This is a genomic window from Microbacterium sp. 70-16 (assembly GCF_001898315.1).
Classification (GTDB): Bacteria; Actinomycetota; Actinomycetes; order Actinomycetales; family Microbacteriaceae; genus Microbacterium.
Map to the genome: position 1 here is coordinate 1 of NZ_MKTQ01000023.1, position 41529 is coordinate 41529.

Consider the following 41529-nt stretch of genomic DNA (forward strand, 5'->3'; position numbering starts at 1 on the left):
CATCAGCGACCGGTTCCTGCCCGACAAGGCGATCGACCTGATAGACGAGGCCGGCGCCCGCCTGCGCCTGTCGATCCTGTCGAGCCCGCCCGAGCTGCGCGAGTTCGACGAGAAGATCGCCAAGGTCCGCGAGGACAAGGAGCTCGCCAGCGAAGAGCAGGACTTCGAGAAGGCCGCGGCCCTGCGCGACGAGGAGAAGTCCCTGCTCGCCGAGCGCCTGCGCCTCGAGAAGCAGTGGCGTTCGGGTGACGTCGCGACCCACGCGGTCGTCGACGAGGGCCTGATCGCCGAAGTGCTCGCGCAGGCCACGGGCATCCCCGTATTCAAGCTCACCGAAGAGGAGACCAGCCGCCTGGTCTTCATGGAGAAGGCGCTGCACCAGCGCGTCATCGGGCAGGAAGAGGCCATCGCGGCACTCTCCCGCACGATCCGCCGTCAGCGAGCGGGCCTCAAGGACCCGAAGCGTCCCAGCGGTTCGTTCATCTTCGCCGGCCCCACGGGCGTCGGAAAGACCGAGCTCGCCAAGGCGCTCGCCGAGTTCCTCTTCGATGACGAGGGCGCGCTGATCTCGCTCGACATGAGCGAGTTCGGCGAGAAGCACACCGTCTCGCGGCTGTTCGGTGCCCCTCCCGGGTTCGTCGGTTTCGAAGAGGGCGGCCAGCTCACCGAGAAGGTGCGCCGCAAGCCGTTCTCGGTCGTGCTGTTCGACGAGATCGAGAAGGCCCACCCCGACATCTTCAACTCGCTGCTGCAGATCCTCGAAGAGGGGCGCCTGACCGACGGTCAGGGGCGCGTCGTCGACTTCAAGAACACCGTCATCATCATGACGACCAACCTCGGTTCGCAGGCCATCGCCGGCGGCCCGGTGGGGTTCCAGGTCGAGGGCAACGCGCAGACGACGTACGAGCGGATGAAGGGCAAGGTCGATGAGGAGCTCAAGCGGCACTTCAAGCCCGAGTTCCTCAACCGTGTCGACGACGTCATCGTCTTCCCGCAGCTGAACAAGGAAGAGCTCCGCCAGATCGTGGGCCTGTTCACGAAGCGCCTCAGCGAGCGTCTGCTCGACCGTGACATGACGGTCGAACTGACCGATGCCGCGAAGGACCGCCTCATCGAGATCGGGTTCGACCCGACGCTGGGTGCCCGGCCGCTGCGCCGCGCCATGCAGCGCGAGGTCGAGGACCAGCTCTCGGAGCGCATCCTGCACGGCGAGCTCAACGCGGGCGACCACGTGAAGGTCGACGCCGAGAACGGGAAGTTCGTGTTCGAGCACGGTCCGCGCGGCGAGAAGGTCGCGGTCGGCGTCGGCGCCGCCGGCGCGATCGAGGCCACGCCCGACATCGTCGCGGGGGCGTAACCCTCGACAGGCCCTTCGACAAGCTCAGGGGCCAGCTGACACAGAACGGGTCGGATGCCAGGTGGCATCCGACCCGTTCTCGTCGTGTCTGGGCAGTCACCGCGGCGGCGTTCTCGGCGCTCTCGCCGCTCGCACCGCAATAACTCAGGAACCGCCGACGACGGCGATCGTGCTCGCCGCGTCGTTCCGCGGCGGAATCGGTGGGCGCCGCGCGCGGGGTCGCGCCGCTCCTGAGTTATTGCGGTGGGGTGGTGGGTGATCGCAGGGCGCGGCGGGGAGCGCGGGCGCCGATCAGGGGATGTGGTAGATCCGCACCGTCGAGTCGGAGTGCTCGACGTAGAGGGCGTTGGTCAGCTCACGGAAGTCGCCGTCGTAGTTGTGGCTCACGAAGTACACCGTCGGCGGGCCATCGGGGTTGTACTCGACCTTCGACACGGTCATCGTGTGGTCCACGCCGCTGCCGGTCTCACCCCAGTTGAAGATGCCGATGTCGCCGACGCGCACGCGGTCGAGGTCGGTCTCGGTCGAGTAGCTGAAGCCCAGCGAGTCGAAGTACGCGGCCATCGGCGCGGTCGCGATCCACGGCTTCGAGGCCGTCCACATCGCGCCCTGGGAGTACCAGGCGCCGTCGATATGCCAGCCGCGCGCGATCAGCCCCTGGCTCGCGAAGTTCGTGCAGTCGCCGCCGTAGGCGTTGTAGTCGCCCCACTGGTCGCTGTTGTAGTCCGTGACGTACTGGTGCAGGTAGGCGAGCTGGGCTGCGACATCGCCGCCCGTGGGCTGGTCGCCGGTGGCGGCCGCGGAGATCTCGGCGCGGAAGGCCTCGGCATCCGCCATGACGGCGGCGGATGCTGCGTCGACCTGCGCCTGGGCCGCGTCGGCCTCATCGGCGGTGGTCGCGGCGCGCAGGGTCTCTGTCGCGGCGTACAGCGCGTCTTCGGTCGCGCGCGAGGCGTCGGAGTAGTCGCCCAGCACAGCCAGGGCTGCATCGGCGGCCGCGGCGGTGTCGACGTCGGGGGCCGCCGCGGTGGCTGTCGGGCTCGGCTCGGCGCTGGCGTCCGCGGCATCCAGCGCTGCGGAGACGTCGGCCGCGCCCGCTGTCGACGCGGGCCGCTCTGAGAGCGACCGCACGAACCCGAAAACGCCGACCGTCAGGGCCGCGACGATGACGACCGCGATGACTCCGGCGGCGGCACGGCGGCGCCGCGCGACGCGCCGACGACGCGCAGCGCGGGTGGTGGGGGCAGAAGGCACGGCCCCGACACTAGCAAGATCGGCTGTGAGCGAAGCCGAGCCTCAGCCGGCCGGGCGCAACCCCGCGACGAAGTCGAGCTTGGCGAGCACGGGTTCGGCCAGCACGAACGGGTACAGGTCGGCCGCGCCCATCGAGCGGTTGACGAGGTTGAGCGCCGTCGACAGCGGGATCCAGACGTCGGTGACGAGGGCCGAGAAGCTCGGGTAGCCGATGATGTCGGTCGCGGGCAGCAGCCCCGTCGCGACAGCCGTCTCGACCGTGTCCGAGATGTGCAGGTAGTGTGCCCACGTCTCGGCGAAGTCCTCGTAGGGGTGCATCGTGGCGTAGGCGGAGATGTACCGCGACGGCCAGTCGACTGGCGGGCCGCTCTCGTAGTGCTGGGCGACGGATGCCTGGTAGTCGGCGCTCTCGTCGCCGAACAGAGCGCGTGCCTGCGCGAGCGTCGCGCCGCCGACGGTCTCGACGAGGCGCCACTCGAAGTAGTGGCCGACCTCGTGCCGCAGGTGGCCGAGCATCGTGCGGTACGGCTCGTCGAGCATCTCGCGCACGCGCTCGCGGTGCGAGTCGACGCCCTCGGCGAGGTCGATCGTGACGACGCCGTCGGCGTGCGCGATCATCACCTGCTCGCTCGTGGACGACAGCATGTCGAAGGCCAGGCCTCCGACGGGGTCCTCGGCCTTGCCGATGACGGGGAACCCGAGGGCATCCAGTTCGGCGACGAGGTGGCGCTTGGCGCGCTCGGCGACGGGGAACGCGGCGAGGCCCGCGGCATCCGCATCGGCGGGGCGCACCCGCGTCAGGTCGCACGCGGCGCACTGGCCGCCCTCGAGCCGGGCGAGCCACGTGCACCCCGACAGGCCGAGATTGCGGCACACGTGCCACACGAGCCCTGCCGCGTCGACATATCGCCCGGCATCGACCGGGACGATGTCGCGCTCTTCGCGCGAGTACCCGAGCGCGGCGCCGCACGACACGCACACCGAGTTCTCGAAGTACAGGGCGTTGCCGCACACGCGGCACGTGTAGGCCTTCATGAATCCAGCGTCGCATACTCTGCGCGCGAGCAGAACGTGCCCGCACATGACACGAACTCCGCAGAACCGCACGAACTCCGCAGAAAAGGATGCCTCCGGCTGCGGAGTACGCGACACACTGCGGAGTCGGTGCCCCAGCGGATCGTGCCGGGCGTCGGAATCAGCCCTCGACGGGCGCGACGTCGACCTGCACCCGCAGGGTCGACTTCTTCGCCTTCGTGTAGATGATGCCCTTCACCGGCGAGACGTCGCCGTAGTCGCGCCCCCACGCGACCGTGACGTAGCGGTCGTTCGCCCACTGGTTGTTCGTCGGGTCGATTGCGAGCCACTGGTCGGTGCCCGGCAGCCAGACGGCGAGCCACGCGTGCGAGGCATCCGCGCCGAACACGCGCTCTTTGCCGGGCGGCGGCTGCGTCGCGAGGTAGCCCGAGACGTAGCGCGCGGCGATGCCGTGGCCGCGCAGGCACGCGAGCGCGACGTGCGCGAAGTCCTGACACACGCCCGCACGGCGCTGCATCGCGTCGGCGACGGTGCTCGTGACCGTCGTCGCCGTCTTGTCGTAGTCGAAGTCGCGGAAGATCCGCTGCATCAGATCGGTCGCCGCCTCGCCGATCGGCCGGCCCGGAGTGAAGGATGCCGCGGCATACGCCGTCGCCTCGGCGACGTGCGGCACGCGCGCCGACGGCAGGGCGTATTCGGCGGCGCTCCAGGCGCCTTGCTGGTCGGGGTGCACGAGCGGGCGGGCGAGCTCCCACGGCTGTGCGAGCGCGGCGGCGTCGTAGTCGGGCGTCTCGATCGTCACCTCGCTGCTCGCCTCGATCGTGAGCTCGGCGTGCGCGTCGGTCAGGTGGAAGTACGTCGCCGAGTTGCCGAAGTAGTCGACGTCGGCCGAGATGTCTTTCGGCGCGGGATCGATCGCGACCCCGGCATCCGCCACCGACTGCCACGGCAGCGCGCGCGGCACGAGGTGGAACAGTCCCACGCTGTCTTGCACCGGCTTCGCGTACGTGTACGCCGTGCGGTGCCACACCCGGTAGCGCTTCATACCCGCGCCTCCAGCAGTTCGACCAGCGACAGCTCAGACAGCGGGACGGGCGGCGGGCCGCTCTCGAAGTGCAGGTGCCCGATGGCGTCGGAGAGCTGTTCGAGGCTCGCGGCGATGTCGTCGAGCGCCTGGACGAGCCGGTCGCGGCGGCCACCGCGCACGCGTGCGAGCTCGGCGGCGTCGACGGCGAGCAGGTCGGACTCGAACTGGTCGAGCAATCTCTCGGCGCGCGTCGATCCGGTGGATGCCGGCATCGCGGCGACGTGGCTGCGGAGGGCATCGAGCGCGAAGGCGAGCGAGCGCGGGTTGCCACGGTCGAGCAGCAGCAGGTCGAGCGCGTCGGCGACGCGGGGCGACCCGCGGTAGCGGCGGCGGTAGGTCACGATGCTCTCCGCCGACAGCAGCATCGCCTCGAGCACGGAGCGGTCGTCGCGCGGACTGCGCTGCTCGGCGAGCCCGCGCAGCAGATGCGTCAGCTGCAGCCCGCGCTCGAGCGAGCGACCCGCCTCGATCATGTGCCAGCCGGTGTCGCGCACCATGTTCGCCGTGATGCCGTAGAGCGACAGCATGGCCGACAGCATGCGGCCCGCCGATTCGGCGGTGCGGTGGGGATGCGGCGCGTTGCGAAGCGCGCGCGCCGCACGGTCGATGTGCGAGAAGACGCGCCACGTGTCGCCGGAGAGCTGGTCGCGCACACCCTCCATCGCGTCGCGCAGCCGCGCGATCGAGTGCGCGGCCGTTCCGGCGCGTCGGCTGTCGAGCAGCAGGTCGCGGAACTCAGCCTCGGGGTCGTCTGAGCGGCGCCCGGCGAGGCGTGCGATGACGCTCATCAGCACGCGCACGTTCTCGTCGAGGCGGTCGGCCGTGCGCGCGCCTGGTTGGTCGAGCTCGGCCTGCGCCGCCAGCGCCAGACGCAGCACGTCTTCGGCGCGCTCGGCGTAGCGGCCGGTCCAGAACATGTCGGCCAGCGCACGGGGTGCCAGGGGCGGCACGCTGCGCGAGGTCGAGGGGGGAGTGATCTCGGCGAGGTTCTGGTCGGCGTCGGTGAGTGCGTCCTTGAGCACCCAGACATCCTTCGTGCGCGGCGAGGCATCCACGTGCTCGCGCACGGTCGCGAGCCCGCCGAGCATCGGCCGGTACGCCGAGCCGTACCGCAGGGTGAACGTGCGCAGGGTCAACGGCAGAGCGGATGCCTCACGAGAAGGCCGCCACACGGGTGCCTGCGACAGCGACAGCGTGCGCTGCCCGACGAAGCGGTGCGGCTCGGCCTCGATGCGCGCGGCGAGCTCGGGGGCAGGCAACCCCGCGAAGTCCTTGCGGGGTTCGTCGATCGTGCGCACGAACACGTCGGGGTCGCCGGCTTCGACGGCGGCGAGCACGTGCGCGCGCGATTCAGGGTCGCCGCACCACCACGTCGGCGTCGAGGGCAGCCGCAGCTGCTCGCCGAGCAGGTGCTCGCACGCGGCGGGCAGGAACGGCAGCAGACCCGGGTTCTCGAGCACGCCCGCACCGAGCCCGTTGACGAGGCGCACACGGCCGCGGCGCACGGCCTCGCTCAGCCCCGCGACGCCGAGGCGCGAGTCGCCGCGCAGCTCGAGCGGGTCGCACCACTGGGCATCCACACGTCGAATGATGACGTCGATGCGGTCGGTGGGTTTCGTCGACGGCCAGCGCGCCGGCTTCATCCAGACGTACCCGTCGCGCACGACGAGGTCGCTGCCCTGCACGAGCGGGAAGCCGAGCGCGTTCGCGAGGAAGGCCTGGTCGAAGGCCGTTTCGCTGAACGTTCCGGGCGACATGATCACGACGTGCGGGTCGTCGATGCCCTCGGGTGCCGACGACAGCAGCGCCGCGCGGAACGCCGAGAAGTAGGGATCGATGCGGTGCAGGCTGCTCTCTTGGGAGAGATCGGGCAGCACCTGCGAGATCACGCGCCGGTTCTCGGCGGCGAAGCCGAGGCCCGACGGCGCCTGCACGCGATCGGCGAGCACGTGCCATTCGCCGTCGGCGTCGCGCCCGAGGTCGGTCGCGGCGAGCAGCAGCGGATGCGGATCGAACGCGCTCGGCCGGGCGATCGGGCGGACGAATCCGCTGTGTCCGAACACGATCGACGACGGCACGATGCCCTCGCGCAGCAGCGTCTGCGGGCCGTAGAGGTCGGTCAGCAGCGCGTTCAGCAGCTCGGCGCGCTGCGCGAGTCCGACCTCGAGGCGCCCCCACGCCGCGGCCTCGATGACGAGCGGGATCGGGTCGAGCTGCCACGGCTGCGCACCCGTGCCGTGCCGCAGATACGAGACGCCGTCGTCGGCGAGGAAGCGGACGATCTCGCCGTCGACGCGGTCGAGCTCGTCGGGCGTGAGCGCGAGGGCGAGCGATGCCAGCGACTGCCAGGCGGGGCGCAGGGAGCCGTCGGCCGCGATGACCTCGTCATAGCGGCCGATCTCGGGCACTGCCGACAGCGGCAGCGTCGGCTGGGCCACTGCCGTGGCGTAGTCGCGGAGCACACTCACGCCGGGGGAACCCTCCGAAGGTCCAGGGTGCGAGGGTAGTCGGATGTCGCGGCGCGCGCCCCCGCTTCACGCGCTGCGGCCACATCGAACCTACCGGGTGTGTGACCTCGTGGCTCGAACCTGCCCGAGCGACGTGCCTCGGCTTCGTTGGCGTTGACGGGCGGATGCTCGTACGCACGGCCCCCGGGATGCACGACGTGGTACGTCGCGCCGCCGAGCGAGACCGCGGCATCCGCATCGATCACCTCGACCGTCAACGGGGCATGCACGGCGATCGACGGATGCAGCGCCGACCACGGCTGCCATGCCCGATACCGGATGCCGGCGTAGTACTCGCCCTGCTTTCCGGTGGGGGTGAGCGGCACGGCGGCGCCGCCGACGACCACCAGGTGGCGCGCGGGGTCGATGCCGGCGACGGTCACCTGGATGCGCTCGACCGAGGAGTCCACGTAGCGGGCGGTGCCGCCGGCCGTCGCCTCTTCGCCGAGGACGTGCCACGGCTCGATCGCCTGGCGCAGCTCGAGGGTGATGCCCGGGTCGATCCGCGTGACGCCGATGCGGGGGAAGCGGAACTCGACGAACGGCTCGAGCCAGCTCTCCTCGAAGGCGATGCCGTGTGCGCGCAGGTCGGCGACGACCTCGCCGATGTCGCGGCGCGCGCCCTGCGGCAGCAGGAAGTCCTCGTGCAGGGCTGTTCCCCAGCGCACGAGGGGAGCGGTGAGCGGCTGCTCCCAGAACATCGCGACGAGCCCGCGCACGAGCAGAGCCTGCACGAGCGCGAGCTGCGGGTGCGGCGGCATCTCGAAGCCGCGCAGCTCGAGCAGCCCGAGCCGGCCGCGGCTTGAGTCGGGGCTGTAGAGCTTGTCGATGCAGAACTCGGCGCGGTGCGTGTTGCCGGTGAGGTCGGTCAGCAGGTGCCGCAGCGCGCGGTCGACGAGCCACGGCCGCGGCTCTTCGGTCTCGGCCGCGAGCCGCCGCAGCTCCTGCAGCGCGATCTCCATCTCGTAGACCGCCTCGGGGCGGCCCTCGTCGAAGCGTGGCGCCTGGCTCGTCGGGCCGATGAAGCGGCCCGAGAAGAGGTACGAGAGAGACGGATGCCGTTGCCAGTAGGTGATCAGCGACGCGAGCAGATCCGGGCGACGCAGCAGCGGCGAGTCGATCGGCTGGCGCCCGCCGAGCGTGATGTGGTTGCCGCCGCCGGTGCCCGTGTGGGTGCCGTCGAGATCGAACTTCTCGGTCGACAGACGCGCCTGGCGGGCCTGCTCGTACAGGTCGAACGTGAGCGCACGCTGCTCGGCCCACGACGAGGTCGGCTGCACATTGACCTCGATGACGCCGGGGTCGGGCGTGACGATGAGCTGCGTCAGGCGTGCGTCCGGCGGCGGGCCGTAGCCCTCGAGCACGAGCGGTGTGCCGACCTCGACGGCGGCGGTCTCGATGACGCGCAGCAGCGCGGCGTAGTCGTCGAGCCGTGTCGTCGGCGGCAGGAACACGTGCACGTGGCCGTCGCGGGATTCGAACGCGAGGGCCGTCGTCGCGGCACCCTCCGGGCTCACGACGGTGACGGGCGGTAGCGCCGGGTCGAGGGGTGGGCCGGCCTCGACGTACGACGGCTCGCCCTCCCGCTCCGGGTCGGTCCACGCGACGGCATCCAGTGGCAGACGCAGGCCCACAGCGCTCGACCCGGGCGTGAGGACGAGGCGGCCGCGGCGGAAGCGCCACGCGGGGCTCGACCACTCCTCGCCCATCGCGAGCGGCAGCACGAACCCCGTCGGCGCGGTGACGGAGGCGTCGAGCTCGGCGACGTCAGCGGCATCGAGGTCGTCGGTCTTCGGGTGGTCAGCGCTCGGCCGCGGGCCGTCGGGCTGGCGCAGGTCGGCGGCGAGGCTCGCGAGCGGGTCTTCGTACGCCCCCAGCAGCTGCTCGGGCGGCAGGCCCAGCAGCGCGGTCACACGGCGGGCGAGAGCCTCGGCGCGGGCGGCGGCGGGGGCATCCTTCGCCCCGGTCGTGCCGTCGGTCGCGGGGTCGGCCGCGCCCTCGGCCGCGCCATCCGTCGCGGCGCCCGCCGCAACCGCGTCGGACCACGGGTCGGCGAACAGGTCGGCGTGCTCCCACAGCGGGATGCCGTCGGTGCGCCACTGCAGGGCGATGTTCCAGCGGGGCAGGGGCTCACCGGGGTACCACTTGCCCTGGCCGCGATGGACTATGCCGCCGAGGGCATATGTCTGACGCAGGCGCTCGGCGAGCAGGTTCGCGAGCTCGCGCTTGTGCGGGCCGTCGGCGTCCGTGTTCCACTCGGCAGCGGTCGCGTCGTCGAGCGCGACGAAGGTCGGCTCGCCGCCGAGGGTCAGGCGCACGTCGCCCGCCCGCAGGCGCTCGTCGACGAGCTCGCCCGCCGCGTCAATGCGGGCCCACTGCTCGTCGGTGTAGGGCTTCGTCGTGCGTGGGTCTTCGTGGATGCGCCGCACCTCGTTGTGGAACGAGAACGTCACCCCGACCGGGTCCGTCGCGCCGGTGATGGGCGCCGCGCTCGACGGATGCGGCGTCGCCGACAGCGGGATGTGTCCCTCGCCCGCGAACAGCGCGCTCGTCGCGTCGAGCCCGATCCATCCCGCGCCGGGGATGAACACCTCAGCCCACGCGTGCAGGTCGGTGAAGTCGTGCTCGGGTCCGCTCGGCCCGTCGAGCGACTTCTGGTCTGAGGCCAGCTGTACGAGGTAGCCCGACACGAATCGCGCCGCGAGGCCGTACTGGCGCAGCAGACTCACGAGCAGCCACGCGCTGTCACGGCACGAGCCGATGCCCGACGCGAGCGTGTGGTCGGGGGTCTGCACGCCCGGCTCCATGCGCACCGAGTAGTCGACGGCGCCGGCGACGGCGCGGTTGAGCTGCGACAGGAACAGCACGGTCGGCAGGCCGTCATCCGGCAACGGTGGCAGGCCCGAGCGCCAGGCATCCGCCTGCACGGCGTCGTCGACGGGGCGCAGATACGGTGCGAGATCGGCCGCCAGCGCGGGGTCGTACGCGAACGGGAAGCGCTCGGCGTACTCCTCGATGAAGAAGTCGAGCGGGTTGATCACCATCATGTCGGCGACGACGCCGACCGTGATCTCGAGCTTGCTGACCTTCTCGGGGAAGACGATGCGGGCCAGCCAGTTGCCGAACGGATCCTGCTGCCAGTTGAGGAAGTGGTTCGCCGGCTGGATGTCGAGCGAGTACGCCTCGATCGGCGTACGCGCGTGCGGTGCCGGGCGCAACCGGATCACGTGCGGAGCGACGTTGACGGGATGCGCGAACTCGTAGCCGGTGTAGTGCTCGAGCGCGACCTTGATCGACATGAACACAGCTTCGTGCATTCCTGTTGCGGATGGGTTACGGACGATCGGCAATACAGTGGTGCCGTGCCCGACTACACCGTCCGCCCCGCCCGCACGTCGGACGTGCGCGGCATCCTGGAACTGCTCGAACCGTGGGTGGCGCGGCGCATCCTGCTCGGTAAAGAGGTCGTCACCGTCTACGAATCGGTGCAGGAGTTCGTGGTCGCCGAGAGCGACGGCGTGCTGGTCGGCTGCGGCGCGCTGCACGTCATGTGGGAGGACCTCGGCGAAGTGCGCACGCTCATCGTCGCCGACGAGTGGCTGCACCACGGCGTCGGCGGTGCGCTCGTCGAGCGGCTCGAGCAGAACGCGCTCGCCCTCGGGCTGTCGCGTCTGTTCTGCCTCACGTTCGAGGTCGACTTCTTCACGCGGCGCGGATTCGCCCCGATCGGCGAGCAGATCGTCGACGCGAACGTCTACTCGCAACTGCTGCGCAGCCCTGACGAGGGTGTCGCCGAGTTCCTCGATCTCGCCCACGTCAAGCCCAATACCCTCGGCAACACCCGCATGCTCAAGCAGCTCTGACGGGGTTGGCGCTCGCCCGCGCGCCCGGCACGCCCCGCGGATGCCCCGGCTTAGCCTGGATGCGTGAGCACTCCGCGCCGTCGACACTCGCCCGCCGTATACCGGCGCCGGCGACTCGTCGTGCTGCTGGCGGTGCTCGTCGTCATCGCCGGCATCGTGGCGCTCGTGCTCTGGCAACCGTGGCAGGGGTGGGCCGTGCCCGCGCCGACCGGGTCGAAGAGCGTGTCGGTCACCGCCCAGCCCGACACGACGTCGACGCCGACGTCGACGGATGCCGAGGAGGCTGACACCGCGGCATCCGATGCTGCTTCCGACGACTCGTCCGAGGCATCCGATCCGTCGGCGTCTTCGACCGAGCCTGCGATCGCGGCGTGCACGACGTCGGACATCTCGGTGCAGGCCGTCACCGACAAGGACTCGTACGGCGCGGGCGAGCTGCCGCAGCTGTCGATCATGCTGTCGAACAACTCCGACCAGCCGTGCTTGATCAACGTCGGCACCGCGAAGCAGTCGTTCGTCATCACGAGCGGCACCGACACGTGGTGGCGTTCGACGGACTGCCAGTCCGATCCGAGCGATCAGGTCGTGCAGCTCGACGCCGGGCGGACGGTCTCGTCGGTGACGCCGCTCGCGTGGGATCGCACGCGCTCATCTGTCGACACGTGCGACTCCTCGCGTTCGCAGGCGCCCGCCGGATACTTCCACCTGCAGGTGTCGATCGGTGGCATCCAGGGCGCCGACACGAAGATGTTCCAGCTGCGGTGACCCGATCCGGGCGGGAAAAGTCGGCTGGCGGTGTCGTCTGATGACGGGCTGTCTGTGCCCTGTCAATTGTCTGTGAGACGATTCACTGTCTGAGAGGATTCTCATCCGCTGGAATGCTCTGAGGGGTCGCGCGGACGATCGACGCGCGTAATCTGGGTACCAGCTCCTGAGGCGAGTCCCCGCTGTCCCCAGCAGTGGACCTCGACACCAACCCCAGTGGTCTCGACATTCGGACGTTTCGCCCAGTGAGCTCTGGCCCTCTCGATTCTCCCAGTCCCCAATGTGGGGATCGAGAGGGCCCCCCTCAGACGGACGTCCCCGCGAGTCTCCTCGTGTGATTCTTCTAGGCTGGAGCGATGGCTGGGAAGAAGCGCGCGAAGGCATCCCTCGAGTTCCGCAATCCGCAGCTGGCTGATGCGCTGCAGACGCAGGACATGGCGGCGCTCGCCTTTGCGCTGCGCCACGGACCGACCGTCGTGCCGCTGCTGCGAGCCGGCCAGCGCGACGACCCGCGTGATGTCGGCGAGGTGTGGACGTACCGCGACCCGAGCACGGGCGACGTCGCGCTGCTGCTGTTCAGCGATGCGGCGCACAAGCCGGCGGCCCTTCCGCCCGCGGTGGCGCTGCAGTCGCCCGCCTGGCTGCGGGCGTTCTTGAGCGTCCACGAGAAGGAGATCACGACGGTGTTCTTCGACGTCGCCGGCCCGCACCCGATGCAGGCGAGCCCCGCCGACGTCATCGCCGCGCTCGACGCGTGACCGCCCTGCCCATGTCCCACTAACCGCAGACCATGTCCCAAAAACGGCTGGTTCAGGGGGCTTGAGACAGCATTTATTGGGACATGGTGCGTAGGAGGGACACGGCCACCGCGACGACGCGTGGGTGGGGCAGGAGCGACCTGAATTGGGGCGCCCGCGCCGCCTCAGAAGCCGGGTTCGTCGCCGGGGGCGATGGGGTGCAGGCGCGCGAGGTCGCGCAGGGCGCCCTTCAGGCTGGCCGACGAGGTGTCGACGACCGACCGATAGCCGAGCCGGGTCGCCTCGCTGCGGCGCTGCTGGTGCTGCGTCACGGCGCGGACTTCGCCGGCGAGGCTGAGCTCGCCGATCGCGACGAGCTTGGCGGGATTCGCGCGGTTCGACACGGCGCTTGCGACGGCGAGGGCGATCGCGAGGTCTGCGGCCGGCTCGACGAGCCGCACGCCGCCGACGGTCGAGACGTAGACGTCCTGGTCTGACACACGGATGCCTGCCCGCTTCTCGAGCACCGCGAGGATCATCGCGACCCGCGCGCCGTCGACACCGCTCACGATCCGGCGCGGGTTGGGGCCGGAGCCCTGCATCGTCAGCGCCTGCACCTCGACGGGCAGTGCGCGACGACCTTCGAGTGCGATCGTGACGCACGTGCCGGGCTCGCGCGAGCCGTGGCCGAGGAAGAGCGCGCTCGGGTCGGGCACTTCGGCGATGCCGTGCTGCGTCTGTTCGAAGCATCCGACCTCATCCGTCGCGCCGAAGCGGTTCTTCAGCGCCCGGACGAACCGCAGCGACGTCTGCCGGTCGCCCTCGAAGTGACACACGACGTCGACGAGGTGCTCGAGGATCCGGGGGCCAGCGACCTGGCCGTCTTTCGTGACATGACCGACGAGGATGACCGGCAGCCCGCGCTCTTTCGCGACGCGGATCAGCGTCGACGCGACTTCGCGCACCTGACTGGGATGCCCCGCGGCGCCGTCGATCAGCGACGACGACACCGTCTGCACCGAGTCGACGATCAGCAGATCGGGGGCCGTCTCATCCACGTGCCCCAGGATCGTGGCGAGATCGGTCTCGCTCGCGAGGTACAGCTCGTCGTGCAGCGCGCCGGTGCGCTCGGCGCGCAGACGCACCTGGCCGAGTGACTCCTCGGCACTCGCGTACAGCACGCGTCGCCCCGCGCGGGCGCTCTGCGCCGCGACCTCGAGCAGCAGTGTCGATTTGCCGACGCCCGGCTCGCCCGACAGCAGGATTGCCGCCCCCGGCACGATGCCGCCGCCGAGCACCCGGTCGAACTCGCCGACGCCGGTGCTGCGGCGCGGCGTCTCGCGCGTGTCGATCTCGGTGATCGGCCGCGCCGACCGCGTGGGAGCCAGCGGCGTCACCGCAGCCGCGCCGATGCCGGTCGGCGTCGCCGCCTCGACGACCGTGCCCCACTGCTGGCACTCACCGCAGCGGCCCACCCACTTGACGCTCGTCCAGCCGCACTCCGTGCACCGGTACGCCATGGTGGTCGCCGCGCGCTTGGATGCCATGCACCCAGGCTATCCGCGGCATCCGACACCGCGGCGCGCCGCGGCGCGAGCCCGGCTCAGCCCGCGGCGCGAGCCCGGCCGGGGCTCAGCGCGAGCCCGCCTCAGCGCAGCGAGTCGGCGACCTCGCGCAGCGCCGTGGCGGAGTGGCGGAAGAGGTCCTGCTCGGCGGCGTCGAACGACGTCTCGCGGATGGGCTCGGCGCCCGCCGCGGACACGACCGACGGCACCGAGAGGGCGACGCCGCTCACGCCCTGGAAGTCGTCCAGCACGGTCGAGACCGGCATGACGCTGTGCTCATCGTTGAGGATGGCCTCGACGATGCGGGCGCTCGACAGGCCGATCGCATAGTTGGTAGCACCCTTGCCCTGGATGACCTTGTACGCGGCATCCCGCACGTCGACCGCGATCTGGTCGAGCTCTGCCTGCGTGAACTTCGGCTGACCGTCGAGGGGCTGCCAGTCGAGGATCGGCACGGTGCCGATGGTCGCATGCGACCACAGCGGGAACTCGGTGTCGCCGTGCTCGCCGACGATGTAGGCGTGCACGCTCGAGATCGAGACGCCCGCGCGCTGCGCGATCTTCCAGCGCAGGCGCGACGTGTCGAGCACCGTGCCCGACGCGAAGATGCGCTCGTACGGCAGGGCGGTGGTCTCCTGTGCGAGCACGGTGAGCACGTCGCACGGGTTGGTGACGATGACGAAGGTGGCGTCGGGCGAGACCTCGAGCAGCTGCGGCATCATCGACTTCAGGATGTTGGCGTTGACGCCCGCGAGCTCGATGCGGGTCTGGCCCGGCTTCTGCTTCGCGCCGGCCGTGATCACGACGACGTGCGACCCGGCGGTGACCGAGATGTCGGCCCCGCCGATGATGTCGCTCGACCCGGTGAATTGGGCGCCGTGGGCGAGGTCGAGCACCTCGGCCTCGGTCTTCTCGGCGGCGATGTCGTACAGGGCGACGTGGCGGGCGGACCCGCGGATGAGGGCGGCATAGGCGACGGACGATCCGACCGCCCCCGCACCGACGACGGTCAGCTTCGAGTTCTCGATCACGCTCATGCGCCCAGTCTGTCAGGGCCTGGTCGCAGAGGCCACCGCCGACCTGCGGTAGCCCCGACGGCCCGGTCCAGAGTCACGGCCGAACGGCGATCCGCGCCGCGGCGGACGGTGCCGAGATCGCGGCGGGAAGCTCGGGCATCGTGATCGCTTTCTCGACGAGCGAGCCGAACAGCGCGTGGTCGGCGGTGCGCAGGAACGCGACGGCGCGCAGCAGGTGCTCGGGGCGATAGTTGTGCACGCCCGTGATCGTGAGCAGTCGGCGCACGACGTCCTCTGCCGAGACGGGCACGGGGGCCGCCGGAAAGACACTGCCGACGAGCACGATCGCCGCGCCGACGCCCGCCGTCGCCAGCAGGTCGACGATCGCGCTGCCGGCGCCCGACAATTCGAGGGCGACGGTGAATCCGTCGGCATCCGTCGACGACGAGGCACGTGAGACGGCGGATGCCAGTGCCTCGCGCCCCGGCGCGACCGCCTCCGCGGCGCCGAACAGCATGGCCTGGCGCCGGCGCTCGGGGTCGGGGTCGACGCCGATGACGGTGGCGCCGGCGGCGCGGGCGAGCGCGACGGCCGTCAGGCCCAGCATCCCGCATCCCGACACCACGACGATGCCGCCGTCCACGGGCCGCAGCGCCGCCGCGGCGTCGAGTGCGGCGACCACGGTCGCGGTCGCGCACGACGCGGGCGCGGCGACGGCGGCCGGTAGATCTTCGGGGACCTTCACGACGGCCGATCCCGCGACGACGTGCACGTGCGTCGCGAAACCGCCCGTGAGCTCCCATCCGCGACTCGTGCGGGTGTGTCCGTACTTGCGTAGGTGGAGGCACTTGTTCTCGAGCCCGCTGCGGCACCGGGCGCACGTTCCGCACGAGACGGCGACGGCCCACACGATGCGGTCGCCGATCGCGAGCGGCCGGTCGTCGACGGTGCGCGGCGCCGTGCCCGGACCGACGGCGACGACTCTGCCGACCTGCTCGTGGCCGAGTACGAGCGGCGTGCTCTCGTGGCGCATCCCCGAGACGGTGTGCCGGTCTGAGCCGCACACGGTCGCCATCTCGACGCGCACGAGCAGGTCGCCCTCGTGCAGGTACACGTCGGGTACGGCGATGCGCTCGAAGCCCTCGCCGACGCCGCGGAACACAAGCGCCTCGGGCGCCGGTGCGAGTCGCAGTCGTGTGACCGGCGCGTGTGGCTGAGCGGCAGATGCCGAGCCGTGGCCCAGGTGCACCGCTGTCTCCGAACCCGTCCGCACCGTCGCCGCTCCCGCAGGAGCCGCGACGCGGCCGGTCATCGGCCGAGCCGGCTGAGCAGCTCCGGCAGCTCGGCGACGGAATCGAGAACGTGCGCGGCGCCCGCGTCGCGCAGCGCGTCTTCGGCCGCGTGCCCGCCGGTGCGGACGGCGACGACGAGGCCCGCGCCGGCGCGCACACCGCTGCGGGCATCCGACTCGGTGTCGCCGACGACGGCGAGAGCGTCGACCGACGAGACGCCGGTGCGGATCGCCGCGAGCAGGTTCAGGTCAGGCGCGGGGCGTCCGCGGCCCGCATCGGCGGGGGTGAGGACGACGGCGACGAGCTCTTCCCAGCCCAGGCGCGCGAGCAGCGCGTCGACCGTCGTGCGCGAGAAGCCGGTCGTCAGCACGACGGTGCGTCCGTCATCCTGCAGGGCGCGGATCGTGTCTTCGGCGCCGGGCAGGGCGGCAGCGCTCTCGGCGACGAGCTCGTCGAGAGCGGCTTCGAACAGGCCGTTGAGCTCGTGCGCGGCATCCTCATCGACGAGCCCCCGGAAGACCTCGATCTTGGACTGCCCCATCGTCGCGACGACGTGCGCGATCGCGGCATCACGGTCGGCCGATGCCGCGGCGGGCAGGCGGTCCCACGCGCGCGTGAACGCGCCGACGACGAGGCCGTCGTCGGCGACGGTCGTTCCGGCCATGTCGAGCACGACGGTTTCGATGCGGGTCATTCGTTTCTCCTTCGAGGGGGGATGTGGCCTCAGCGCCAGAGGTCGTCGATGACGGATTCGGCCAGGCCGAGTCCGCAGGTCATGCCGATGCCGGTCGTCACCGATACGACGCGGATGCCGTCGGCGGGCGCCGCCTTCAAGAACTCGTGCGGGGCGCGCGCGTAGACGCCCTGCCACCGCTCGCGCACCCGCAGCGGCGCGTCGAACAGGTCGGCGCCGAGGCTCAGCAGCAGCTCGAACGCGCGCTCGTCCTGGAACGGCGACGGTGTCACCCGCACATCGTGCGTGTCGCCGACGATCAGGGTGCCGTCGGGGCGCTCGGTGTACATCTGGTTGACGTCGTACGTGAGCACCTCGGGGGCATCCCGCTCGTATCTCGCCCGCACGTCGGCCGCGGCTGGCGTCGTCGCGAACGCGGAGTAGCGCAGCATCGACGAGCCGGTCAGCAGCGGCACGGGCAGCCCCACGCCGTCGGCGAGCAGCATGTCGAGGCTGCACCGCTGCACGTCGTGCGCGGCCGCGATCTCGGGGAAGAGCTGGTCGACGTCGGCGTTCACGGCGAAGACGATCGCCTGTGCGTGCAGCGGTCCGCGTGTCGTGTGCAGCGTGCCGGTCTCAGCCCCGAGCGCTGCCGTGCGCCAGTGGAAGTCGACGCCGCGCGCGCCCAGGTGCGCCGCAATCGCCGGGGCCGCCGCACGCGGATCGACCTGAAGGTCGTCAGCGAAGCGGATACCCCCGACCGCGCCGCGCACCGGAACGAGCTCACTCACCTCGTCGGCCGACAGCAGGGGGCCGGCGTTGCTCTCGCGCAGCACGGCGAGCTCGTCTTCGTGGCGGGCGACCGCGATCGCGCCGTCCTGACGGATCCACAACCCCGCGCGCTCCGCGAGCCGCAACCACAGCTCGCGGCTGCGGCGTGCGTACTCGCCCGCCTGACCGGCGTGCGCGCCGACGCCGATGTGGCCGAAGTTGCGGATGCTCGCGCCCGCGATGGCATCGGCCCGCTCGACGATCGCGACCTTCAACCCGCGCTCGACGGCAGCGGCGGCGTGCCCGAGGCCGACGATGCCGGCCCCGACCACGATGAGGTCGTACGTGTCGCGTGCCATGCCGACCTACTTCAGCGCGCGGCGGATGAGGATCGCCGCCGTCTCGACGACGACGACCATCGCGATGATGACGAGCACATACGCGAAGACCTGATCGAAGTGGCGACCCTGCAGGGCGTTCAGCAGGAGGAAGCCGATGCCGCCCGCGCCGACGATGCCGAGCAGCGTCGCCGAGCGCACATTCTGCTCGAGCAGATACATCAGGTGGCTGACCGTCGAGGGCACCGACATGGGCAGTGTCGACGCGAAGAACACCTGGGTGCGGCTGCCTCCGGCAGCGCCGACGGCGCGCTCGGGGCCGTTCGGCACTTCCTCCATCGAATCGCCGACGAGCTTGGCGAGCAGGCCGACACCGCCGATGCCGAGGGCGAGGGCGGCAGCCTGCGGGCCGAACCCTGTCGCGATGATGAAGATGATCGCCACGACGAGGTCGGGGATCGCGCGCAGCACGAGGGCGATGCCGCGGAAGAGGTTGCGCACGCCGCCGTTCGGCGCGACGTTGCGCGCCGAGAGCGGGCCGACGAACGCCGAGATGAGTGCGCCCATGAGGGTCGCCGCGAACGCGACCTGCAGCGTCGTGCCGACCGCCGCGAGCACTGTGCCGACGTCGCGCGTGCCGAAGTTCGGCGGCCAGATCGCGCGGTCGAGCTCGGCGTTGACGACCTGGTCGAACCGCCAGCCGCTCACCAGGCGCGCGAGGTCGGGGCCCGCGTAGACGAAGGCCCAGACGACAATGAGGATGCCGAGCCAGATCCACGCGGTTGTCAGAACCCGCCCGCGGTCCCACGGGCGGTGCATCACGGCTTCGATGCGCGCGGCGCGCGCGACCTCGTCACTTGAGGCACCGTTGCGGTCGATCGACGCGGCGAGGCGCGACGATCGCTTCGCGAGGGCGCGCACGACCGTGTCACCCGTGCCGCGTCCGGTCGGGCGCACACCCAGCAGGCGCGCACGGATGAGCGACGAGATGATCTCGAACACGATGCACAGCGCGATGATGATGAGGACGATCGGGATGACCCGGCGCATGCCGGCGGGGCCGGCGTGCAGGGCCTCATCGAGGTCGTAGCCGAGTCCGGCGACGCCGACGACACCGAGGATCACGGTGCCGCGCAGGTTGATGTCGGCGCGGTGGAGGGTGACGGCGATCCAGGCGGGCAGTGCCTGCGGCACGACGCCCGACCAGAACTCCTGCGACTTCGAGCCGCCCGCCGCGCGGATGGCCAGGCGCGGTCCCTCGTCGATCTGCTCGACGGCATCCGCGAACATCTTCGAGATCATGCCGACCGAGTGCAGCCCGATCGCGACGATCGCCGGCAGCGTGCCCGAGTTGAACCACAGGAAGGCGAGGAAGACGACGAAGACCACGTCGGGGATCGCGCGCATGACGACGCCGATGAAGCGCGAGATCGCGAGCGCGACGCGGCCCGGCGCGGTGTTGCGGGCGGCGCCGTAGGCGACCGGGATCGACAGGACGGCCGCGAGGGCGGTGCCGGCGATCACGAGCGCGAGAGTGATCGCGATACTGCCGAACGTGTCGAGGATCGGCTCGATGCCGACCCATTCGGTCACGAAGGTCGTCGTGCCGTCGGGCTGACGGGTGCCGACGACGTTCCACCCCGGCCACTGCATCGGGGTGGCCATGCCGATGAAGCGGCTGAGGTTGGCGAATGTCGTCTCGAGGCTCTTGAAGCTGTAGTCGAGCGCGGCGAACGACCAGATGCCGAGGATCGCGATCCCCGCGATGACCGAGTACGAGACGACCGTCGCGGTGAGCGGGCGGGGCCGCTTGATCGCCTGCAGGCGTGCAGCGGACGGTTGCGGCGGCGCGCTCAGCACGGCGGTCATCAGGCGGGTTCCTCGTTGGCGAAGTCCTCCGCCAGGCGCTCGCCGGCTTGTGCACGCAGGGCCTCGGCGCGGGCATCCTCTGAAGCGATGCCACCCTCGGTCGCACCCTCGCTGAGGAGCTGTTCTCGGATGTCGGCGAGCTCGGTCTCGATCGCGGTGATCTCACCGGTCGTGACGGCGACGCGGCCGTAGATCTCCATGACCTGCTCGCGCGTCAGGTCGTCGGTGGGGGTGTCGAGCACGACCTCGCCGGCGCGCAGGCCGACGATGCGCTCGCCCCAGCTGAGGGCGAGGTCGACCTGGTGCAGACTGCACACGACGGTCAGGCCCCGCTCGGCGGCGAGTTCGCGGATGAGCCCCATGACCTGGCTGCTCGACTCGGGGTCGAGCGAGGCGACGGGCTCGTCGGCGAGAAGGATGTCGGGCTCTTGCATGAGTGCGCGGGCGATCGCGACGCGCTGCTGCTGGCCGCCCGAGAGGGTGTCGGCGCGCTGGTACGCACGCTCGAGCAGTCCGACGCGGTCGAGGTGACCGAGCGCACGCAGACGCAGCTGCTTGGGGTAGGTGCGGACGCCGATGCGGGGGCCGCGCAGCGTCGAGAGCGATCCGGTCAGCACGTTCTCGAGCACCGTGAGGGCGCCGACGAGTTCGAACTGCTGGAAGATGAAGCCGATGCGGCCGCGCAACTCGCGCAGCGGCCGGCCGGTGAGGGCCGACACGTCCTCGCCGAGCGAGACGACGGTGCCGGTGGTGGGCGTCTCGAGCCCGTTGATGTGGCGCAGGAGCGTCGACTTGCCCGAGCCGGAGAGGCCGAGCAGGACGACGATCTCGCCGGGAGAGACCGACAGCGACACCCCGGTCAGGGCAGGGCTAGCCGCGCCCGGGTAGGTCTTACCCAGGTCGGTGATCTGGACGGCCGGGGTGTCGCTGTGGGTCATGTCATGCTCCGTTTCGATGCCGGGCTTACGCCTGGCAGGCCTCGACCTGGTCGGCGATCAGGGTGCAGACCGAGCGGATCGTGTCGTAGTACGAGTCGTCGACGGCGCCGAAGCCGAACCAGTTCTCGGTGAGGAACTCGTTGAGCTCGATACCGGCATCCGTCAGCGATGCCTGCGTGCTGTCGGCGATCGCGGCGGTGAGCTGGTCCTTGACGTCCTGCGGCAGGGCGGCCTGCATCACGATCGGCGCGGCGGGAACCTGGAAGCGGTCGATCTCCTCGAGCGCGCCCGACGCGATGAGCGGGTCGGCGTCGACGTCCTGAGCGAAGCCGACCTGGCAGTCGACGCCCTCAGCGATCTTGGCGGCGTTGAGGTCGTGCGACTCGCCGTAGACCGTGTTCTCGTCGGAGACGGTGACACCGGCCTCGAGCAGCTGGCTGACCGGGATCGCGCGGCCCGAGGTCGACGTCGGATTGACGAAGCAGACGGGCTGATCGGCGAAGTCGGCGAGCGTCGTCGCCGAGGATGCCGGGTTCTTCAGCGCGACCGAGAAGTAGCCGGGCTCGGCGCCTTCTGCGGTGATCTGCGCGCCGATGGGCTCGATCTCGGCACCGGCCGCCTGCGACTGGTAGTAGGTGAAGGCGGAGATCTGGGCGACGTCGATCTGGCCCGCGGCCAGGCCCTGCACGACCGCGGTGTAGTCGGTGGCCTCGAAGAACTTGACCTCCTTGCCGGTGATCTCGGCGATCCAGTCGGCGATGGGCTGGGCATCCTGCTCAGCGCCCTCGTGGTCGGGGAGCGTCGCGAAGACGATCGTGTTCGAGTCGCCCGAGGCGAAGGTGCCCTCGATCGTGGTGGCGTTGTCGGTGCTGGTGTCGCTGTCAGCGGAAGCGGTCGTGCCGGCACAACCGGTGAGCGCTGCCAGGAGGGCGATGCCGGCGCCGAGGGCGGCGAAGCTGCGGGTGTTCAGACGCATGGGAATGCGGCCTTTCTTCGGACGTGCCCGGGCACGGTCGTGCCGGGCAGATGTGGGAAGGGACGCAAGCGAACGTTGGCAGTCGACTCGGTGGCTTCCTGGCCTGCGGGAAGACGGCGGGTGAGGGAAAGGTGAACGGTTGTCTTCGCCTGCGCCTTCGCCGCCGCCGGTTCGGCGGAGTGCGGAATGTCGCGGTAGCGTGGATCGCGATAGCGCCTAGGGTTCCGGGGTTCGGCTTCGAGCCGGCCCGCCTGGTCCGAGCGGCGCCACGCCCGCACCCTGCGGTGGCGGGCGTCATCTGACAGGACAAAAGCCCGGAGGACCCCCTCGTCGCGCCCGCGGCGAGGCGAAGGGTCCGCGTGTCTGTTCTTGCTCTCGTTCTCGTCCTTGCCGCCGCCGTCGCGCACGCGGCGTGGAACATCATCGCCCACGGCACGAGCCGCAGCGGAGTGCCGTTCCTGTGGTGGGGAGCGCTGCTCAGCACCGTGATGTGGGCAGTAGCGATCCCGTTCACGGGTGGGTGGGGGCCGGCGAGTCTTTCCGGGTTCTGCGCCGGGGTGGGCACCTCGGCCGTGCTGCACGTCGCATACATGCTGGTGTTGCAGCGCGGCTATGCCGTGGGCGACCTGTCGACCGCGTACGCGACAGCGCGCGGCACAGGACCCCTGCTGACCGTCGTGGTCGCCGTGGTGGTGCTCGGCGAGCGGTTGTCGGCGGTGGCTGTGGTGGGGGTGCTGGCCGTCATCGTGGGCGTCGTCGCCGTCGGGTTCGTCGACCGTGAGCGCGAGCGCGGGTCGGGGACGCGGCGCCGGCCCGGCCTTGACCCGGCCGTCGTGTTCGGGCTGCTGACCGGGGTGGCGATCGCGGCGTACACGGTGTGGGATGCCTTCGCCCTGCGCACCTGGGAGGTGCCGCCGGTCGCTTACATGGTCGGCTGCACGGCGCTCGAGCTGCCGCTGCTGACGCTCCTGATGGTGGCGCGGCGCGCGCGCCGAGACGCGTTCGGGTCGCTCGGCGCGGTCTGGCGGATGCACTGGCGCCGGCTGGTGGCCTTCGGATTCCTCTCGCCGCTGTCGTACATTCTCGTGCTGACCGCCATCACGATCGCACCTGTGGCGCTCGTCGCGCCGATCCGCGAGGTGAGCGTCGTGCTGGTGAGTCTGTTCGGTGCGTGGGTGCTGCGCGAGGCGCATCCCGGTCGGCGCGTCGCGGCATCCGTCCTCGTCGCGGCGGGTGTCTTGCTCATCGCGATGTGAGCGGTGATGCCGCTGCAGTCTGTGGCGCCCCGGCCGCCGGTTGGGGTGGCTGGCGTAACGTCGAGGGCATGAGCACTGCAGAGGATGCCTCGTCCGCGTCGTTCGTGATGCAACGGACGGATACCGGTGCCGAGCGCACGCACCGGCCGCGCCTCGTCGCGATCGACGTCGACCACACGCTGCTGCGGTCTGACCGGACGCTCGCTCAGGAGACGGTCGCCGCTGCCCAGGTGGCGCGCGCTGCCGGCATCCAGCTCACTCTCGCGTCGTCGCGTCCGCCCGGCGGGATGTGGCAGTACCTGCAGGCGCTGGGCATCGTGGCGCCGAGCGCGTTCGTGGGGTTTCAGGGAGCGCTCGTCGCGTCGTTCGACGCGGACGGCAGACCGAGCGTCATCGCGACGACGCCGATCGAGCTGGCTGTGGCCGGGCAGGTTGCGGAGGCGGCCCGGTCGCTCGGCGTCGCGACCAGCTGGTACACCCCGACCGGGTGGTTCGTGGACGAGGTCACCGATGAGATCGCCCACGAAGGGTCGATCGTGGGGATGGCCCCGCAACTCGTGGCGGACTTCGACGGGCTGGAGGCGCCGGTGAAGATCCTGTTCATCGCGCGGCATCCGGAGGAGATCGAGGCGCTGCGCAGAGTGATGCCGGCGTCGGTGACGGCGGAGACATCGAACGCGGCGTACCTCGAGATCACGGCGCGTGGGGTCGACAAGGCGACGGGCGTCGAGGTCATCGCCGGGGGACTGGATGTGCCGTTCAGTGAGGTCGTCGCGATCGGCGACGGGCGCAACGACCTCGGCCTGTTCCGACGCGTGGGCACGTCGGTCGCTCCCGCGAACGCCGACCCCTCCGTGCTCGCCGAGGCCGACTACATCGCCCCGTCGAACGACGCCGACGGCGTCGCCGCGACGCTGCGCTGGCTCGCGGGGCTGCCGGTGGTGTGAGCCGCGGGGCGTTGCCACGGTGCGATGGAAATGGAAAAACCCCTGCTTGGCAGGGGCTTTTCTGGCGGTGACGGTGGGATTTGAACCCATGTATCGCGAGCGCAGTCGCCATCGCTTCAATGCCGTGACCGCATAATCCCGCGGTTCGACCTCGTTCCCGGCTCCACTCGCCTCCCTTCATCTGCGTTCGTCTTTACCCACGCGTGTACCCGCTTGAGATATCTCTACGAGACCCCGCGCTAAGTCTCATGTTGACCCATCGCCTCCGATGGCACCTTCCCGCGGATACTGATAGCTCGTACACGATCCCTTTGCGTGCGCACCGAGCGCGGTTCGAAGCATGATGCTGACGTTGGTGGGTGGTGCGGAAGGTGCTGGTGAGTCAGGTCTGATTTGACCTTGCGCCCTTCATCCCGCCTCGGTCGCGCGAGGAGGGCGACGGCTCGGTGTCGATGATCGATGGTGGCAAGTGGACGGATACTCGCCAGAGCCCTTGCCCGTCGGGGCCGATCGTGGCTGAGCCGCCGAGTTCCTCGGCGCGGGCGTGGATCGATGCCGCGCCGATCCCCGGTCGGGCCGGCGCCGATCGGCCGTCATCTGGCGCGCTGGCCTTGTCGCCGCCGTGGGTGTCCTCGGTGATCGGGTTCTGGACGACGATGTGGAGGGCGCCGTCGGGGGTGAGGGTGGCGCAGGCCTGGACGGGCGAGCCGGGTCCGTGGTGGTCGGCGTTGGTCAGGGCCTCGCTCACAATGCGATAGACCGCGACTTGTCCGGCAGCGGTGAGAACAGGGGGCGGGTCGGGCACGTCGAGGTCGGCTCCGATGCGGTCGGCGCGGCGTGCCAATGCGCCCCAGAGGCCGCGCTCCTGAAGTTCGATCGGCCGCAGCCCGTCGACCACCCGCCGAACTTCCTCGAGCGCGGTCCGCAGGTCAGCCTGCACGACCTCGAGTTGGGCATCGACCTCGTCGGGGTGCGAGCGCAGCAGGTTACGCGCGGCATCCGCACGGAATGCCGCTCCGGTCAGCAGAGGCCCGAGTCCGTCGTGGAGATCGCGGTGGAGGGCCACGCGCTCCCGCTCGCGTGATTCGACAGTGGCGGCGCGGGCGTCACGGAGCTGCTTCGAAAGGTCTGCCTGACGCGACAGCAACGCGAGCGGTAGCGCGACGAGCTCGAGCGCGGCACGATCGTCGGCGTGCAGCGCCTTCTCGCCGGGGCGGAGGGCCACGCGCAGGGCGAGCGAACCGTCGGGGGTGACGGGCACCTCAACCTCCCGGCCGCCGGCATGTCCGCGCCGCACGGTGGCGACCGACTTGTTGTCGACGATCAGCGTCAGCCCGGGGAGGCGCAGCAGTGCAGCGGTCTCGGCGACGGCTGCGGCAACGCCTGCTTCGGATCCGTCGTGCCGTTGCCGGACGCGGCGTGCGGTGCCGGCCGGATCGTCACGCCCTCCGTACAGGGTGCGACCGACGGTGCGGCGAAGCAGTCCGACGACCGGTTGAAAGAGCAGTGCGATCCCGATCGCCGCGACAGTCTGCACGGTCCGTTCCACGCTCTGCGGCACCAGCAGGGAGACGACGGCAACGGCCCCCGCGTAGATGGCGACGACGATGATGATCGCTGCCGAGTAGACGAGAACGGTCGACTGATCGACGAGGATGAGCGCGAATGCCGTCACGTTCAGCAGCGACCCGAGAGCAGCGAAGACGACGGCGCCGGCGGGGACGACCTCGGCGGGGGCGAAGAACGCGGGGATGGCGGTCAGGATGCCGACCAGCTGGAGCACGGCGATCGTCAGGCACGCGCGTGAACGTCCGCGCCAAGCCGGGATGAGGAGAACGAGCGTCGTTACGGCGATCCCGGTCGACAGAATCGCCGCCGCGATCGGTAGAACGATCGAGCCTGAGGAGTCCGGTGCGATGTCGAGGGCAGGTGCGGTGCCCAGCACGCTCAGGATCGTGGCGAGCACAAGGCCCACGCGGCGGGCGATCATCGGCCGAGCCCACCCTCGCGGGCCATCACGATCGCTTCAGCCCGTGTCGCGATGCCGAGCTTGAGGAAGATCGCAGAAATGTGATTGCCGACGGTCTTAGCCGCGATCCCGAGCCGCTCGCCGATCGCATGATTGGGTGCACCACGTGCGATGAGGTCGAGCACCTCCCGTTCCCGTGCCGTGAGCTGAGGGAACGGATCGGCCGCGGACCGGCGGAGCGACCCGCCCAGCACGCGCGCGGCGACCTCGGGTGAAAGCACGGCGCCGCCGGCAGCCACGGTGCGCACGGCACGATCGATCTCGTCGGGTTGAGCGCCTTTCAGCAAATACCCCCGCGCTCCGGCCGCGAGAGCATCCGCGATCTCCTCGTCCTCGTCGAACATCGTGAGGATGATCACGGCAACGCCAGGGAGATCAGCCGTCAGGCGTCGCGTGGTCTCCACCCCATCCAGCACCGGCATCCGCAGGTCCACGATCGCGACATCCGGGCGCGTCACCAGCGCCTCCCGGCACGCGGCAGCGCCATCGCCAGCCTCCGCCACCACCTCGACACCCTCGAGCGTGCTCAGCAGCGCAGCCAGCCCACCACGGACGACGGGATGGTCGTCCGCGACCAGGACACGAATCGCGGCGTCTGACATGGACACATTCTGCCGCTGACCGCGCCCCGCATCTGGGGTTCAGCCCCCAGACGTGCCGGGCACGATTTCCCGGACCGTGCCCACGTCCCGGGGGACGGACCCCGCGCCCAGGGCGACGCGGGGACGAGATCGTGAGTCATAGCCGGACATGCCGGCACCCCATCGAGAGGAGTTCGTCATGACCGCAATCACCGCATCCCCTCCGCTGCGCCGAGCCGTGCCGCTTCGCATCGGCCTCGTGCTCGCCACACTGCTCGCCGTAGCCGGAGCCGTTCCCGCACTGATGATCGGACTCGTCGGAAGCGCCTGGGACCCGATCGTCATCATCATCGCCGTGCTCTCAGGTGGCGTCGCCCTCGGAACCCTCGCGCTCGTCGCGTTCGCCTGGAACGGCCGGCGCGGACCCTGTATTGCGATCATCGCCCTGCAAATCGTGTCCATTCTGCCCGCGCTTCCCGCGTTCCTGCTCCCCGCCGAGGAGACCGGCCCTGGCGCGGTCATCGGTGCGGTGATCGGCATCGCCCTCGCCCTCGCTGCGTGCGCACTCATCATCGTGGGGATGCGCCGCGCCGAATAGCCGACCGGTGGCCGGGTCGCGCGCATAGTTGACCCGGCCACCGCGCGCTCGCGGCGACGACGCACCAGTCCAGACACTCGGCCCGTCACAACTGATCCTCCTGCGGGCACTGTCAGTACGCGCCTCCGCCGGCGGCGACCCAAGGCCATCGCCGGTAGGGGCTGCGGCCTGGGCTCAGAAGATGTGCGCGTCGCTCGCGGCACGGAACGCTGCCCGGCGACGCTGTAGTTCGCGGTAGACGGTGGCTCGAGAGACACTGAACAGCTCGGCGATCTCGGTTTGGGTGTACTCGCCGCGGTCCTGGACGTCGAACATCAGCTTTCGCTGCGTTGTCGACATCTTCGGCTGCTTACCCTTTAGGTGACCTTTCGCGCGGGCGACCGCCATCCCCTCCTTCGTGCGCATGCTGATTAGGTCGCGTTCGAACTCGGCAACCATCGCGAGCACATTGAACAGCAACCGCCCCACTGGGTCGGTGGGGTCGTACCTGCTGCCGCCAAGACTGAGCGCGACGCCTTTCGTCGTCAGCTCGTCGGCGATGTCGCGCGCATCCTTCACTGACCTGGCGAGCCGGTCGAGCTTTGTGACTACGAGGGTGTCGCCTTCTCGGACTGCGGCGAGCGCTTCGCGGAGCCCTGGCCTGGCGCGGTTGGTGCCGGTCAGCCCGTGATCGACATAGATGTTCGAATCGAGAACCCCGAGCCGCAATAGCCCGTCCCGCTGCGAAGTGAGGTCCTGATCAGCGGTCGAGACTCTGGCATAGCCAATCTGTATTCCATTCATGCCATCGAGCTTGATCCCGGAGGTCGGCGGCGGACCCCGGTCGGATCCGTATCCGGGCGATGCGCAGTCAGGGGGTGTTGCGGGCGTGGCGTGATCGTGCGGGCGAGGCGAGGCGAGGCGCCGTTCATTCGCGCAGCGACGACGATCGGCGTGACGTCTCCCGCGCCGCCACCACGTAGCGGGCGGCCCGGGAGGCGGGGTCGCTTCCTCGGGCCCTCTACGTGAGAGGCAGATCGGTGAGGCAGGTGGGGTCTTCCGCGCCAGTGGAGATGGGGGTGGTGATCGAGCCGTTCTCGTGCGTGATGGTGAGTGTGGCGTCGATGTCGCGGGGAAGCCACAGTCCGACGAAGCCGTTGCTGTTCGTCGTGCGTTCTTCGTCGAGCAGCACCTCGCCATCGTCGCCGACGACCGTGAGGTGGAGGGGCTCGTCGCCGAGCTCTCCGACGCAGGTGGTCAGACTGTGGAAGTAGCAGTCGTGCGTGGTGTTCCGGTACGGCGCGACGGAGAGGTAGAACTCGTCCTCGAGTGGGACGGAGGTCTCGGGCCCACCGTCGATGGTGAACAGCACGGCGTTCGGGCGCACGGATGCGATCAGGTCGTCGCGTCGGTCGTCGACCGGTGTCGCTTCGAGCTCGTCGATGACCTGGTGGATGGTCTGGTCGGGGAAACCGGCGGCGGCGAGTGGATCGGTGGTCGTACTGTCGGGGGTGGCGGCTGCGCAGCCGGTGACGAGGAGCAGGGTGGTCGCGAGGATCACGCCGAGGTTGGTTTTCGATGCGCGAGGCATGGCAGGGTTCACTTTCGTCGAAGGTTGTGTGGGCGCCCGGACACGGGCGATGCGGTTGCCGGCGAACAGTCCCGGCGGGCCGCACTCACGTTCGACTGACTGAAAGCTCCCAGAGCGTGAGGGAGCGCGGCGCAGCTGCTCCTTCGGCGGGCGACGGCTGTCGTGCGCCGGGAGACAGCGCGCGGAACCAGGCTCGCGTCGGCACCACGCCCGCATGCACGGTGGGTGGCTGCAACGTCATCCCGCAGTGCACGCCCATCGCGGCGTGCGGGCTGCCGTTTCCATCCGGGCACACCGCGCACCCCGCGCAGTCCGAGCGATCCGGGGAATGGGTGCTCTCGCTCTGCGTCGACATCGCGGGCGCGGCATCCGCGGCCGTCGCGGGAGAGACATGCAGGGCGAGGAGAGCAACGAGGACCAGCCCGATGACCGCGCACATGCCGCGCCACCGCGCGTAGCGGCGAGAGCTGGTGATCGCGGACGAGGTCATGACTCCCTCAGGATGTCACGACGATCGCGTGCCCCCACCCAGCCTTCTGACAGGAAAAACCAGCTGGCGGCGAGGTGGGGGTGAATACCCCGGTGGGGTAGTCTGCGAACCAAGGAGATCTGTGGCCCTGGACACGACGCGAACTCGTCTGCATCCGCCGATGCTGTGGCGGTGGATGCTGTCGGTGTTGCTCGCGGCGCTGGTGATGGTGGGGCTGCTGGGCATGCACACGCTCATGACCGGGCACCCCGAAGCGCCGATGACGGCCGTTTCGAGCATCGGCGCCGAACACGGCCACGGCCCCTCGTCGGACACCGGTGTCGTCGCCGAGACCGCCTGTGCGGACTGCGCGCCCGGTGCGGCGCATGACGCGTTGATGGGGGCGTGCGTGCTCGGTCTGCTGGCGGTGGTGCTGTGGGCGGCGCGCTCCGGCCCCGGGGTCATCCGCGGCCGAAGCCGCGGGCCGAGCCCGCCGGCGCGTGTGGTCGGGGTGCTGTTGTCGGTACTGCCCCGTCCGCCGTCGCTGCTGGACCTGTCCATCAGTCGAACGTGAACCGACCGTCCCGGCCCTCGTGGCCGGGGCTGAGTCATGCCCGCACGCGGGCGAAGTTCACCGATCGATGGAGAAGGACCAATGGTTGTGAAGAAGTTCCGATGGACGGTATTGACCGTCGTGCCGCTCGCGGTGGCGGTGTCGCTGGCAGGGTGCGCCTATGTCGGCGGCGGATCGATGCCGGGGATGGGCCAGGGCGGGATGATGTCGCCCACGTCGCCGTCTGCCCAGGTCAACGCGGCGGACGAGATGTTCGTGATCATGATGATCCCCCACCACGAGCAGGCGGTGGAGATGAGCGACACGATCCTCGGCAAGGACGGCATCGACGATCAGGTGCAGGCCCTGGCGCAGCAGATCAAGGACGCGCAGGCCCCCGAGATCGAGCTCATGCAGTCCTGGCTCACCAATGGGGGAATGAGCTCCAGCGGCGACATGAGCGGGATGGGGCACGGTGACGGAATGATGTCCGATGGCGACATGGCGGCACTGGAAGCCGCCGACGGCGCGGAGGCGGCGCGGTTGTTCCTGGAGCAGATGATCGTGCACCACGAGGGCGCGATCGAGATGGCGCAGACCGAACTCGACCAGGGAGCAAACGAGGAGGTGATCGCGCTCGCGCAAGCGATCCTGGACACGCAGACTACCGAGATCGCCACGATGGAGAACCTGCTCACCCAGAACTGAGGAATCATTCCGAGGGTCTCGCCCTGTCGAACGCGAGACCCCTCGGAATACCCGAGGGGGGTATCCCGGTTGATGAATGACATGTCGGCAATCCGAGGAAGGGCACCCCGCCTGACGCCGGAATCATCCGACCACAGACCAGCGAGGAGGCTCGTCATGACCGATCCGCACGCACACCACCACGACCCATCACGGGGAACACGCGAGGCGCCGGTCGGCTCTCACGCCGCTGAGCACGGTGGCCACCACGTGAACGGCATGGACCACCCGGCCGGGCACGACCCTCACGGCGAGCATGATCACCCCGGTGGGCATGCCGGGCACGGGGCCGATCATGTGGCACGGTTCCGGCAGTTGTTCTGGATCAACCTGATCCTCGCGGTGCCGGTGGTCGCGTTCTCGAGCATGTTCGCCATGCTCTTCGGGTACTCGCTGCCCGACGCCCCCGGCATCAACCTGATCGCTCCGCTGGTCGGTACGGTCATGTACTTCTGGGGCGGCTGGCCGTTCCTGTCCGGCGCGGTCAGCGAACTGCGCGCACGCACACCCGGGATGATGCTGCTCGTCGGCGCGGCGATCACCGTCGCGTTTCTCGCATCCTGGGGCGCCAGTCTGGGCCTGCTGCACCATGAACTCGAGTTCTGGTGGGAGCTCGCGCTGCTGATCGTGATCATGCTCCTCGGCCACTGGATCGAGATGCGCTCCCTCGCCCAGACCACATCAGCCCTGGATTCACTCGCCGCGCTTCTGCCTGACGAGGCCGAGCGCGTCGACGGCGACCAGATCGTGACGGTTTCCCCCGCAGACCTCCGTGTCGGCGATGTGGTCGTGGTCCGTCCCGGCGGCAGCGTCCCCGCCGACGGCCGGATCGTCGACGGGCGGGCGGACATGGACGAGTCCATGGTCACCGGCGAATCACGCCCCGTCTCCCGCAGCACCGGCGACACCGTCACCGCGGGGACCGTCGCGACCGACTCCGGCCTGCGCGTCCAGGTCACCGCGACCGGAGACCAGACCACCCTCGCCGGCATCCAACGACTCGTCACCGACGCGCAGAACTCCACCTCCCGCGCCCAGCGCATCGCCGACCGCGCCGCCGGCTGGCTGTTCTGGTTCGCCCTCGGCGCCGCCGCGGTCACCGCCGTCGTCTGGACCCTCGTGGGCAGCCCGGACGACGCCGTCATCCGCACCATCACCGTCCTCGTCATCGCCTGCCCGCACGCGCTCGGACTGGCGATCCCGCTCGTGGTGTCCATCGCGACCGAACGCGCCGCCCGCGGCGGGGTGCTGATCAAAGACCGTCTCGCGCTCGAACAGATGCGCACCATCGACGCCGTCCTGTTCGACAAGACCGGAACCCTCACCAAGGGTGAACCCGTCGTCACCGCCATCGCCCCCACCGGCGGTCACGACGCCGACACGGTGCTCGCGATCGCCGCCGCGGCCGAAGCCGACAGCGAGCACCCACTCGCCAAAGCCATCGTCCGTGCCGCGCAACACCGTGGCCTCCAGATCGAGAACGTCACCGGATTCACGTCCTCCCCGGCGGTCGGCGTGACCGCCACCCTGGACGGTCACGAGATCCGTGTCGGCGGTCCCCGCCTGCTCGAAGAGCTCGGCGCATCGGAAGTCGATGAAGCGGCATCCTGGCGCGCAGACGGCGCAATCATCCTGCACGTCGTCCAAGACGGCGCCGTGATCGGCGGACTCGAACTCGCCGACGAAATCCGTCCGGAATCCCGCGAGGCCGTCGACGCGCTCCACAAGCTCGGCGTCGAGGTCGTAATGATCACGGGCGACGCCGAGGCCGTTGCCCACGCGGTCAGCACCGAACTGGGCATCGACCGCGTCTTCGCCGGGGTGCGCCCGGAAGACAAGGCCGCCAAGATCGGTGCGCTCCAGGCCGAGGGGAAGAAAGTCGCCATGATCGGCGACGGCGTCAACGACGCCCCCGCCCTCGCAACCGCCGACGTCGGCATCGCGATCGGTGCCGGCACGGACGTCGCGATCGCCTTAGCCGGCGTGATTCTCGCCAGCTCCGACCCGCGCTCCGTGCTGTCCGTGATCGAACTGTCCCGCGCCAGCTACCGCAAGATGAAGCAGAACCTCGGGTGGGCCGCAGGCTACAACCTGATCTCTGTACCGCTCGCCGCCGGCATCCTCGCCCCCATCGGATTCGTGCTGCCGATGGCAGTCGGCGCGATCCTTATGTCCCTGTCCACCCTCGTCGTCGCCCTCAACGCCCAACTCCTGCGGCGGCTGGACCTTGACCCCGAGGTAAGCGCGCGCGCGATCCTAACGAAATAGCTCAGAAGCGCGCCCAGTACCCGGGATCCCTATATGGGACGCAATCCGGGCTATTCACTTCGACTCGCCGAGGCCGGAAATTCCGCACTTCTGTGGCTTCGAACTCGACCGACGCGGCGCCGAACTCCTGTTCCAGGTCCTCACAGAGCGGGAAGAGAAGAACTCCGTCGCGATCGCATCCAACGAGTCGTTCAGCGGGTGGACGAAGACCTTCACTGACCCGCGCCTGTGTGCGGCAATCGTCGACCGGCTCACGTTCAACGGCACCATCATCGAAACCGGCACCACCTCGTACCGCCTCAACCACACCCGCCAGCGGCAGTAGCGATCCGAAAGTCATCAGAGGTAGCGGCAGATGGACTCCGGCGTGCAGGCTTCGGACGCCGTTGCCGTCGCGTGCGCCCGAAGCTCGACGATGCTCCCTCGTAGGGCGCGCAGCTGCTCGAGCTGCTCATCAATCTCCACGAGCCGGCGGTCAAGGAGATCCAGCACGTGAGCGCACGGCGAACCACCCGTGTCGCGAACATCGAGGATCTCCGCGGTCTGCGCAAGGGTGAGCCCCGCCGCGCGAGCCCGATCGATGAACTCGAGCCGCTGCACCGTCTCGTCACCATAGCTGCGGTACCCGGCCGGGGTGCGCTCCGGCGGTTGCAGCAGCCCGCGCTCCTCGTAGTACCGCAGCGTCGACGGTCTCGTCCTCGCCTTCTCCGCGAGTTCTCCGATCCGCATCGTGACACCTCCACCGTCAGTTTGACCTTCAAGCATGCTTGAAGGTCCATTCTGTCGCATAGGGCCGCACGTGTGGCCCGGTCCACCCGAGGAGGCATCATGACTCAGCACAACGAGTTCGATCTTGCGGTGGTCGGGACGGGCGGCGCGGCGATGTCCGCGGCGATCCACGCCCGACTCGAGGGGGCGAGCGTGGTCGCCATCGAATCGGGCACGCTCGGTGGCACCTGCGTGAACGTGGGTTGCGTGCCCTCCAAGACACTCCTCGCGGCCGCGCACACCCGCCACGCCGCGCTCACGAACCCGTTCCCCGGCGCCGCCACCTCCGCTGGGGCCGTCGACCTCGGCGCGCTCGTGCAGCAGAAGGATGAGCTGGTCGGCATGCTCCGCCAGACCAAGTACGCCGACATCGTCGCCGCCTACGGGTTCGACATCCTCCCCGGCACCGCAACATTCACCGATCCCTCAACACTGCTCGTCGATGGACGACCGGTTCGCGCCAAGTCGTATCTCATCGCCACCGGCGCCGAACCGACCATCCCAACGATCCCCGGCCTCGAGCAGATCGATTACCTCACGTCGACCACGGCGATGGAACTCACCGAGCTGCCCGCTTCGCTCGTGGTGATCGGCGGCGGATTCGTCGGCCTCGAACAGGCCCAGCTGTTCGCCCGGCTCGGGGTCGAGGTCACCATCATCGGCCGGCTCGCCCCGCACGCCGAACCAGAACTCTCCTCCGAGCTCCGCAAAGCCTTCCTGACCGACGGAATCACCGTCATAGGCGACCGCGCCGCAACGATCACCCCACACGACGACCTGGTCCGAGTCCTCACCCGCACCGGGAAAGTAGCTACCGGTGAACGCGTCCTCGTCGCCACCGGCCGCACCCCCCGCACCGACGGGCTCGGCCTCGCCACTGCGGGCATCGCGACCGACACCCGCGGCTTCATCATTGTCGACGAACAACAGCGGACCACGAACCCGGCGGTGTTCGCCGCCGGCGACGTCACCGACGTGCCCCAGTACGTGTACGTCGCCGCGAGGACCGGGAAGATCGCCGCACACAACGCCCTCGGTCACTCTGAGCAGGTCGACTACACCGGGTTGCCCTCCGTCCTGTTCACCTCACCCCAACTCGCCTCGGCCGGGATCACCGAAGCCGAAGCCATCGCCGCCGGATACAGATGCGCCTGCCGATACCTGCGACTGGCCGACGTGCCCAGAGCCATCGCCAACCACAACACCCGCGGCGGCATCAAGATCGTCGCCGACGCCGACACCGGCAAAGTCCTCGGAGTCCACGCCCTCGCCGACACCGCCGGCGAGATGATGCTCGCCGCGACCTACGCCATCAAAGCCGGATTCACCGTCACCCAACTCGCCGACACCTGGGCCCCGTACCTCACCATGGCCGAAGGCATCCGCCTCACTGCGAACCTCTTCCGCAACGAACTCCCCACTTCCTGCTGCGCCTGACAACAGACAGCCACCCACATCGACCCGCCGCCACGACGGGGCCACTTCAAACCGTCACCCCGGGGCCAAATCAGGTTGACAAAGTCACTTGTTGCCGCGATCACGCAGGACTGGCTGCAGGTAGGTGTCGCGGTCTGAACCGAGAGGGGTGCGCCCGGTCGGGGCCGTTTGGATCGCTGCCGCTACGTCAGAGTCCGAAGGCTCCGCCGCTGACGAGGATCACGATGCCGAGGCCGATGAGAACGATGGGGAAGAGGATGTGCTCCCAGCGTTCGAGCACTTCGGCGATCGGGGGGCGGGTGGCGACGAACTTTGCCAGGGCCACCAGGACCGCGACGAGCGCGAGGAAGACGATGCAGTAGGCGACTACTGCGAGAGGTTCCACGCTGAGGAAGACAGGGGTGTAGACGCCGATGTTGTCGCCGCCGTTGGCAAGGGTGACGCCTGCGACTGTCCACACGCCGACCTTCTTGCCGGCAACCTTGGCCTCGTCGTCATCGTCATCATCGTCTCCGCGCCAGGCCTGCCATGCGGCCCAGAGGCCGAGGCCCAGAGGGATGAGACCGAAGTACGGGATGGCTGCCGAGGGCAGGAATGCTCCGGCACCGATGGTCACCAGGACCGCGGCACCGAGGATGCCGGCGAATCCGAGGTACTGGCCGGCCAGAATGCGGGCGGTAGTGCCGCGCTGGCCTGCCCCTCGCGCGAAGAAGAGGGAGAGCACGATGATGTCGTCGATGTTGGTCGCTGCGAACAGGCCCATCGCCTGCAAGACCGAGGTGAGGATCATGCGCCCTCCCCAGCTGCGTCGCATCCGGGAAGCGAGCAGGCGGGATCGATGCACGGGGCGTCTTCGTCCACTGCCAGGGTGGCATCGACCAGTGCCGTCAGCGCCTGCGCCAGGTGCGAATCGGCGATGTCATATCGTGTCCGACGACCCTCGGGCTCGGAGACGACGATCCCGCAATCGCGCAGGCATGCCAGGTGGTTGGACACGTTCGGGCGTGTCAGGTCCAGATCTCGGGCCAGTTCCGCCGGGTAAGCGGGATGGTCGAGCAGGGTCAAGATGATCCGGGATCGAGTGGGGTCGGCCAGTGCACGACCCAGGCGGTTCATCACGTCGAGACGCGAAGCAATAGTCAGCATGGACTGAACTATACAGCGCGCACTGAACACTCGGTCACAGGCGTCAGCCCAGATCGCATGCCCGTAAGGGGATCCCTTTGCGGGCATCAGGCTAGACGTCGAGTTGAGCCCGTTATGTGCTCCGACCATGCGGCTACTCAGCGTCGGGACCGAGGTCCTGACGCGTGACCTGAGCGGTCAGGTCGGCCGATAAGCTCTTGCCGTGAATCCGACGCCCTCGCCGACGACAACTACGGCGGTGTCGGCTGGGCCCTGGGGTGACTTCGTGGCATGGGCAGCTGGTGATCCAGGCGCTGTTGCCACATTGATCGCTGCCGTCCTTGCACTGCTGAGCGCAGTCGTCGCCAGCCTGATTGCAGCACAGGGGAATGCGATCACGCGCGCTCAGGGTGCCCGCTCACACGGATTCGAGCGATATGGGAAGGCCGCTGAGTGGATCAGATCCGGCGATCCGGGTCTAGTCGTCGAGGGCGCGAGAATCTTGAACGGGTTGCTGACCTCAAACTGGCCGACTCATGCGGATCGCCTGATGGCCGAATCGTTGATGAAGGATTACACCGACGGCACCATATCGGTGGGGGAGGTGACGAACGATGGCAAGTCAGACCGACGCGCTAAACGCAGTTCTCGAAGTGCGCGCAAGAAACCTTGAAATGCTCGGTCGAGTCGATGAGGCGGCCGCGGTACGGGCGCGTATCAACAAACTTGACCCGTCTGGGATTCAGGAGAGCGTCGGCGACCTCGCAGAAGCGAAGACTGCGGTGGCCCGTGAGCCAATTGCTGCCACGGGCCGGGCCGCGGCGGAGTCGACCACCGCTGCTGTCGTTCGATCGAGCCGGGCACTCGGCCGGGGGAGGATTATCGCTTTCGATGAGGAGGCCCGTCGAGGTCTCGAGCGCGGCCTGAACACACTGGCCGACGCCGTCAAGGTGACCCTCGGCCCGCGCGGTCGCAACGTCGTGCTCGAGAAGAAGTGGGGCGCCCCCACGATCACGAACGACGGTGTCTCCATCGCCAAGGAGATCGAGCTCGACGACCCGTACGAGAAGATCGGCGCGGAGCTCGTTAAGGAGGTCGCCAAGAAGACGGACGACGTCGCCGGTGACGGCGCGACGACCGCCACGGTGCTCGCTCAGGCGCTCGTGCGCGAGGGACTGCGCAACGTGGCCGCCGGCGCCGACCCCATCTCGCTAAACAAGGGCATCGAGAAGGCCGTCCAGGCCATCACGACCCAACTGCTCGAGGACGCCAAGGAAGTCGAGACCAAAGAGGCGATCGCCGCCACCGCGTCCATCTCCGCCGGCGACCCCGAAATCGGCGAGCTCATCGCCGAGGCGATTGACAAAGTCGGCATGGCAGGCGCCATTGTCGTAGAGGCAGGGTCGTTGCCCGAAGCTGCGTCGTTGTCTCAAATGTCCGGGATGCGCTTCGACAAGGGCTACATCAACCCCTACTTCGTTACGGACCCGGAGCGCCAGGAAGCGGTCTTCGAGAACCCTTACATATTGATCGCGGATCGGAAGATCTCGAGCATCAAGGACCTTCTGCCGATCGTGGATAAGGTGATTGAGGACGGCAAGGAGCTCGTCATCATCGCCGAGGACGTCGAGGGCGAGGCTCTCGCGACGCTCGTGCTCAACAAGATCCGCGGCATCTTCCGGTCGGCGGCCGTCAAGGCTCCCGGCTTCGGCGACAGTCGCAGGGCGCAGCTGCAGGACATCGCGATCGTCACCGGAGGACAGGTGGTCAGCCGGGACGTCGGTCTCAATCTCGCGAACGCCACCCTGGAACATCTCGGCCGTGCCCGCGAGATCATCATCACGAAGGACGAGACCACGATCGTCGAGGGAGCCGGCGACCACGCGCAGCTCGAGAGGCGCGTGACCCAGATCCGTCGAGAGACCGAGAGCGCCGGCAGCGACTACGACCGTGAGACGCTCCAGAAGCGCCTGGCCAAGCTCGCCAGCGGCGTGGTCGTCATCAAGGTGGGTGCGGCGACCGAGGTCGAGCTCGAGGAGCGCAAGCACCGCATCAGTGACGCCGTCCGCTATGCGAAGGCGGCCGTCGAGGAGGGCATCGTCGCCGGTGGTGGCGTTGCGCTGATCCAGGCCGGCAAGGTCGCCTTCGGAAGCCTCGAGCTCTCGGGTGACGAGGCGACCGGTGCGAACATCGTTCGCGTCGCGCTCGACGCGCCACTTAAGCAGATTGCGCTGAACGCGGGTCTCGATCCTGACGTCGTCGCGAAAAAGGTTGCCGAGCTGCCCACGGGCTGGGGCCTCAACGCCGCGACCGGCGAGTTCGGTGACCTGTTCACACTGGGCATCATCGACCCGGCCAAGGTGACGCGCTCGGCGCTGCAGAACGCCGCGTCGATCGCCGGTCTGTTCCTGACGACCGAGGCCGTCGTCGCCGAGGAGCGTGAGGATGTCCGGGTCAACATCGGCGACCCGAGGGGTGGAATGGACTTCTGACATCTACTGCCGCGGTTTGCCACTCCGCATCGTCCTCATGACGCAGCTTGAAATGAGCTGTATAGGCGGCCTTGGACGTGCAAGTCCTGGAGCGCAGAAAATCTACGGTGCGACGATCGGTGGAAGGAACCTGTGGTCTAGGGCTCGCCGCGAGCCAGTTCACAGGGGTCGGCCGCGACTGCAACTTGGTCGGCGACGACTCCCGCCGGAGCACCGCGATCCCTTTGCGAGCATTGCCCCTGAGTGAGTATTTGGAGTCTTGAGGGCCACTGATTATTGCGGTTCGGGGCCAGCCGATATTTGCTCTCGGGGCCAGGGGGATTGCCGGTGAGCGCCACCCCCGCGGGCGCGACGCTCACCGGCGCCGACTCAGCTGGACGCGGCGGTCTGTTCGCGCATGTTGACGTCGCCGGTCTCGATCCAGAGGGTGTTGTGGACGATGCGGTCCATGATCGCGTCGGCGTGGACCCCGGAGCCAAGGCGCTGGTGCCAGTCCTTCTTCGCGTACTGGGTGCAGAACACCGTCGAGGTCGCGTCGTATCGGCGTTCGAGGAGCTCGAGCAGCATGGATCGAACGTCGTCGGTGGGTGGGTCGAGCAGCCATTCATCGATCACGAGGAGCGTGAACGTGCTGTATTTCCGCAGCCACTTCTCCCTGCCGGCGGGCTTGTCTTTCGCGGCGGCCCAGGTCTCTTCGAGGTCGGGCATGCGGATGTAGTGCGCTCGGTAGCGGTGCTGACAGGCCTGTTTCGCCAGCGCCGATCCGAGGTAGCTCTTCCCGGATCCGGTGAACCCTTGGAACACCACGTTTTGCTGCCTGCTGATGAACTGGCAGGTCCCGAGCTGCGCGATCACACCCCGGTCGAGGCCGCGTTGTTCGAGCAGGTCGACCCTGCGCAGGTCCGCGTTCGGGTATCGGAGCCCCGCCCGCCGGATGAGGCCCTCGACTTTCGCGTGGGTGAACGCGGCGTGGGCGTCGTCGACGGCGAGCTTGATGCGCTCTTCGAACACCATCCCCATCGTGAGGGCATCGTCTTGGATGTCGATCGCGTCGACCAGGGCGGAGATGCCCATCTCCCGCAGCTTCCGTTTCGTCTCGGAGTCGAGCCGGCTCATCGGGTGCCTCCGGCGTAGTAGTCGGCGCCGCGGACGTAGCCTGCCGGCTCCTCCCAGACGGATGGTTCGAACCTCGTTTGCCGTCTGCCGTTCTGGTCCTGATTGGAGTCCAGGATCGGCCGCAGATGCGCATACCTGGGCGACCTCACCCGCGACTGCAGCGCGATCCCAGCAGCAGCTTCGACCCGCGCGGCCGAGTAGCGGCGAGTCATCCGCAACACGGCCAGCGCAGCGTCCAAGCCCTGCTCGTCGACCGGGACGGACTCGAAGATGCGGTTCACGATCGTCGTGGTGTTCTCCCCGATCCGAGCTGCCCACTCCCGAACCCGCTCCGCGTCCCATTGCCGATACTGGGGTCCGTCGGGCAGATCCGAGTCGTGCGTGCGGTACTCGTTGATCACCCCGGCTGGGGCGAGGAGATGGCTGGTGAGCCGCTGATCGGCGGCGAACACCTCGAGGGTGGTGTCGGTGACGCGCAGGTCGACGTTGCCTCCGATGTTGGCGTAGGGGACGGAGTAGAAGTTCCGCTCGAACACCACGTGCCCGTTGCGCTGAACCTTGCGTCCGTAGTGCCATCGGGAGATCTCGAACCCGACGGCCGGCAGCGGCCGTAGCAGCGGCTTCTCCTCTGCCTCGAACACGGAGAGTCTGGACCCGGCGCGCTTCTGGAACGGCTCGGCGTTGTAAGCGGTGACCCGCTCACGGATCACCGCGCGAAGCTCCGGCAGCGTCGCGAAGGTGCGGTCACGGAGCGTGGCGATCACCGCTGTTGCGACGTTGCCGACAGTGTTCTCGACGCTCGCCTTGTCTTTCGGTTTCGCGGGCCGGCCCGGCAGCACCGCCGCGGAGTAGTGCGCAGCGAGTTCCCGATACGCGTCGTTGAGCACGACCTCACCCTCGGCAGGGTGCTTGATCACCCCGGTCTTCAGGTTGTCCGGCACGATCCTGGGGACGCTGCCGCCGAACCAGTCGAACATCGCCGCGTTCGCCCGCAACCAAGTGTCCTGCCGCATATCCAGGGCCGGTTCAACGAACGCATAGCGGGAGAACGGCAGCGTCGCGACGAACAAGTAGACCCTCATCGCCTGGCCGGTGACCGGATCAGTGAGCCGCATCGTCTTCCCGGACCAGTCGACTTCGACCGTCTGCCCGGCCTTGTGACCGACCCGCGACGCCGCCCCGATCACCAGCACGTGACGCTGATACGACTTGCAGAACCTGTCGTACCCCATCGCCGTCTCACCCCTACTGCGGCAGGCGTCGACATACTCGCCGTGCAGCAGCTTCAACGTGACCCCGACCTTCGCGAGCTCCTTATGGACCTTCTCCCAGTCCGGCTGCGCGTGAACACTGTCATGCTCACCCCGCCCGGGGAACAGCCGCGCATACACGTCCGCCTCATCGAGCGCGGCGACGTCGTCCCAGCCGATGCCCTCCCGGTCAGCGGCATCGAGCACCATCGCCACGCTGGTGCGGGACATACCCTGCGCGGCGATCTGCCGACCCGTGAGCCCCTCCGAGCGCAACCGA

The 41529-nt window shown here is 69.3% G+C and carries 37 protein-coding genes and 1 pseudogene; 15 read left to right on the forward strand and 23 right to left on the reverse strand.

The window, feature by feature from the left end:
* Positions 1 to 1357 (forward strand): ATP-dependent Clp protease ATP-binding subunit (locus BGO46_RS10325; RefSeq protein WP_299985979.1); only part of this gene is annotated, 1357 nt, incomplete at its 5' end.
* A gap of 291 nt (positions 1358 to 1648) precedes the next feature.
* On the opposite strand, the gene BGO46_RS10330 is transcribed toward BGO46_RS10325, so the two are convergent.
* The 5 genes from BGO46_RS10330 to BGO46_RS10350 all read right to left on the reverse strand — a co-directional run bounded on the left by BGO46_RS10330 (position 1649) and on the right by BGO46_RS10350 (position 10539).
* Positions 1649 to 2611: an amidase domain-containing protein gene (locus BGO46_RS10330; protein ID WP_292674187.1), complete on the reverse strand. Its 963-nt coding sequence runs from the start codon at positions 2609 to 2611 to the stop codon at positions 1649 to 1651.
* A gap of 42 nt (positions 2612 to 2653) precedes the next feature.
* Positions 2654 to 3646, reverse strand: a complete 993-nt coding sequence (locus BGO46_RS10335) for a putative zinc-binding metallopeptidase (protein WP_292674189.1) — start codon at positions 3644 to 3646, stop codon at positions 2654 to 2656.
* A 160-nt stretch (positions 3647 to 3806) separates the two neighbouring features.
* On the reverse strand, positions 3807 to 4691 hold the full coding sequence (locus tag BGO46_RS10340) for a transglutaminase family protein (protein WP_292674192.1): 885 nt from the start codon (positions 4689 to 4691) through the stop codon (positions 3807 to 3809).
* Entirely contained in the window at positions 4688 to 7201 is a 2514-nt protein-coding gene (locus tag BGO46_RS10345) for a circularly permuted type 2 ATP-grasp protein (protein ID WP_292674194.1), read from the reverse strand. Before BGO46_RS10345 ends, BGO46_RS10340 begins: the two co-directional genes overlap by 4 nt.
* The gene (locus tag BGO46_RS10350) at positions 7198 to 10539 is read right to left on the reverse strand and encodes a transglutaminase family protein (RefSeq protein ID WP_292674197.1); all 3342 of its coding nucleotides are present in this window, start codon (positions 10537 to 10539) and stop codon (positions 7198 to 7200) included. The genes BGO46_RS10345 and BGO46_RS10350 overlap by 4 nt, the downstream gene beginning before the upstream one ends.
* A 63-nt stretch (positions 10540 to 10602) precedes the next feature.
* Between BGO46_RS10350 and BGO46_RS10355 the strand changes: the two genes are divergently transcribed.
* The 3 genes from BGO46_RS10355 (at position 10603) to BGO46_RS10365 (ending at position 12626) form a co-directional block, all read left to right on the forward strand.
* On the forward strand, positions 10603 to 11103 hold the full coding sequence (locus BGO46_RS10355; RefSeq protein ID WP_292674200.1) for an amino-acid N-acetyltransferase: 501 nt from the start codon (positions 10603 to 10605) through the stop codon (positions 11101 to 11103).
* A 63-nt stretch (positions 11104 to 11166) separates the two neighbouring features.
* Positions 11167 to 11868 (forward strand): hypothetical protein, encoded by a 702-nt coding sequence (locus BGO46_RS10360; RefSeq protein WP_292674203.1) that lies wholly within the window; start codon positions 11167 to 11169, stop codon positions 11866 to 11868.
* Positions 11869 to 12224: 356 nt separating this feature from the next.
* Complete coding sequence (locus BGO46_RS10365; RefSeq protein ID WP_292674206.1) at positions 12225 to 12626, forward strand: dehydrogenase; 402 nt, start codon at positions 12225 to 12227, stop codon at positions 12624 to 12626.
* A 164-nt stretch (positions 12627 to 12790) separates the two neighbouring features.
* Here the strand turns inward: BGO46_RS10365 and radA are convergent, their stop codons facing one another.
* From radA to BGO46_RS10405, 8 genes are all read right to left on the reverse strand, one after another.
* Complete coding sequence (gene radA / locus BGO46_RS10370) at positions 12791 to 14152, reverse strand: DNA repair protein RadA (RefSeq protein ID WP_292674208.1); 1362 nt, start codon at positions 14150 to 14152, stop codon at positions 12791 to 12793.
* Positions 14153 to 14253: 101 nt separating this feature from the next.
* The gene (locus BGO46_RS10375) at positions 14254 to 15207 is read right to left on the reverse strand and encodes an L-lactate dehydrogenase (protein WP_292674210.1); all 954 of its coding nucleotides are present in this window, start codon (positions 15205 to 15207) and stop codon (positions 14254 to 14256) included.
* A 73-nt stretch (positions 15208 to 15280) separates the two neighbouring features.
* Positions 15281 to 16498 carry an alcohol dehydrogenase catalytic domain-containing protein gene (locus BGO46_RS10380; protein WP_292674212.1) on the reverse strand — a complete coding sequence of 406 codons (1218 nt, stop codon included), beginning with the start codon at positions 16496 to 16498 and terminating at the stop codon, positions 15281 to 15283.
* Positions 16495 to 17172, reverse strand: coding sequence for an HAD-IA family hydrolase (locus BGO46_RS10385; RefSeq protein WP_292674214.1), 678 nt, complete (start codon positions 17170 to 17172; stop codon positions 16495 to 16497). Before BGO46_RS10385 ends, BGO46_RS10380 begins: the two co-directional genes overlap by 4 nt.
* Before the next feature lie 29 nt (positions 17173 to 17201).
* Complete coding sequence (locus tag BGO46_RS10390; protein WP_292674217.1) at positions 17202 to 18281, reverse strand: TIGR03364 family FAD-dependent oxidoreductase; 1080 nt, start codon at positions 18279 to 18281, stop codon at positions 17202 to 17204.
* A gap of 6 nt (positions 18282 to 18287) precedes the next feature.
* Positions 18288 to 20129, reverse strand: coding sequence for an ABC transporter permease subunit (locus BGO46_RS10395; protein WP_292674220.1), 1842 nt, complete (start codon positions 20127 to 20129; stop codon positions 18288 to 18290).
* Positions 20129 to 21067, reverse strand: coding sequence for a phosphonate ABC transporter ATP-binding protein (gene phnC / locus BGO46_RS10400; RefSeq protein ID WP_292674222.1), 939 nt, complete (start codon positions 21065 to 21067; stop codon positions 20129 to 20131). The genes BGO46_RS10395 and phnC overlap by 1 nt, the downstream gene beginning before the upstream one ends.
* Before the next feature lie 25 nt (positions 21068 to 21092).
* Complete coding sequence (locus tag BGO46_RS10405; protein WP_292674225.1) at positions 21093 to 22043, reverse strand: PhnD/SsuA/transferrin family substrate-binding protein; 951 nt, start codon at positions 22041 to 22043, stop codon at positions 21093 to 21095.
* 359 nt (positions 22044 to 22402) lie between these two features.
* Here BGO46_RS10405 and BGO46_RS10410 point away from each other — a divergent pair, with 359 nt between their 5' ends.
* Positions 22403 to 23299 carry an EamA family transporter gene (locus BGO46_RS10410; protein ID WP_292674228.1) on the forward strand — a complete coding sequence of 299 codons (897 nt, stop codon included), beginning with the start codon at positions 22403 to 22405 and terminating at the stop codon, positions 23297 to 23299.
* Between the two features lie 68 nt (positions 23300 to 23367).
* On the forward strand, positions 23368 to 24246 hold the full coding sequence (locus BGO46_RS10415; protein ID WP_292674230.1) for a Cof-type HAD-IIB family hydrolase: 879 nt from the start codon (positions 23368 to 23370) through the stop codon (positions 24244 to 24246).
* 382 nt (positions 24247 to 24628) lie between these two features.
* On the opposite strand, the gene BGO46_RS10420 is transcribed toward BGO46_RS10415, so the two are convergent.
* Positions 24629 to 26236: a histidine kinase gene (locus tag BGO46_RS10420; protein WP_292897773.1), complete on the reverse strand. Its 1608-nt coding sequence runs from the start codon at positions 26234 to 26236 to the stop codon at positions 24629 to 24631.
* Entirely contained in the window at positions 26233 to 26877 is a 645-nt protein-coding gene (locus BGO46_RS10425) for a response regulator transcription factor (protein WP_292674236.1), read from the reverse strand. The genes BGO46_RS10420 and BGO46_RS10425 overlap by 4 nt, the downstream gene beginning before the upstream one ends.
* 178 nt (positions 26878 to 27055) lie before the next feature.
* Between BGO46_RS10425 and BGO46_RS10430 the strand changes: the two genes are divergently transcribed.
* Positions 27056 to 27454 carry a hypothetical protein gene (locus BGO46_RS10430; protein ID WP_292674238.1) on the forward strand — a complete coding sequence of 133 codons (399 nt, stop codon included), beginning with the start codon at positions 27056 to 27058 and terminating at the stop codon, positions 27452 to 27454.
* 174 nt (positions 27455 to 27628) lie between these two features.
* Here the strand turns inward: BGO46_RS10430 and BGO46_RS10435 are convergent, their stop codons facing one another.
* Positions 27629 to 28237 carry a recombinase family protein gene (locus BGO46_RS10435; RefSeq protein ID WP_292679364.1) on the reverse strand — a complete coding sequence of 203 codons (609 nt, stop codon included), beginning with the start codon at positions 28235 to 28237 and terminating at the stop codon, positions 27629 to 27631.
* A gap of 217 nt (positions 28238 to 28454) precedes the next feature.
* On the reverse strand, positions 28455 to 28889 hold the full coding sequence (locus tag BGO46_RS10440) for a CueP family metal-binding protein (protein WP_366246821.1): 435 nt from the start codon (positions 28887 to 28889) through the stop codon (positions 28455 to 28457).
* Here BGO46_RS10440 and BGO46_RS14645 point away from each other — a divergent pair.
* Positions 28792 to 29127 carry a GspH/FimT family pseudopilin gene (locus BGO46_RS14645; protein WP_366246822.1) on the forward strand — a complete coding sequence of 112 codons (336 nt, stop codon included), beginning with the start codon at positions 28792 to 28794 and terminating at the stop codon, positions 29125 to 29127. The two genes, BGO46_RS10440 and BGO46_RS14645, sit on opposite strands and share 98 nt — an antisense overlap.
* Here the strand turns inward: BGO46_RS14645 and BGO46_RS10445 are convergent.
* A complete protein-coding gene (locus tag BGO46_RS10445; RefSeq protein ID WP_292679368.1) occupies positions 29110 to 29514 on the reverse strand; it encodes a hypothetical protein in 405 nt (134 codons plus the stop codon). The two genes, BGO46_RS14645 and BGO46_RS10445, sit on opposite strands and share 18 nt — an antisense overlap.
* Positions 29515 to 29635: 121 nt before the next feature.
* Between BGO46_RS10445 and BGO46_RS10450 the strand changes: the two genes are divergently transcribed.
* The 4 genes and pseudogenes from BGO46_RS10450 to BGO46_RS10465 form a co-directional block, all read left to right on the forward strand.
* The gene (locus BGO46_RS10450) at positions 29636 to 30067 is read left to right on the forward strand and encodes a DUF6153 family protein (protein WP_292679371.1); all 432 of its coding nucleotides are present in this window, start codon (positions 29636 to 29638) and stop codon (positions 30065 to 30067) included.
* 81 nt (positions 30068 to 30148) lie between these two features.
* Entirely contained in the window at positions 30149 to 30754 is a 606-nt protein-coding gene (locus BGO46_RS10455; protein ID WP_292679374.1) for a DUF305 domain-containing protein, read from the forward strand.
* Between the two features lie 258 nt (positions 30755 to 31012).
* The gene (locus tag BGO46_RS10460; RefSeq protein WP_292679383.1) at positions 31013 to 33061 is read left to right on the forward strand and encodes a heavy metal translocating P-type ATPase; all 2049 of its coding nucleotides are present in this window, start codon (positions 31013 to 31015) and stop codon (positions 33059 to 33061) included.
* Positions 33062 to 33161: 100 nt separating this feature from the next.
* Positions 33162 to 33386: pseudogene (locus tag BGO46_RS10465) on the forward strand (ATP-binding protein); the annotation flags it as partial.
* A 14-nt stretch (positions 33387 to 33400) separates the two neighbouring features.
* Here the strand turns inward: BGO46_RS10465 and BGO46_RS10470 are convergent.
* Complete coding sequence (locus tag BGO46_RS10470; RefSeq protein ID WP_054682943.1) at positions 33401 to 33790, reverse strand: heavy metal-responsive transcriptional regulator; 390 nt, start codon at positions 33788 to 33790, stop codon at positions 33401 to 33403.
* A 99-nt stretch (positions 33791 to 33889) separates the two neighbouring features.
* Between BGO46_RS10470 and merA the strand changes: the two genes are divergently transcribed.
* Positions 33890 to 35266, forward strand: coding sequence for a mercury(II) reductase (gene merA / locus BGO46_RS10475; protein ID WP_292679375.1), 1377 nt, complete (start codon positions 33890 to 33892; stop codon positions 35264 to 35266).
* A gap of 187 nt (positions 35267 to 35453) precedes the next feature.
* Here merA and BGO46_RS10480 read toward each other — a convergent pair whose 3' ends face one another.
* Both BGO46_RS10480 and BGO46_RS10485 read right to left on the reverse strand, forming a co-directional pair.
* Positions 35454 to 36056 (reverse strand): cadmium resistance transporter, encoded by a 603-nt coding sequence (locus tag BGO46_RS10480; protein WP_016997609.1) that lies wholly within the window; start codon positions 36054 to 36056, stop codon positions 35454 to 35456.
* Positions 36053 to 36412, reverse strand: a complete 360-nt coding sequence (locus BGO46_RS10485) for a metalloregulator ArsR/SmtB family transcription factor (protein ID WP_292679377.1) — start codon at positions 36410 to 36412, stop codon at positions 36053 to 36055. The genes BGO46_RS10480 and BGO46_RS10485 overlap by 4 nt, the downstream gene beginning before the upstream one ends.
* Positions 36413 to 36614: 202 nt before the next feature.
* Here BGO46_RS10485 and BGO46_RS10490 point away from each other — a divergent pair, with 202 nt between their 5' ends.
* Positions 36615 to 37064, forward strand: a complete 450-nt coding sequence (locus BGO46_RS10490; protein WP_292679380.1) for a hypothetical protein — start codon at positions 36615 to 36617, stop codon at positions 37062 to 37064.
* 205 nt (positions 37065 to 37269) lie between these two features.
* On the forward strand, positions 37270 to 38883 hold the full coding sequence (gene groL / locus BGO46_RS10495) for a chaperonin GroEL (protein ID WP_292679385.1): 1614 nt from the start codon (positions 37270 to 37272) through the stop codon (positions 38881 to 38883).
* Positions 38884 to 39252: 369 nt separating this feature from the next.
* On the opposite strand, the gene BGO46_RS10500 is transcribed toward groL, so the two are convergent.
* Together BGO46_RS10500 and istA are read right to left on the reverse strand one after the other, a co-directional pair.
* Entirely contained in the window at positions 39253 to 39999 is a 747-nt protein-coding gene (locus tag BGO46_RS10500) for an ATP-binding protein (protein ID WP_179558049.1), read from the reverse strand.
* On the reverse strand, positions 39996 to 41529 hold a 1534-nt coding region (istA, locus tag BGO46_RS10505; protein WP_299985996.1), incomplete at its 5' end, for an IS21 family transposase. The genes istA and BGO46_RS10500, both read right to left, overlap by 4 nt.

Coding starts and splice junctions, on each gene's coding strand:
- BGO46_RS10335 (WP_292674189.1), bottom strand. CDS start 3,646: ATGAAGGCCTACACGTGCCGCGTGTGCGGCAACGCCCTGTACTTCGAG.
- BGO46_RS10340 (WP_292674192.1), bottom strand. CDS start 4,691: ATGAAGCGCTACCGGGTGTGGCACCGCACGGCGTACACGTACGCGAAG.
- BGO46_RS10350 (WP_292674197.1), bottom strand. CDS start 10,539: ATGTCGATCAAGGTCGCGCTCGAGCACTACACCGGCTACGAGTTCGCG.
- BGO46_RS10365 (WP_292674206.1), top strand. CDS start 12,225: ATGGCTGGGAAGAAGCGCGCGAAGGCATCCCTCGAGTTCCGCAATCCG.
- radA (WP_292674208.1), bottom strand. CDS start 14,152: ATGGCATCCAAGCGCGCGGCGACCACCATGGCGTACCGGTGCACGGAG.
- BGO46_RS10375 (WP_292674210.1), bottom strand. CDS start 15,207: ATGAGCGTGATCGAGAACTCGAAGCTGACCGTCGTCGGTGCGGGGGCG.
- BGO46_RS10380 (WP_292674212.1), bottom strand. CDS start 16,498: ATGACCGGCCGCGTCGCGGCTCCTGCGGGAGCGGCGACGGTGCGGACG.
- BGO46_RS10385 (WP_292674214.1), bottom strand. CDS start 17,172: ATGACCCGCATCGAAACCGTCGTGCTCGACATGGCCGGAACGACCGTC.
- BGO46_RS10390 (WP_292674217.1), bottom strand. CDS start 18,281: ATGGCACGCGACACGTACGACCTCATCGTGGTCGGGGCCGGCATCGTC.
- BGO46_RS10395 (WP_292674220.1), bottom strand. CDS start 20,129: ATGACCGCCGTGCTGAGCGCGCCGCCGCAACCGTCCGCTGCACGCCTG.
- phnC (WP_292674222.1), bottom strand. CDS start 21,067: ATGACCCACAGCGACACCCCGGCCGTCCAGATCACCGACCTGGGTAAG.
- BGO46_RS10405 (WP_292674225.1), bottom strand. CDS start 22,043: ATGCGTCTGAACACCCGCAGCTTCGCCGCCCTCGGCGCCGGCATCGCC.
- BGO46_RS10415 (WP_292674230.1), top strand. CDS start 23,368: ATGAGCACTGCAGAGGATGCCTCGTCCGCGTCGTTCGTGATGCAACGG.
- BGO46_RS10420 (WP_292897773.1), bottom strand. CDS start 26,236: ATGATCGCCCGCCGCGTGGGCCTTGTGCTCGCCACGATCCTGAGCGTG.
- BGO46_RS10425 (WP_292674236.1), bottom strand. CDS start 26,877: ATGTCAGACGCCGCGATTCGTGTCCTGGTCGCGGACGACCATCCCGTC.
- BGO46_RS10430 (WP_292674238.1), top strand. CDS start 27,056: ATGACCGCAATCACCGCATCCCCTCCGCTGCGCCGAGCCGTGCCGCTT.
- BGO46_RS10435 (WP_292679364.1), bottom strand. CDS start 28,237: ATGAATGGAATACAGATTGGCTATGCCAGAGTCTCGACCGCTGATCAG.
- BGO46_RS14645 (WP_366246822.1), top strand. CDS start 28,792: ATGGTGAACAGCACGGCGTTCGGGCGCACGGATGCGATCAGGTCGTCG.
- BGO46_RS10445 (WP_292679368.1), bottom strand. CDS start 29,514: ATGACCTCGTCCGCGATCACCAGCTCTCGCCGCTACGCGCGGTGGCGC.
- BGO46_RS10455 (WP_292679374.1), top strand. CDS start 30,149: ATGGTTGTGAAGAAGTTCCGATGGACGGTATTGACCGTCGTGCCGCTC.
- BGO46_RS10460 (WP_292679383.1), top strand. CDS start 31,013: ATGGACCACCCGGCCGGGCACGACCCTCACGGCGAGCATGATCACCCC.
- BGO46_RS10470 (WP_054682943.1), bottom strand. CDS start 33,790: ATGCGGATCGGAGAACTCGCGGAGAAGGCGAGGACGAGACCGTCGACG.
- merA (WP_292679375.1), top strand. CDS start 33,890: ATGACTCAGCACAACGAGTTCGATCTTGCGGTGGTCGGGACGGGCGGC.
- BGO46_RS10480 (WP_016997609.1), bottom strand. CDS start 36,056: ATGATCCTCACCTCGGTCTTGCAGGCGATGGGCCTGTTCGCAGCGACC.
- BGO46_RS10485 (WP_292679377.1), bottom strand. CDS start 36,412: ATGCTGACTATTGCTTCGCGTCTCGACGTGATGAACCGCCTGGGTCGT.
- BGO46_RS10500 (WP_179558049.1), bottom strand. CDS start 39,999: ATGAGCCGGCTCGACTCCGAGACGAAACGGAAGCTGCGGGAGATGGGC.